Below are 57,671 nucleotides of genomic sequence, written 5' to 3'. Positions count from 1 at the left end.
GGCGATCTGCGCCAGGCCGCGCTGGAGGCGGTGATCGCGGCCGTCGGGGCGCGGCCCGAGCGGGCGAGGTGGGACGCGGGCTGGGCGGTGCTGGTACGGGCGCTGGAGACCGGCGCCCCGGACCTCCTCGTCGCCCCCGCGACGGCGCTGGCCTCGCTGCGGCGCGACGAGTGGGAGGTGCCGGAGGCGGTGGAGCGGCTTGTCGGTGTGATCGGTGTGGCCCGGCGGGCGGACCGTTCGGTGGTACGGGCAGCGGCGGCGGCCGACGCCGGTCGCACGACGGGGGTACGCCGATGACGGGGCCCGCGCGGCACCCCCGCCCCGCCCCACCCCGCCCGGCACGGGCCACCGTACCGACGGCACCGCCCGGCCGGCGGACTCCGTACCACCGGCCCGGACCAGGACCGGGCCCCGGACTCCCCCTGGACACCGAGAAGTTGCTGGCCGCCCGGCTCCACGCGGTGAAGGTCCGCCCCTACCTGGCGAGCGCGCTCTTCGCGCTGCACGTCGTGGAGGACCGGTCGGTGCCGACGATGGCCGTCGACGCGCACTGGCGCTGCTACGTCTCCCCCGGCTTCGTGGCGCGCATGCCGGTGGAGGAGTTGGCCGGCGCCTGGGTGCACGAGGTCTCCCACCTGCTCCGGGATCACCACGGGCGCGGCGAGCGGTACGCGCGGGAGCATGAGGAGTACGGGCCGGGCGAGCGGCTGCGCCGTAACATCGCCGCCGACTTCGAGATCAACGACGACATCTACGGCGACGGCCTGCCCCGGCCCTCCGGCGCGGTGCTGCCGTCTCTTCTGGGGCTGCCCGCCGGGCTGTTGATGGAGGAGTACCTGCGGCGGTCGTCCATGTCGGGGCTCACCCGGGACCTGGCGTGGCTGGACTGCGGCAGTGGTGCCGACGGGCAGGGCCGGCCGTGGGAGTTGGGCCCCGACGGGGCGCACGGGCTGAGCAGGCAGCAGCGCGACGCGGTACGTTTCCGGGTCGCCGAGGGGATCAGGGGCCGGCCGGGCGACGCCCCGGAGGGGTGGCGCCGGTGGGCGGACGTGGCGTTCCAACCCCCGCAGCCCTGGCGGAGGTTGCTGGGGGCGGCGATCCGCTCGGCGGCGAGCGGGCCGGGCGTGGGCGAGAACCACAGCTACCGGCGCCCATCCCGGCGCTCGGCCGGTGTGCCCGGTGTGCTCCTGCCGGGCCTGCGCCGTACACCACCCCGGGTCTGCGTGGTGATCGACACCTCGGGGTCGGTGAGCGACGCCGAACTGGGCAGCGCGCTGCTGGAGGTCGCGGCGATCTCGCGGGCGGTGGGCGGACGGCGTGACCTGGTCTCGGTGATCTCCTGCGACGCGGCGGCCGGGATCGCCGTCCCGCTCTGCCGCGCCGAGAACGTCGAACTGATCGGCGGCGGGGGTACGGACCTCCGCTCGGGCTTCGCCCGCGCACTCCGCTCCCGCCCCCGCCCGGACGTGATCGTCGCCCTGACGGACGGTCAGACTCCGTGGCCCACGGCCCCACCCCCCTGCCGCACGGTGGTGGGCCTCTTCCCCCGCCCCATCCTCGCCACGGACGAGGAGGACCCCGTCTACATCCCGGAGACCCCACCGTCCTGGGCCCACGTCGTCACCATCAACTGAGCCGGGCCGGTGAAGCCCCGGAGCCGTCCGCGAGAGGCCCCGGACCAGGCCCCGGACCTGGCCCAGGTCAGGTGTCGACGCCGAGCTTGAGCAGCAGGTCGGCGAGTTCGGCCGGCAGTGTGATCATGCAGTCGTGGCCGGTCGGGAGTTCGAGCACCTGCGCCGGGGTGCCGTTGGGCTGCGTCGCCGGGACGGGCCGCCGTACGAAGCCGTCCGGCACGACGGTGCAGTGGATGTGCGTACGGGGGATCGTGTTCACGGCCGGGTTGTCGAGGCGGACCGGTTGCTGGAGGCAGCGGACCGGCTGGTCCGACAGCAGTGTGCGCAGCCACGCGACGTCCGCCGGGTCGGTGACCCCGAACAGGCCGAAGGGCGGCGGCAGTTCCGGGAGCGGGGGGACCCGCCAGCCGCTCTCGGACGACACGGCCCGGTCGATCAGGACCTGGCTGACGGGCATGATGTCGGCCGCGCTCTCGCCGTCCTCGGGGACCATCGCGTCGAGATAGACCAACCGGCCCGTCCGGTCAGGGACTTGGTTGGCGACGGCCGAGATGACCAGCCCGGCGTAGCTGTGTCCGACGAGTATCACGTCGCTGAGGTCTTCCTCGGTGATCAGCGCGACGATGTCCTCGACGTGGGTGTCGAGCCCCACCTCGGGGCCGAGCAGGTGCGCCTTGTCGCCGTAGCCGGTGAGGGAGGGCGCGTACACCCGGTGCCCGGCCGACGTAAGGAGGGGCGCCACCCGCTCCCAGGACTGTCCGCCGTGCCAGGCGCCGTGCACCAGCAAGTAGGTCGACATGGTTCTCTCGCTCCGCTCGGGGGGTTGCGCGGGGACGGAACAGCTCCGCGCGGGAGGTAGAAACGGGACGCTGTCCCGTTTCCGCAGGGTGGGGTCGAAGATACGGGACGGTGTACCGTTTATCAATCCTGTACGGACCGACGGTCACGGGGCCGACCGTCACGGGACCGACCGTCACGGGACCGACGGGACCGACAGGGCGCGGTAGGGAGCGACGGGGAGCGATGGGCGACAGCGATCGGGACACGGGGTCGAAGACCCGGTCCAAGCGGGTGGACGCCCGGCGCAATGAGAAGACCCTGCTCGACGCGGCCGCCGCGGTCTTCGTCAAGTCCGGGGTCGAAGCGCCGATCCGTGACATCGCGGCCGAGGCGGGCGTCGGTACGGCGACGATCTACCGGCACTTCCCGACCCGGGCGGACCTCATCGTCGCCGTCTACCGCCACCAGGTCGAAGCCCTCGCGGCGGCCGGCCCCGACCTCCTGGCGTCCGGCGTGACCCCGCACGCGGCCCTGGGACTGTGGATCGACCTTTTTGTGGACTTCCTGGTCACCAAGCTCGGACTCGCGGCCGTATTGCAGTCGGACGATCCCTGTTTCGATCCGCTCCACTCCTATTTCCTCGACCGGCTGGTGCCCGTATGCACCCGGTTGCTCGACGCCGCCGTCGATTCCGGGGAAATCCGGCCCGGCCAGGACGTGTATGAGCTTCTGCGGGGCGTCGCCAGTCTCTGTGTGGGTGCCGGGAACAATCCCCGTTACGACTCGCGCCGACTGATCGGCCTGCTCATCGCGGGACTGCGCCGACAGAATTGAACCGGGCGGGAACCGTATGCGAAAGCGCCCGGAGATAAAGCGAGGTCACTCCTCGTGCGAAATGCGAAAGGATTTGTCCGAATGGCGGCAAGTGGACCGCCGACAGGTCAAGTAAGCAGTCCTGACCGGGCATTTGACGCCCTGGATCGCCAGGAATCGCCACCGGGCGAATGAAAATCCACCTCCCCCCGCCGAAGGAGAAAATCGGTGGAGAAACCTGAGATCTGCCTCGGCCCGAGAAGTGCGCAATGGGAACTGTCCCCTCGTTTCGTGGTAGAGTCTTGACGGGTTTACAGGACGCCTCGAAAAAAGGGGAATGGCGTGAATACCGAGAAGGTAACGGCTCGACGTCTTACGGCCGAAGAGGTTTCGGAGTTGGGCCTCCAAGACAGCATCTTTGTTTCGGCGGAGATGGATGGTCTTCCTCTCGACTGCTACGCCCCGGCTTTCCTCACAGAGCCGGGTAAGAATTTTGAGGGAGGGTCCTTCACCACCAGGACGGTATTCGGTGAGGAGCGCCATGTCCTCCCGGACAATGCCGAGGAGCGCGGGATCTGGGTCGCCGACAAGGCGGGGGAGGAGATCGAGGTCCTCCAGAGCGCCGGCGTTCTCCTGAACCTCGCCCTCTTCGTGCCCAACGGCACCAAGGAATCCCTGGACGCGCTCTACTCCGCCGCGCGGGACGCGTTCGGCGTGGGGGTTGTCCAGCGCTGGAGCGAGGAAGTCGCCGCGGTGCCCGACGTCAAGGTCGACCTCTTCGAGGAGCCGGCCCGCGGCCGCAAGGGCACGAGCACCCAGAACCGCGACCGCCGCGCCCTGGACATCTACCCGACCCGCGTGCGGTTCCTGGAGCCCAGCGACGGCTGGAAGTTCGTCGTCGAACCGCACAAGGAGGTCGTCGACGAGACACCGACGATCTGACCTGACCTGACCTGACCTGACGGCGGCGGCCCGGAAGCCACGCCGACAGCAGCTCACCAGAACGCCCGGCCGGGTCCTCCCGGCCGGGCGTTCTGGTGGACCGTCAGCGCACGCGGACCGTCACCTTCACGGTCTTGAGGACCGCCGGCAGCTTCGTCGTGTCGACCTTCAGGATTTCGGCGTTGTCCGTCCGGCCCGTCGGCGGGAGCACCTTCTGGTGGATGGTCCACTTGCCGTCCGGGTCGACCACGATGGTGTCGATGCCGAAGTCGTCGTCGTTCGAGAGATACAGCGTCTTGCCGCCGTTCGCGGTCGCGACGCCCTCCACCTTGTCGTGCGCGAAGAACTTGCCCGTGGGGTCGAGCTGGCTCACCAGCGTCCCCACGTTGAGGTACGGCTGCTTCTGCGCGACGTGGACGCCGGCGCCGGTGAGCGCGGCGAGCGCCGCGTTGGTGGTACCCGCCCCCACGAACGCCTCCGGCGACTTGCCGCCGAGCGTCAGGCCGCTGACGTCCGTGGCGCCGTTGAGGTCGACCTCGTACAGCGTCTTCTGCGCGAACGGCTCAAAATTGCCGTCACGTTCGTCGATGAGGAACTTCGTGCCGGACAGCGCGGTGATCTCGCTGTTCGCGCTCCCCGTGGTCCCCGGGTTGTCCAGCAGGTACAGGTACTGCTTGGACTGGTACGTCCGCAGGTTGACCGTGACGATACGGGCGGGCGCGACGCCGGCCGCCTTCGTGGTGCCGAGGTCCGGCTGCTGGAGCGCGGACTGCATGATCCCCACCAGGGTCGACCCGTCCGGCGTGACCGTCAGGCCCTCCATCCCCTTGTTCTTGACCCGGTTGGCCAGCTCGGCCGGCAGATACCCGACGATCTTGTGGGACGCGTTGTCCGGGCTGTTCCTGTACGGGGTCAGCCGGCCCAGCTCGTACCCCTTCGCGTCGAAGTGCGTGACGTACGGCCCGTACTCGTCCGAGACCCAGAACGTGCCGTCCGGCAGCGCCACCAGGCCCTCGGAGTCGTAGCCGTACGCGTCCCTGGCGACGGGGGTGGGCGTACCGCCGTTGGCGTTGGTCGCGTCGACGTCGCTGATCACCTCGCTGGTGTCGTGCGGCGGACGGCCGCTGTACTTCACACCGCCGAGGCTCTTCGGCCCCTTCAGTGTGACCTGCTTGACCAGCTGAGCCTTGCCGTCGACCAGCTTGAACTCGCCGATCTGCGGGGTGAAGTCGGTCAGCATCTCGGATTTGTTGCCGTCCGGGCCGTCGGCGTTCGGGCCGCGGTCGGTGAGGCCGTAGAAGTGGCCCGGCCTGCCCGGCACCGGGGCGAGCGACGAGCCGAAGCCCTCGCCGGAGATCTTGGTGGTGGTGCCGTTCGGCCCGGCGACCTCCTTGAGCGGCGGCAGGGGGGCGCCGTTCGCGCCGGCGTCCTTGAACAGCTGCACCGCGTCGGTCGTCGTGTACGTGAAGGTGTCCGTACCCGTGAAGCCGGCCTTCGGTGTGTACGTGAACGAGCCGTCCGCGCCGACCGTCACCGTACCGTCGGACGGATCGGTGTTCCGTACGACGGCGGTCGCGCCGGAGTCGTTCCGTAGAACGTTTCCGGTCACTTTGCCGTGACCGGAGAAGGAGTCGGCGACCGCGCCGAAGTCGTGCGACGGGCCGGAAAGCCAGCCGGAGGCCTGGGCCGCGACGGTGCCCGCGCCGACGACGGCGACGGTGGCGCCGATGGCGAGGGCGATCCGGGTGCGTTTGCGAGAGAAGGGGCTTGAAGTCATGGCTTGAACCTCGCGCTCGCGGGTGAACGCCGGGCCGACGGCAGGGTGAACCCGGGTGAACCCACGATTCGAAGGAGTGAAGCAGGCCGCGCCGCCGGTCAGGGCACCCAGGGTGGTACGCCCACCGGCCCACGGAGTGTCGGCGGCGGGCGCCACGCGCGGCCTGACAGGCTGGGATGCGGGGTGCGGCCGTAAGTTCAAAGACGAAGGTCATCAGCCAAAAGCAAAAGCCAAAAGCCATAAGCGAAAAGCCGCGAGTCGGAGAGGCGGTACCTCATGACCCCACGCACACGCCCCCACTGGCTCTTCGGCGACCAGCTCGGCCCGCACTTCCTCGACCCCCGCCACGGCGGCCCCGACGCCAACGCCCCACTGATCATGATCGAGGCGCGCTCGGTACTGCGCCGGCGCCGCTTCCACCGCGCCAAGGCCCACCTGATCCTCTCCGCGATGCGGCACCGCGCGGCCGAACTCGGCGACCGGGTCACGTACATCCGTGCCGAGACGTACGCGGAGGGCCTCGAACGAGCCCTCGGAAAACAGACATCCCACCGCCGCCCGGGCACTCACCACCGGCACACGGACCGCTCGGACCACCGCCCCCGGCTGACGGTCCACCACCCCACCTCCCGCCGGGCGCTGGACTTCGCCGCCGCGCGGGAGGACGTGGAGATCCTGCCGGCGAGGGGCTTCCTGGTGAGCCACGACCACTTCGCCGAGTGGGCCGGCCGGGGCAGCGGGAAGGGCCTGCGGCTGGAGGGCTTCTACCGCTGGGTACGGGAACGGCACGACCTGCTCATGGACGGCGACGAACCCGCCGGCGGCCGGTGGAACCTGGACCATGACAACCGCGAACCGCCGCCGCGCGGACAACGAACGCTCGACGTCCGGGGCCCGTGGCAGCCCCGCGAGGACGCCATCGACGACGAGGTCCGCCACGACCTGGACCGCTGGGAGCGCGACGGCGACGTCTCCTTCGTCGGCCGTGACGGACCACGCCGCTTCCCGGCCACCCGCCGCGAGGCGCTGTCCGCGCTGCGGCGATTCCTCACCCACCGGCTCGCGGACTTCGGCCGTTACGAGGACGCCATGCTCGCGGCCGACCCGGTGATGAGCCACAGCCTGCTGTCCGTACCCCTGAACCTCGGTCTCCTGGACCCGGCGGAATGCGTGGAGCGCGCGGAGCGGGCGTACCGTACCGGCGCCGCGCCCCTCAACAGCGTCGAGGGCTTCGTACGGCAGATCGCGGGCTGGCGCGAGTACGTCTGGCATCTCTACTGGCACTTCGGCGAGGACTACCGCCACCGCAACACACTGCACCACGCCACGCCGTTGCCGGACTGGTTCCTGGACCTCGACGCGGACGCGGTCGCGGCCAACTGCCTTTCCACGGTGCTCACTCAGGTACGGGACACCGGCTGGACCCACCACATCCCCCGCCTGATGGTCCTGGGCAGCCGCGCCCTCCAGGACGGCTGGGACCCGGCGGCGGTCACCGACTGGTTCCACCGCTGCTTCGTCGACGGCTACGACTGGGTCATGCTTCCCAACGTCATCGGCATGTCGCAGTACGCGGACGGCGGCCTCATGACGACCAAGCCGTACACCTCCGGAGGCGCGTACATCAACAAGATGAGCGACCTCTGCGCCCCCTGCCCCTACACCCCCGCCCACCGCACGGGCCCCCAGGCCTGCCCCTACACAACGGGCTACTGGTCCTTCCTCCACCGCCACCGCGCCCCGTTGTCCACCAACCCCCGCACGGCGCAGGCGGTAAAGGGCCTGGACCGCCTCAAGGACCTCCCGGAACTCCTCAACACAACAAAGCAGCGAGGCGACACACCCCCCTGACCACCCGCCCACCCACCGGCCGGCGCCGCGCCGTTGTCAGTGGCCGCGCCTAGCCTTCACCCATGAGCATGATCGGTGAGTACGTACGCGTGACCGCTGCCGAGCTCAACCGAGCGATCCGGGACCCTGACTGGGCGCTGGACCACGTCGAGGAAGTCCAGGACTCCGAGGAGTCGGAGCCCGCGCCGGCCGGGGCGCGCCACTTCAGCACGTACAAGGCCTGGGACCTGCTCCGCTTCCTGCTGGGGCGTGCCGAGGCTCCCGTGGACGTGATCCATGGTGAGGAGTCCTTCGCCGAAGGGCACGACTGGGGCTACGGCCCGCCGCGCTACCTGCGGCCCGACCGTGTCCGGTTCGCGGCGCAAACGCTTCGCGCCCTCTCGTACGAGCGGCTCATCGCCGGCGTCGATCCCGATGACCTCACCAGGGCCGAGGTGTATCCCCTGGGGTGGGACGAGCCCGGAGCGCTTGAGTGGGGGCGCCCTTGGTACGACGGCCTGACGCGGTTCTTCGAAGCGGCCGCCGCAGCGGACGAAGCGATGCTGATCTGGCTCGACTGACGCGTTGAGGACCACTCACGTCTCCTAAGGTCTGATCGAAAAGGCTCGGTCGGCGCTGACATGCAGCGGTGATCACCGATGAGGGAACCAGCCTGGGTGCCGGAGGCCGCCCGTCGCCTGGCGGAGGTAGGGCTCAGCGAGTGACGAGAATCGAACTCGCGCTCTGCGCTTGGGAATCACTGGTACTTATGCGGCTGGTTGCACTTGCCCAGATCGCTTCGTATGGACGTGCCGGACACCGGCTTCGGGCACTGTCTGTCCGATGTCTTTCGCGATCCCGGAGTCGTGTGGGTTCATTGGTGCTTCCCTTCGCGGGGTGGACGGTTTAGAGGCTGTCTCACGTGGTGGTGGTGCAGCTACTCGACCATGCTCGTGAAAAACGTGTGTATCTCGGCGGCGAGGTTTCGCATCTCCTCGCCGGCTGCGTGCACGGTGGTGGTCTCAAAGTGCCACTCCTCGGACGGAGGCCGGTCGTGGATGCCCCACGTCAGGTGGACGTAGCCGCCCGGGCGGTGTTCCGCCGAGATTGTCAGGTCGTGCTCCAGAGAGCGCCAGACGCGCGCTCCTTCCCAGCCCCGGAAGTCCTCGGCCAGCGAGGAAAGGAAGGTGTCGAGGCTGTCGCCGTCCCACGTCCGCACCAGGGTTTCGACGCTCACCCATTGCCCGCGAGCTTGCACGAGGAAGTCGAGTGTGGGGTCGTCCCCGAACGGTCTGGTCGGCTCGGAGAAGAGCAGGTGGACTGGTCTCGGTCCGGGGTCTCCCACGCGTACCGCGGGGCCATCTTCGATCATTCGAGCAGGTTAGAAGTCGTGGGAGTCGATGACCAACCGCAGTTCCCTGCGCTGCCCCAGGTACGGGCCACAGCCGCCACTCGGTGCATGATCGTCCGCTATGGCTATCGACTGGCGGAATTCGGTGCCCAACGGTCCTTTCTGTGCCGCCCAGGGCAGATGGGCAGTTCGTGCTACGCGTCAACATGTGGAATCAGCCTCGGTCTCGATACCGGCCACCCGTTTGGGATGCATCGGGAACAGAGAGAGGCAGGACGAGGGTCGGATCGCTGCCCCTATCCATCAGAAAGCTGCGGTAGAGCACAAGGGCCAACAGGCCCTGCATCCAGGACTCCTCCCAGCAGGGCGCGCAGGCCGACGAAGTCGCAGTGAGGGTTGTTCAGCTGGACGGCCAGGTTGATGAGGCTGGCTGCGGTGATCCCCGGGTGCCCGGCGTATGGGGTAGGGCGAAGACGAACTGCGCGATGGCTCCCACAGAGCAGATGGCAAGGGCCTGTTCGGCGGCGGCCAGTGCAGAACCGGTGTTGTAGCGGTTGGTATCGAGCTCGAGGCCCGACGCTGATCCGAGTCGTAGGTGCCATCCCAAGTGCCTCCTTGTAGCGGTGCGGGACGTGCTCTTTCAGGATCTGGCTGCGGCGGCACCACTGCGGACAGTTGATCGGGATCCGCGTGTGCGTGGGATGTCCGCTGCCAGCACGGTCATGACGGGCCGGTTGTACGGCGCGTGCTCTGGCACTCCGAGTTCACCGTCGCCGGCAACGACATGCGTCCGGCTGTTGGCTGTTTGAGGCCAGGAGACTTCATGGCTCACTCAGAGTCTCGTGATCGGTGTCCGCGACGATTCGGGACCGCTGAGAGTCCCGGCCGAGATATCCGGTCTCGCCGACCAGTTGTCCGGGAGAAGTGGCCCCTGACACAAGGCCGCGAAGGTTCTACGACCCTGGCACGGTACGGAGTCCCTACGAGCTAGGAAACGTGTCAGCCCTGACGAGAGCAATGCTCAAGACCTGTGGATCGACCTTGAGAAGGGTGCCTCGCGGAACGCGGAGGGCGTACCTTCCCGAGTGATCGACTTCTGGTCATCGAGTAGGCCCGCGTTGGCGCGCGGGTTGGGAAGGTACGCCCGTGCTCAGCGTAGTCAACAACGACGGAACTACCGAGGGCGGCTCCCTCATGGACGGCATCGTCCGCGAGGGCGCCAGGAGGATGCTCGCCGCGGCCCTGGAGGCCGAAGTCAACCAATACATAGCGGAGTTGACCGACCAGCGCGACGAGAAGGGGCGCCGGCTTGTGGTCCGCAACGGCCACCACGCCGAGCGCACAGTGACCACGGCCGCCGGGCCGGTCCCGGTCAAGGCACCGCGTGTGAACGACAAGCGCGTCGACACCGAGACGGGCGAGCGCAAGCGGTTCTCGTCGCAGATCCTGGCTCCCTGGTGCCGGAAGTCGCCGAAGATCAGCGAGGTGCTGCCCCTGCTCTACCTGCACGGACTGTCCTCCGGTGACTTCGTGCCCGCGATGGAGCAGTTCCTCGGCAGCTCGGCCGGGCTCTCCCCGGCCACCGTGACGCGTCTGACGAAGCAGTGGCAGGACGATCACGCCGCCTTCCAGGCCCGCGACCTGTCGGAGTCCGATTACGTCTACGTGTGGGCGGACGGTGTGCATCCCAAGGTCCGCCTCGGCCAGGCCCGCTCCTGCGTCCTGGTCCTCATGGGCGTGCGCACGGACGGCCGCAAGGAACTCATCGCGCTCGCCGAGGGCCTGCGCGAGTCCACCGAGTCCTGGGCCGACCTGCTGCGTGACTGCCGGCGGCGCGGCATGCGGGACCCCGAGCTCGTCGTCGGTGACGGTGCGATGGGTCTGTGGCGCGCTCTCACTGAGGTGTTCCCGCAGGCCAGACACCAGAGGTGCTGGGTTCACAAGGTCCGCAATGTCATGAACGCGCTGCCGAAGTCCGCACAGCCCGGCGCCAAGAAGGCCCTGCAGGAGGTCTACAACGCCGAGGGCCGCGACCACGCCGAGAAGGCCGTCAAGGAGTTCGAGCGGACCTACGGTGCGAAGTGGCCGAAGGCGGTGAAGAAGGTCATCGACGAGACCGATGAACTCCTGGCGTTCTACGGCTTCCCTGCCGAACATTGGGTGCACCTCAGAACGACAAATCCAATCGAATCCACCTTCAGCACCGTCAAGTTGAGGACCCGGGTCACCCGTGGCGCCGGCAGCCCGGCCGCAGCCCTGGCGATGGTGTTCAAGCTCGCCGAGTCCGCCCAGGCCCGCTGGCGCGCGATCACCGCACCTCACCTCGTCGCCCTTGTCCGCAACGGCGCCACGTTCAAGAACGGCCACCTCGTCGAACGTCCCGAGGTGAGCGCAGCGTGACCGCGCGCGGGAACCGTCCACTGCTCTTCCTGGACGTCGACGGGCCGCTCCTGCCGTTCGGCGACGGCCCACAGCGCGAGCCATCGGGCACCGCATCGGACTCACACCTGGCGCGGCTCGATCCGCAGGTCGGGCCGCGGCTCACGGCGCTGCCGTGCGACCTGGTCTGGGCCACAACCTGGGAAGAGGAGGCGAACACCGAGCTGGCACCACGGCTCGGCCTGCCGCACCTGCCGGTCGTGAACTGGCCGGAACCCTGCGCCTCCCACGAACGCGAAGACCAATGGTTCGGACTCCACTGGAAAACCCGAACCCTCGTGGAGTGGGCGGACAAACGGCCATTCGCCTGGGTCGACGACGAGATCACCGACGCCGATCGCGACTGGGTATCCACCCACCACCCCGCGCCGGCCCTCCTCCATCACGTCGCGTCGTCCCGCGGCCTCACCGACCAGGACTTCGGGATCCTTGATCAATGGCTGCGGCTGGCTTGAGGTTCACCCGCGAAGATCCACAGGATTTGACTATTACTCCCCTGACGAGATGCAGATGCCGATACTGCCTCACAGAGACAACGCACGTGAATGGCGGAGCCGCAGTTGGGCGGTCCACAGCCCTCTGTCCCAGCAGACCCTCCGCCGCCTGAGCGGTGGAGCCCCAGGAACACATACCCCATGGTTGTCGTGGTCGGCCTGGTGCTTACCTGGCAGGGGATTTTCAGCATTGTCTTCTGTTGTCCGGGCAGGGCGGATCTTCTTCGAGGTTCGGGGGGACTCAGAAGTTCTGGCTGACGACCAGGCCCTCGCGCTTGCTCGCCCGGACGTACCACATCACCAGGCAAGCGGTAGCAGCCACGCCGCCACTCCAATCATGGGACTGTTGGGAGCACTGTCTTGCCGTCCGGCAGCAGTACGCCTGCGTTGTCGACCAGTACGTCGCTACTGCACAGGAGTTGTCAGCCGCACATCGTCTCGCGGAGCGCTCCCGGCGGCCTTCCGGTTCGGCGCCTCGGCCGTCGGGCGAGGGGCGTACCAATATGTGCTCGTCCTAGGGTCCCAGCGAGGCCGTTTATTGTGAGAGGCATGCCAGCAGGGAGCGCTTGCGGGGACTTGGTCTGGCAAATAGTTGGCGACAGCGCGGTCAGTGTTCAGGGCTGAATCCATGCTGATCTACTGGCGCGCAGGCCGTGGAGGCGCCACGACATGATCTGACAAGACCTACTGAACCTACTGAAGCTCCGTCTTCTTCCACGGTCTGACGCCGAGCTTGCCGGTGGTTCCGAGGTCGAGGCCCGGGGTCACCATCACCGGGGCGGCGCCGGTCTTCGCGCGGATTCGTACGTACGGGACGTTCACGGGTGTGCCGGACTGGGTGGTGTTGCGCCAGACCAGGCCCGCGGTCGCCGACTCGCCGGGCTTGAGGGTGACGGGGCGGGGCTGCTCGTCGGGGCCGGCGCCGGTGGTGATCTCGCCGCTGCCGTCGAGGATCTTGATGCCGGTGACGGGCTCGCGGTTGTCGTCCAGGAGTTCCAGCAGGGGGTAGCCCTCGACGGTGTAGGTGCCGGTACCGCAGTTGTCCAGGTGCAGGCCCACGACGCGCAGTCCCATGGCCGCGTCGCCCTGGTCGGTGCTGACCCGGATCCCGGAGGGGGGACAGGTGCCGGGCTCGGCCGGTGCCTCGTCGGCGGGGACCTTGAGCACCTGGAACACCTTGGCTCCGGTCACCAGCGGTGCGGAGGACGGCAGTTGATCGGCCCGGACCGTGCCCCGCACGGTCTTCCCCGGGGCGACGTCCCGTACGGTCACGGTCTCGTTGCCCATGGACCCGCCGTCACCGCTCATGAAGGTGAAGATGACCGAGTAGGTCAGGGTCTCGGTGCCGTCGTTGGTGACCTCGTAGGCGGCGGAGATCCCCGCGTCCCCGGGGAGCCTGTCGGCGGAGACGGAGTAGTCGTCCGTGGGCGAGGGGGAAGGCGTCGGGAGGGTCAACGAGGTGATCCGTACCCCGTCCATGCCCGGATCGGCGATCTGCGTACGGGTCGACGATCCGGCCGCGCCCGCACCCGTGTTCCCGGCGCCCGCGCTCTCCGACCCGCAGGCCGCGAGCAGCGGGGCGATCGCGGCGAGGGCCACCAGGAGGGGCGCGGTCGCGGCGAGGCGCGGGCGGAGAGGGGCGGGTCGTCGGCTCATCCGGTCATCTTCATCGGGGAGTTGGCCCCACGCGCGTGGTAGAGGTCACACTCCGGGTCACAGGGGTGTCACAAGTGGGGGCGGGACCTGCCCTCTGGCCCCCGCCTGGCCCCGCCCGGCCCCGCCGACCTCGTTCAGGAGGTACGGAGGTAGTCCGCCAGCTTGCCCAGGAGGCGGGCGGCGCTGTTCAAGTCCTGGGCCGTGTCCGTCAGGTCGGCGGCGAGCAGCCTTTCGCGCGGGCCTTCTTCCTGCTCGCCCGTGGCGCCGGACTCCGGTCCGGGGACGGTCGTACCCCGGTATCCGGTGGGGGGCTCTCCGGCCGCCCCGTAGTAGCCGATGAAGTCGGAGGCGGTGGCCGAGGGGGCCTTGCCGGCGCCCGCGAGGAGTTGGACCTGGCTGAGCTGGATCTCGTCGCCGCCCGCGTTGCCGGTGATGCGGAGCCGGTAGCGGCGGTACGACGTGGTGTTGGCGAAGACGAAGTCCCTCGTCTCGAAGCGGTGGGTGAAGCCTTCGCGGGTACGGGTGTCGAGCGTCGTCCACGTACCGCCGTCGTGCGAGCCCTGGAGGTGCCAGTCCCGGGGATCGCGGTCCGGGGAGTCGTTGGCGGTGGTCAGGCGGTACGACGCTACGGCGGCGGGGCGCCGGAGGGTGAAGTCCAGTTCGGCCGTGTTGTCGTGCACCAGCCACTTGCTCCGGGACGTGCGGAGGAGGTTCCGCGCGATCTCCCCGCCGGCCTCGAACTCGTCGCTCGCCTCGACACTGGTCACCGTGTCGGTGATGTCGCGCAGTTCGCCGGGCGTGGCAGGGCCGTCCGCCTTCGGGACGGCGGCGGCCAGGGTGACCGACGCCGCGTTCCCGCGCCGGTCGGTCCAGGTCACCCGCTCCACGGGCGCCCCCCGGCCGTCGTCGAGCAGGATGCGCAGCTCACCGGAGGGACGCCAGTCGCCGTCCCGGCCCTCCTCGGTGGAGAACCGGTGCAGCGGCCCGTCCGTGGTGCCCTCGGGGTAGGCCCAGCGGTCGGTGAGTACGCCCCGGAACTCACCGAGCGCGCCGTCGGCGGCCCGGTGGTGTCCGTGGAAGCCGGACATGTCGGCCCGTAGCGCTATCGCCGTTTCCGCGCCGTCCGTCCCGCGCCAGGAAAGCTGCGCGGGAACCGCGCGGTCGCCCCGGTCGAGGTGGAAGAGCAGGCGCGAGGGGGGCTGCCACACCGTGGAGTCGACCGGGCGCTGCTCGGTGTCGAACGCGAAGACCGACCGCGTGCTCGCCCTGGCCGCCAGGGCGCGCCGGGCCCTGCCGCTGTCCTCGGCGGGGTCCAGGGTGATGGCGGCCACCCGGAGCAGGCCCTCCTCGCCGGCGGGGCTCCGTATCTCCAGGAGGTTGTCGCCGGGCGTCAGCAGTTCGCCCGGGAGGGACAGGATCCTGTCGACGGACAGGTCCGTGCCCAGGGGAGCGTCGTGTCCGTCGGCCTCGGCGAACGTGACTCCCTCCGCCACCGTCTTGCCGTTGAGCAGGACGTCCATGGGAACGCTCGCGCCGAGGGTCGTCACAGTGAGGACCGCCCCGGCGGCTTCCTCGCGTCCCTCCGTCGTGAAGTTGAAGTCCAGCTTGATGTATCCGTCGGAGCCCACCGCGAGGTGCGAGGGCGCGACTCCGCACCGGTGGTACCCCACGACGGCGTTCGACAACTGCGCCGGAGTGGTGGAGAAATCCGCGAAGACCGGTTCCATGAGCGTCCCTCAGTAAGCGAGCAGGCGTCCTGTGCTGACGATCCGTGGACCACTTCCGTCCCCGGATACCCAAAAGCTACCGGCACCCACTGACAACGCCCCGGCGCCGCCCGGGCCCGGAGCGCCAGGACGGCCCTCAGCGCCAGGACGGCCCCCTGTCTGTCGCGGGGTTCCTCCGTTTGTCGCCGGGCCTCTGCGGGTTCGTCTGTGATCGGTAACACAGGGAGCCTGCCGGGGCGTTCGTATGTCCTCATGGGTGCACGGCAGGGGTGCACGGCAGGGGTGCATGGCAGGAGTGCACCGCATCGGCGGAGTCAGCGGGCGGACACAGCAAAGGGCGGGCGGACATGGCGCGGCACAAGCGAATGGGATGGCACAGCCGGGTTCTCGCGGCGGCGCTCGGGGTGACGGCGGCGGCCGTCGCCACCTCGATGTGGACCGTGCAGGCCGCCCCCGCCGGCGCGTCGAAGCCGCAGGCACGTGTCTCGGCGCCGGACGCCGGGGCCGAGGGCCGGACGGTGACCAAGGTGGCGGCGGAGATCGCGCACGCCTCGGACCGCGGCCCCCAGGGCGTCAACATCACCATCGACGACGGACCGGACCCGGCCTGGACGCCCCAGGTGCTGCGACTGCTCAAGGACAACCATGTGAAGGCCACCTTCTGCATGGTGGGCACGCAGGCCAAGGCGTACCCGGACCTGGTCAAGGACGTCGTGGCGGCCGGGCACCGGCTGTGCAACCACACCGTCTCGCACGACACCACCATGGACACCAAGTCCGAGGCGTACCAGTCCCAGCAGATCCTGGACGCCGAGCGCATGATCACCGAGGCGTCCGGAGGCGTCCGGCCGCAGTACTACCGGGCTCCGGGCGGCGCCTTCACCCCGTACAGCCGGCAGCTCGCCGCGTCCCGGGGGATGCGGCCGCTGGGCTGGAACGTCGACTCCAAGGACTTCGAACGCCCCGGCGTGGACACGATGGTCGCGACCGTCCAGAGGGAGATCACCGAAGGTCCGACCGTCCTCTTCCACGACGCGGGCGGCGACCGCTCCCAGACCGTGGCGGCCCTGCGCGAGGTGCTGCCCTGGCTGCGGGAGCAGGGGTACTCCTTCGGTTTCCCCGTACGGTGAACGCGGCTCGCGCGGAGTGGCGTTCTCGCCGTCCCTAACGGATGAGTGAGCGGACCGTGGGCGCCAGCCGCAGGAGTTCGGGGGCGGCGGTCCGCGCTCGCTCGATGTCCGGAAGAATCTCGTTCCGTACGAGGGCATGGGCCGCCGTGTCCGCGAGGTGGCGGCGGTGGGCGTTCTCGTCCGGGTACGAGGTGAGGACCGCGACGACGTTCTCCCCGGTACGGACCGGAAGCCGGGGGAACGTGTTGGTGGCCGGCTCCGTGGTGAGGACCGCGAAGGGAGCGGGCCCTGTCTGCCCCAGGAGGGGGACGAGGCGGTCCTGGATCAGTGCGCTGCCGTCGTGGGTGCCCGGGGGGAAGTACCACAGCGCGGCGGCCACGAACCGGTCCGGTGCCTCGGCGCCCGGCTGCCGCCGCTGGGACGGGACCCTCATGACGCCGCGCCCGGCCGGCGCGGGCCGCAGCAGCAGGACATGGTCGGAATCGACCATGGTGGCGTTGGCCCGGGGACCGTACGCGGCCCAGACCGGCCCGCCGTAGAAGGCTGACAGCGCCTCCCGCCGGGCCTCCATGTCCGTGAAACCGCGCAGCCAGACAAAACGGTCCGGGTTGTCGAGGTCGCGGAACTGGCCGAGGACGATCATCCCGGTCTCTTCCTGCGTTTCGACGAACTCCCGCTCGAACAGCTCGATCAGCTCGTCCCGTCGGCCGGGGCGCAGGGTGTACTGGCGCAGCTCGATCACGGTGGGGTGGCGGACGGGCTCGGTTCTGGACACAGCGGAATCCGTTCTTTGATGTACGGGCGGCCGGTCGGACCGGCCCCTGCCACGACGGTAGGACCCAGGTGCGCCAGGGCATGTCAGTGTTCCGGGGCAGAATCGTCGTATGCCCGCCGACCGGTTGCTGCTGACGCTGCTCCTGCTCCAGACCCGTGGCCGCATGTCGGCCCGGCGGCTGGCCGCCGAGTTGGGGGTGTCCGTACGTACGGCCTACCGCGACCTGGACCGCCTGCGGGCCACCGGGGTCCCGGTCTACGCCGAGCAGGGCCGTACCGGCGGCTACCAACTGCTCGACGGTTACCGCACCCGTCTCACCGGGTTGAGCGAAGGCGAGGCCAGGGTGCTGTTCCTCGCCGGACTCCCGGCCCCCGCCGCCGATCTCGGGCTCGCCGGGGAAGTGGCCGCGACGCGGCTGAAGTTGCTGGCCGCGCTGCCCGCCGCCCTGCGCGACGAGGCGACGCGGGCGGACGCGGTGTTCCACCTGGACGCCCCGGGCTGGTACCGGGAGGCCGAGGAGACCCCGTACCTGCCCCTGCTGATGGACGCGGTGTTCGGCCGGCGGGCGGTGGACGTGCGGTACCGCCGCTGGCGCGAACCGCAGGAGGTGGAGCGCCGGTTGTGCCCCTACGGTCTGGTGCTCAAGTCCGGCACTTGGTACGTGGTGGCAGCGGCGGGGCGCCGTACCGCCACGTACCGGATCAGCCAGGTCCTCGACGCGGCGTTGAGCGACGAGCGCTTCGAACGGCCGGAGGACTTCGTCCTCGGTGACTACTGGGCGTCCTACCTGGACGACTTCGCGTCGCGTCGCTACACGGGCACCGCGACCATCCGGCTGTCGCCGAGGGGCCGCGAGCGGCTGGCCGCCAACGTCTCTCCTGAGGTGGTACGGGCCTTCGCCGCCACCGCGACGCCGGTCGGCGGTGACGGCTGGACCGAGGCGGTCATTCCGACGGAGAGCACCGAGCACGCGCGCGGCGAGCTGCTACGACTCGGCGTCGACGTCGAGGTTGTCGCACCGGAAGACCTGCGCCGGGCCATGGCCGACGCGGTGCGGGCACTCGCGCGGACCTATGGAGACGCGGGCGATATGGTGCGACCGAGATCGAGCCTCGAACGCGACAGCCTGTAGTTCAGGCAACTGCCCCGCCCGGACCATCCGGACCATCCGGACCATCCGGACCATCCGGCTCGGCGGGATCGTCGGCGAACGTCGGCGTCAGCGCCTCCCGCAGCCGGGTTGTGAATTCCCCCTCCCGTCCCGCGAATTGCGGGTACTCGTCGGCGAAGTGGTCCCATTCCACGGAGCGCAGCGCCTCGGCCACGTCCTCACCCAGTACCCGCTCCCGCCCGTACGCCGGCCACTCCCCGCCCAGCCGGAACACTTCCTGGAGGAGTGTGTTCGGCAGTGTGTGCCGTTCGGCCAGCAGGGCCGCGTCGTAGAGGTCCTTGCCCTGCGCGTGCACGTCGTTGACCAGCCACATCACCTTCCAGGCGAGGGACAGGGCGGGAGAGGCGCCGTACAGGAGCCCGCCGGACGGCAGCTGGATCGGCTCCGGCGGTTCCGGCAGTGACTCGCCGAAGACGAAGTCCAGTTGTATCCACCCGCCCGGGGTGTCCGGTGCGTGCCAGGGGAGCATCATGCGGCGCCCCGGCACCCGTTCGTACGTCCAGATGTCCTCGCACACGGCGCCGGAGGCGTCGATCCGGACGCCGTCCGCGCGCCGCGCGGCCTCCGCCCCGGCTGCCGCCGCGACACCGGCCAGCAGCTCCGAGGTGCGCTCCTCGTCCATTCCCCACGACGCGGGGACGACCACGAAGTCCAGATCACCGGGCTCCCGGGCCTGTTCGCCGAACCACAGGGCCATCAACACGCTGCCGCGCAGCACCAGCGACCGTCCCCAGGGCGAGGCGGCCACCCCGTCCCGTACGGAGGAGAGCACCCCTGACCGGGCGGTCTGCCACGCCCGCGTCGCGTCGGGGGAGGAGAAGAGCGGGTCCGACGCCCGGAAGGCGTTCGGGAACTGCTTGAGGGCCGGATCGAACACCGCCTTCTGCACCGCCTTGGCGTCCCTCACCCGCAGCAGTGTCCTGGGCACCTCCGACGCGGAGCGCCCCCAGGGCGTAGCCGCCAAGGACGCCTGCGCGTCCCGCCACCGGGCGGCGCTCTCCTCGCTGTCGTGTTCCGCGCTCATGCCGACTCCAACCACCCCTCGTCCAGGCCCGGACCGCTGTCCAGCAGTACGTACTCACGCTCCACGTCCACCACTTCGTACACCCGCAGCTCCAAGAGCAGTGTTTCCAGGACCCGTCGCGCATGCTCGGCGCCCGTCCCGTGGCACCGCTGGGTGACGAAGCGCTCCTCCCGGCCGTCCTTCCGCCGCCTCCGCGCGTTCCGCGAGACGTGGGCTCCGTGCCGTACGGCGAGAGCGGCCAGGGCTTCCCGGTCGTACGCCGGATCGAGCAGCAACTTCACATGGTGCTCGAAGTGCCGCCCGCCGTGTCCGTCGTGCCCGCCGACCGTGGTCGGCATTCCGGCAGCCGCCCGTACGTCGGCGTCGTCCTGCGGCACCTCCGCCGCCCACGGCACGCACTCGACCTTCACCCGCGCCACCGCGAATCCGTCCCCGGCCAGCAGCTCCGCGAGGTTCCGTACGGCCGTCAACTCGGCGTCGTACGAAGGCCGCGTCCCGCGCAGCGTCAGCATCGGCTGCGAGGTGGTCCGCCCCCGCGCCAACTCGATGTGGGTGAATTTCACACCCCTGCGGTGCGCGGCCCACCGCTCCAGCCTGCCCAGCTCGTCCCCGTCGCACAGCACGGTCACATGGCTCTCGTACACCGGGACAGGATGCCCCACCCCGGCCCGGACCCGCATTCGGATATGCCTGGCATGAGACGGGCGTCAGGCCTGGTCGGCCCTGTCTGCCAGGTGGTCCACGGTGTCGATGACCTGGGCCGCCAGGGACTCGGTGTCCCCGATGGTCAGGTACGTGACGTCGGCGACGGTGTGGAGGCCTCGTACCAGGAAGGCGTAGTCCTGGCCCTCTTCGAGCAGCAGGACGATCGGCTTGCCGAGGGCGGAGGCCCAGCCGATCTCGATGTGGGTGCCGGGTGAGGCGGGGCTGCCGGGGAACGCGACGAAGACCGTACTGGCCGCGATCTCGTCGTAGTCCAGGCGTGTGCACTCGTCGGGTGTGAGGAACTTCGCGCCCCAGGACTCCCGGCGGTGGGCGTTGTGGACCTGGTAACCCTCCTTCTCCAGGCGGTCGATGACGGCTTCGATACGGGCCCGCGCCTCGGTGTCCATGGTGCCGTCGGCGTCGACCAGGGCCTTGAAGGGGCCGCCCAGGAAGACGCTGCGGGTCCTGCGCGAGGCTGTGGTGGTGGCGCCTGTGGTTGTGGTGGTCATTGTTTTGCTCCTGTGACGATGAGGAAAGGGGGCTGAGTCGCTTCCGCCGGGGTGTCGCCGGCCGGGGTGGGCAGCCGGGACGGATCGGCGAGTACGGGCTCCTCGACGCGCAGGTCCGTGAAGCCGGCCTCCCCGAGGACGTCGAGATAGGTCTCGCGCGGCCAGTGGTGGTCGACCAGTTCCAGCGGCGGGGCTCCGCCCGGCTGGTCCAGCAGGACCTGCCGGCGTTCGCCCGCGCGGTAGGTACGGCCCGGCTCCCCGCTGCGGAAGGTGGAGAAGCGGACGCCCGTGGTGGCGGGGTTGGTGTCGAGGACCGCGTAACGGGCACCGGGCCGCAGGACGCGGTGGATCTCGGTGGCGATCTCGCGCAGGACGGCGAGTTCGCCGACGTTGATGAAGACATAGCACGACAGGGCCGCGTCCACGGAGTGGTCGGCGAGCGACAACAGCTTGCCGCTGTCGATCTGTTGGTAGTTGACGCGCGGGTGCGCACGCCGGGAGCGCGCGATGTCCAGCATGCGCGGGGCGATGTCCGCCGCCACGACGCGGACGGCCTCGGACGCCGCGACGATGCGCGCGGCGACCTTCCCCGGCCCGCAGCCGTAGTCGAGGACGGTGCGCACCCCGGGCGAGCCGATGCCCACCGCGCCGAAGACGGCGGGGTAGCCGATCAGGCGCTCGGGGAGGTCGTCGTACGCGTCGAAACCGTCGGCGATGCCGGCTGTCTCCTTCCATTGGGTGCTGGTGCTGGTGCTGGTGCTGGTGCTGGTGCCGGTGCCGGTGCCGGTGCCGGTGCCGGTGCTGGGATTCATCCGAGGGGGCCTTTCGGGCTTTCAGACGGCGGCGGGAGTGGAGGCGGAAACCGCTGCGGGCCAACGCTGTTCGACCAGGCGCCGGTACATCGGGGACAGCCGGCTCAACTGCTCCTCACCGACCCGTTCCTTGCCGCGGATCCGCCGGTGGATCTCGAACAGGTCGACCACCTGCGTCCAGTACGGCGGCAGCCCGAGCGCGTCCACGCCCGTACCGTCGTCGGCGAACGTGTGGCGGCCGAGGCGCAACTGCTCCTCCACGACGAGGACTTCACGTACCCAGGGCCAGTTGTCGCCCGTCGGCATGGCGGGGAACTCCCACGGCGGTGCCTCGCCGGAGGCCGGGTCGGCCAGCACCTCCACGGCGCGGTCGTGATCCGGGTCGTACAGGTGGAGGGAGCCCACCTGGTGGACGTACGAGCCGACAGGGACGCCGAGTTCCCTCGCGAGCATCTCCTGGAGGAGGGTGAAGGAGAAGACGTCACTGGTCATGCCCCGGTAGACGTCGTTGGCCCGCATGAAGCCGACCGCGTGCAGCGCGCCGTCGCGCAGGAGGAACTGGAGGCCGAGGGTGCAGGAGACGTCCGGGTTGGCGAGTACGGCCAGTTCCTCGCCGCGGAAGATCTGGATGACGGCCCGCTTGGAGTCGGGGTCCTCGCGGAGGGTCTCCACGACGAGCGGCCACTGGTCGGGGCGGCCCTCGGCGGCGCCGAAGAGGGCGCGGCCGTAGGCGGTTCCGGTCAGGCGGCGCCCGTCGGCGGAGTACTGGCCGATGCTGGGGGCGTAGTACGCGATGAAGTCGAGGTCGTCCCGGCCGGCCAAGTACCAAAGGGACTCGGCGAAGTTGAAGACGATGTTGACGCGCCGGGCGGGCACGAACGGCACCCGCTGGTCGGCGCGCGCGAGCCGGAAGCGTACGCCGAGCTGTTCACGACTCGCGTGGCCCCGGGGCGCGTTGCGGTACGCGGGCTCGTTGATCAGCCACCGCAGCAGGTGCGGGTACGCCTGATGGAAGGTTTCAAAGTCCACGGATCCGCTCCGTTTTCTGGTGCCGGTGATCCTTTTCTCTGGAACGTACTGTCCGGCGGGGGGTCCGCTGTGGGGTCCGTTCGGCGCCCGGTTTGCCGGGGATTGGTGGCCGGATCGACAGAGATGCTGGTCAGGGTGGTACGGAGGGCCGGTGAGGGCGGGCGCACGGGCCTGGGGAGTCGAGGTGTACGGGAGGTTGCCGCCCGTCCTTCGGGTGAATCCGAACGGGTGCGGCGGGAGGAACGTGCAGGTCAGAGCCGGAAGAAACGTCAATGCGCCGCCGCGTGGGCCGCGAAGGAGGTGCGGCCGTGTGACGATCCGGCCCGGGGCCGGTCCGGTTGTTCCGGCTTCCGGCGGGCAGCCTTGGGAGGCGGCGTTCATGACCGGTGATGTGATGCGAGTGGCCGTGCTGCGCGCCCTGGGCGGGCCGCTGGAGATCGAGACCAGGCCGCGCCCGGTTCCCGGGCCGGGGCAGGTACTGATCCGCGTACGGGCGGCCGGTCTGTGTCACACGGACCTGCACCTCGCCGACGGTTCGGCCGTCACCCCGCCGCTGCCTCTCGTCCTCGGCCACGAGATCGCCGGGGAGGTCGTGACGGTCGGCGAGGGCCCGGACCCGGGTACGGACTCGCGTACGGAGCCCGGCGACCGCGTCCTGGCCTACTACTACGAGGGCTGCCGCGCCTGCGCCTGGTGCGCGGAGGGTTCCGAGAACCTCTGCCCGCGTCCGGCGGCGAAGGTCGGCTTCGACACCGACGGCGGCCTCGCGGAGTACTACCTGGCCGGTGCCCGCAGCCTGGTGCCGATCGCCGATTCCGTCCCTTTCGCGGAAGCCGCCGTCCTCGGCTGTTCCGGCACCACCGCGGTACGGGTCGTACGGTCGGTCGCCCGCGTCGCCCCGGACGAGACCGTCGTGGTCGTCGGGGCCGGCGGCGTCGGCCTCTCCGTGATCCAGGTCGCGGTCGCCGACGGGGCCCGGGTCCTCGCGATCGATCCCCACGGACCGAGCCGGAAGCAGGCCCTGGCCTTCGGCGCCGCCGACGCTCTCGACCCGCTGGCCGGCGATCCGGTCGCGCGGGTGCTCGCGGCGACCGGGGGCGAGGGCTGCCACGCCGTGATCGACACGGTCGGCGACGAGCACACGCCGGGGCGGTCCGTCCGCATGGCGCGGACGCGCGGCCGGGTGGTCCTGGTCGGCTACACGGGCAGGCCGGCCACCCTGGACGTGCTCGACGTCGTCGTCCGCGAGACCGAGATCCGGGGCTCCGTCGGCGCCACCCTCGCCGACGCCCGTACCGTCATGGCGATGGCCGCCGAGGGCCTGATCCACGGCCGCGTCGACGCGGAGTACCCCCTCGGCGAGGTCAACACCGCGCTGGCCCGCCTCGCCGCCGGCGACGTCACCGGACGCCTGGTCATCACGCCCTGACCGGACGCTGTTTGGCGGGATTTTGGTGAGGTTCTGGAGGGCTCCCCGAAGGTGAACGAGTACGTCCGATCCGCCACTCCAGGAGGTAACCCATGAAGAAGATCCAGATCCGCAAGGCCGGTCCCGTCCGTCTGACGACCGCGGGCTGCTCCGTCTACCCGAGCGCCTGATCCAGGCTTAGGGCGGAAACGCCCTAGGGCGCACCGCCGTCCCGCAGACCATCGCGGGGCGGCGGCACCCGCCCCCTGGGGCGGACACGCCCCAGGGCGCGCGGCGGCACAGGGCGACCGTGGGCGGTCACGGAGAAGCGAGGGTGAGCGGTGCCGGAACAGACCACCAGCCAGGGCACGGGAAAGCCGGTCCTCTTCCACCCGCTGGTCTATCTCGAAGACGGCGACGACGTGACGATCGGCCGCGCGGACATCGACTCGTACGCGGTCTTCCCGCCGGACGGCGCCCAACTCGTCCGCTGGCTCGAAGCCGGCGCGACCGCCGAAGAGGCCGCAGACCGCTACCGCCGCGCCTACGGTGAGAGCGCGGACGTCGAGGACGTCCTGGCGGCGCTGGAGGAGCTGGGCTTCACCAGGACCGCCGACGAGGCCCCCGTCGAGACCGCTCCGCTGCGGTGGGTACGCCTGAGCCGCGCGGTGTTCTCGCCGTACGCCTGGTTCTGCTACGCGGCGCTGGTGCTGGCGGCCGTGGTGATGATGGTGCGTTCGCCGAGCCTCGTGCCGACGTCGTACGACCTGGTCTTCAGCTCCTACTACTCCGTGGTCAATCTGACCCTGCTGGTCGCGGTCACCCCGCTGATCGCCCTGCACGAGATCTTCCACGCGCTGGCCGGACGCCGGCTGGGCATCCGCTCGCGCGTCTCGATGTCGTACCGCTTCTACTTCCTGGTGGTCGAGACCGCCCTCGACGGGCTGGTGGCGGTGCCCCGGCGCAAGCGCTACCTGCCGATCCTCGCGGGCATGCTCGCCGACGTCCTGGTGCTGAGCGCGCTGGTGGTCCTCGCCGGTGTCCTCGGCGGGGCGGGCGGCGACCCGTCCCTGGCCGGCCGGATCTGCCTGAGCGTCGCCTTCGCCACCTTCACCCGTCTGCTGTGGCAGTTCTTCTTCTATCTGCGGACCGACATCTACGTGCTGATCACCACCGTGCTCGGCAACGTCGACCTGCACACCGTCGCGCTGAAGACGTTGCGCAACCGCTTCTTCCGCCTCGTCGGCCGGCGCGACCGGGTCACGGACCTCAGCACGGCGTATCCCGTGGACCTCAAGGCGGCCCGCTGGTACGCGTGGCTGGTGCTGGTCGGCTACACGATCAGCCTCAGCACCACGCTGTTCGCCCTGCTGCCGGTCTTCGTCCACATGTTCCTGGGCTCGGTGGAGCGCTTCGGCTCCGGGGAGTCGAGCGGTCTGCGCCTGCTCGACGCGGTGGGTTTCCTTGTCCTGCTGCTCGCGCAGATCCTGCTCCCGGTGTGGATCGCGTTCAGGGACCGCCGCGCGCGCCGCCGCTCGTCGTCCACCCACCTCACCGCCTGACGGCCCCGCTCTCCGTCCACCCACCCCACCGCCTGACGGCCCCGCTCGTCGTCCACAGACCATTCCGCCGCTCGAAAGGCAGGCTCATGAGCAGCCACTACTGGATACAGGCGCCGCTGCGGGCCGACCGTGACCGGCTGATCGCCGGTCTCGTGCTGCCGCCCGTCCTCGCGACGGTCAGCGCACACCGTCACCTGCGCGGGCCGTACACGGCGGTCGGTACGCTCCTGCGGCGGATCGCTCCGGAGACGCTGCGGCGCGACCCCGCCCTCGCGCAGCGCCACCGCATCGAACTCCAGGAGACGACACCCGAGTTGGCGGGCCTGGTGCCGGCGATCCTCCGTCCCCTGGAGGCGAACGCCAAGGGGCCCGTCGCGCTCAGCCGGTATCCCGCGCGCCTGCACTCGCTGCGCGTGTGCCACGGTCTGGTCGACTTCATCGAGAGCCACCTCGGCGGGGCGGGGGGACAGGGTCCGGGGGACACCCCGTACACCCTGGTCGTGACCGACGTCGAACACGCCGACCCCACCGACCAGGAGTTCCTGGCCGTGCTGCTGCGGCGGATTCCCGCGCGGCTGCTGACCGTGGTGGTCGCCACCGGACTCGACACACCGCCCGAGCAGCCGGGACCGGTCTCGGAGTCCCTGCCGCAGGCGCTGCTCGCTCACACCGAGCGGATCGTGTCGTCCGACGCGGGGTCGGCGTCCGACAGCGACGGGACCGCCGCCCCGGACGACCTCGCCCAGGCCTTCGTCGAGTCCGACGGCGTTTCCGACGATACGGCGGTGCTCGCCGCGTACGAGGCGCTGGACCCGGCCCGGCGTACCGCGCTGCACGACGCGCGCGCCGCCGTACTGGCCGCCGCCGCCGAGGCGGAACCGTCGCTGCGGCTGGGCTCCCTCCCGTACCACCTGGAACGCGGCAGCGCCCGCGCCACCGACGGCGTCAAGGCGCTGCGCTGGGCGCAGACCCGCTGCAAGTACCTCGGTCTGTACGCGACCTCCGTCGAGTACGGCAGGCGCGGGCTGCTCCTGGTCGACGCGGAGCAACAGCCGGACTACTGGTGGGAGTTCACGCGCGACACCGCGGTGTCGCTCGCCGCGGCCGGCCGCGCGGACGAGTCCGCGGCGCTCCAGGACGAGGCCCGGCAGATCACCATCGACCCGTCCGTCCACATGAAACTCGCGTACGAGACCGGCATGCTCTACGCCCGCCACTTCGGCCCGGAGAAGCGGGATCCGGCCGTGGCCCGGGCCTGGATCAACCAGGCGATCGCCATCGCGTCGGTCCTGGAGGACCCGCAGGAGCGTACGTTCTTCTCCGTTTTCAACCGCAACGGGCTCGCCCTCGTCGCCACCCGCACCGGGGGCATCGACGAGGCGCTGCGGCTGCTCGACCAGGGGATCGAGCGGCTGGACAAGGAACTCGGCCTCGGCGAGCGCAGCTGGCACCGGGTGGGCCTGCGGTACAACCGTGCCCAGGCCAACGCGATGAGCGGCCGGCTGGAGGACGCGCTGGCGGACTACGCGGTGGTCATGAAGTTCGACGACTCGTTCTCCGACCACTACTTCAACCGCGGCAACATCCTGCGCCGCCTGGGCCGTACCGAAGAGGCGCTGGCCGACTACGAGCACGCGCTGACCCTGGAACCGCCCTTCCCCGAGGGCCACTACAACTGCGGGGACGCCCGGTTGGAGCTGGGCGACATCACCGGCGCGCTCGCCGAGTTCGACCGTACGCTGGTCCTCGACCCGCGCAACACGGACGCGTTGCTGAACCGGGCGGGGGTGCACGCCGAACTGGGCGACGAGGAGTCCGCACTGCGCGACGTGGCGACGGGCCTCGAACTGGACCCCGGCAACGCCCAGTTGCTCTCCCTCAAGGGCCGTCTGCTGGCCGAGCGGGGCGAGGCGGAATCCGCGCTCGACGCGCTCGCCGCGGCCCTGGAGAGCGACCCGGATCTGTCGGAGGCGTGGGCGGTCAAGGCGGAGATCGCCTTCGGAGCGGGCGACCTGGACACGGCCGCGGCCGACTTCGACCGGGCCATCGGGCTCGGCGGCGGGATCGAGATCCGCTACAACCGGGGTCTGGTGTACGAGGCGGCGGGCCGCTTCGCCGAGGCCGCGAGCGACTTCGAGGCGGTGCTGGCGGAGACCGACGACGAGGACGCCCGCGCCCACCGCGCCTCGTGCCTCCGGGGCGAGCGGGCCGGAGTGTAGCACGCTCCGGGACATGCTCCGGGACACACTTCGCGAGACGCTCCAGGACACGCTCCAGGACACGCTCCAGGACACGCTTCAGGACATGCCGCCGGACGGACGCGGCGCGATCGGGGCCCGGACCCAGCCCGATCGCGCCGCGTCCGTCCGGCTCTGTCATCGGCAGCGCGGATGCCCGGTCCCGTAGGGCTCGCGGCCTTCCAGGGCGGCGAGTTGGGCCGCCTTGAGGCCGGGGCCCGGCTCTATGCCCAGCTCGGCGGTCATCATGCCGCGTACCCGGGCGTAGACCATGAGCGCGTCGGCGCGGCGGCCGACGCGGCACAGGGCGCGGATCAACTGCTCGTGGAACGACTCCCGCAGGGGGTGGGAGGCGCACAACTCGTGGAGTTCACTGATGACATCCACGACTTCGTGGCTCTCGCCCCGGCACAGGACGACGTCGATGTAGTCGCCGAGTGCCGAGAGGTGTTCCTCCTCCAGGCGCACTCGGTACGAGCCGAGCCGGCCGGAGTGTTCCATGCCGGAGAACGGACGCCCGCGCCAGAGCGCCAGGGCCTGTCTGAGTGCCGTCCCCGCCTCCTGACATCGTCCGGCGGCGAGGTGGCGGCGGCCGGCGGAGGTGAGGGAGCGGAAGCGGTCCAGGTCCAGTTCGCCGGGCGCCAGCCGCATCTGGTAGCCGCCCGTCTCGGTGCTCAGCAGCGGGTGGTGCCGCGGGTCACGGGAGGCCGCGCCGTGCGCGGGGTCCAGGGCGCGGCGCAGGCCGGAAACGTACATCTGGAGCGTCGCACCTGCGGCCTGCGGCGGGCGTTCCCCCCACAGCCCCTCGATCAGCCGGTCGGTCGGTACGGGAGTGTTGGCGGACAGCAGTAACAGGACCAGCAGGGCCCGCTGCTTGAGGGCGCTGGGTGTGCACAACCGGCCGTCCTGATACATCGCCACCGGCCCCAGCACGAAATAGCGCGGGCCTTGTGTGTCGTTTGAGGCGACGATTCCTGGTGACGCTGAGGTGAGCTGACTGACCACGGCAGGTCTCCGAATTCTGTGGCGTCGGACCGATCGTTCCGGCAGGGCTGATATCGTCCTTGTTTCGTGCGCGTGACGCGCGTAGAAAAATTGTCGGATCGCATGTTTGCCGCAGGAGTGGGGCGCATCGTGCACAAGACGGATTCCGGGTCGGGCAAGGGCCATGGGTGGATCTGTTGCGGCGTCATTGCGGCGCCATGACCAGCGGCGTTCATCCGGCGGCCGAAAGGCGGGCCGACGTACTTTGTACGGGGTAAAGCTTCCCCAGAATGGGTGCTTTTCTTACGACCTTTCGACGGGAGCAAACCCTTCCAGGAACCGGCCACGCGGCACAGCTGGATTCAGGACAAAAGAAGGTTGAGGTACCTCTTCTGCGCAGGGGCGGCCGACTGGCTGGTCAGGGCGGGTCGACGCGGTTCCGGGGTCGCCGTTCGGTCGCCGCCCATCGGCGTGGAGCCTTTCCGGCCCAGCCCACCGACGCCTGGATACCCTCTCGGAACAGGCGTGTTGTCAACTTGACAGAAGCATGTCGAAAGTGCCGTGGGCGGCGTGGTGGACCAGTCTGCCGACGGCGACCTCCCGGCCTTCCCGACACGTGTCACCCGTCACCCGGGGGCTGTTGCCGTGGCTGGGCGGCCCGTTCCTCGGGGGAGGGGCCGAACGTGTTGTCCACCGCCCGGTCGGTGTCCTTCCACGTCTGCGCGGCCTCGTCCGCCGCGATCCCCACCACCGGCGGGAACAGCATCGCCCCGTCCGCGTCAACGATGTTGATCGCCACCCCGGCCGGCTCACCCATCGCCGGGACGATCTCGTCCAGCTCCAGTGCCCCGTAGAACACCACACACCTCCCGCACCCGGCGGTTCCGAAGGCCTTCACGATCCGTCCCGAGCCCCAGGGCCCCCGGCACAGCCCGGCGGCTCAGCCATCCGCGCGCCCCGGGCCTCGCTGCGCACCGCCGATGGACCCCCCGCCCCCTAAAGTGCAGACTGGCCCCGTTTGCACTGTGCGGATCTGAACACCCGAAAGGCACACCGTCGTGAAGACCTTCACCCTGCCCGGCACCGACATCCTCGCCCCGAACGTCGTGCTCGGCTTGATGCGTATCACCGACAAGACCGACGACGAGATCCGCGAACTCGTCCGCACCGCGCGCGACGCGGGCATCGACTTCGTCGACCACGCAGACGTCTACGGCGGCGAACTGCACCACTGTGAACGCCGCTTCGCCGAGGCGCTGGCGCTGACCCCGTCGCAGCGCGACGAGATCACGATCCAGACCAAGGCGGGAATCGTCACGGACGGGCCGTACTACGACTTCTCGTACGAGCACATCGTCAAATCGGTCGAGGGCTCACTCGCGGCCCTGCGGACCGACCGCATCGACATCCTGCTCCTGCACCGCCCCGACGCGCTGGTCGAGCCCGAAGAGGTCGCCCGCGCCTTCGACGAGCTCGCGTCCGCCGGCAAGGTGCGCGCCTTCGGTGTCTCGAACCAGACCCCGCGTCAGATCGACCTGCTGCGCAAGTACGTACGCCAGCCCATCGTGGCCAACCAGCTCCAGCTCTCGATCACCCACGAGCCGATCATCGCCCAGGGCGTCGCCACGAACATGCTCGCCGAGCAGCAGGCGGTCACCCTCGACGGCGGGGGGATCGTCGACTACTGCCGTCTGCACGACATCACCATCCAGGCGTGGTCCCCCTTCCAGGCGGGCTTCTTCACGGGTGTCTTCCTCGGCTCGCCGGACTACCCCGAGCTGAACGCCGTCATCGACCGTCTCGCCCGTCAGTACGACGTCCCCGCCATCGCGATCGCGACCGCCTGGATCACCCGCCACCCCGCCCAGATGCAGGTCGTGCTGGGCACCACCAGCCCGGAGCGCGTCGCGGGCGCCGCCCAGGGCTCCGACCTTCCGCTCACCCGGGCGGAGTGGTACGAACTGTTCCGCGCCGCGGGCCACCTCGTTCCCTGATTCCGTACGCGTGGCAGGAGCGCCCCGTACCGTACCGGCGCTACCGGCGCTACCGGCGCCACCGGCCGCCGGAGTCGACGTCGCCGGAAACCGCGACGATTTCGGCGCGGGCGCGGGCGCGGGCACGGCGCCTTGGGGCGAAGGTCGCGAACGGGCCGGCGAAGATCCACGCTGGACGCCGCGGCCGGGGTCACCGGGGATGTGGGGGTACCACTGGGCCGAGCAGCCGCCCGGACCGTGGATCAGTACCACGGGCCGGGGCCGCGGCGTACACGGGTGGTGTGGTCGGGCACGGTGGGCACGGTGGCACCTCCTGGAGGTTCCGAGGCGCTCATCCGGGTCGCGGGACGGCGCGGACCGCACGCCGTCGGCCTGCGCTGCGGGAGGTGGCCGCCGAGGCCGGCGTGCCCACCGACGAGGAAGGCCGCACCTCGCGGTCCTGCGCCACCACCTGGACCGGATCTTCACACCCGCCGGGACACCGGCGCGCGCGGCGGGCCGGGCCGGGCCCCAGGGCGTGTCCGCGAAGCGGGGCCTGGCTCGCGGCGCACGCTCCGGGCGTGGAACGCGACCAGGAGCGCGACCGGCGGAATGCCGGCCGCCGTGATGAGCAGCGCCTCCGGCAGGCCGGGGCTCAGCATGGCAGCGGTGAAGCCGACCGGTGCCAGACTGCCGCCGCCCACCACTCCCATGACGGCCCACGAGTGGGCAGGTGGCGTGACGGAGGCGTACCGGAGCCGCAGGCAGCACACGAGCACGCCGAGTCCGAAGGGCAGGGCCAGCAGCCCGAAGGCCGTCGGCAGCCGACAGTCCCCGGCCGGTGACGCGTACGTCTCCTGAGCGGCGCCGGCTACGTGGCCCGGACCGGCATCCGGCAGCCGGACGGCACGGTCAGAGGCTCGGCTCCGCCTCCTGCGGGGAGGGCACGAGCGACCCGCTCGCGGTCCTCTGCGGCGATGTGCCGGACGGCGAGACGTACGTGTACGCGGTCGTCGCGAAGGACCGCTGGAGCAACGCGCTGCCGGTGGGCGACCCGAGGGTGCCGGTCGTCGAGGCCACCGAACTGGACGTCCGGCCGTCGGTGACGGTCACGCGGGACTGGGACCTGGGCGACATGGGGTACGGGACCGTCATCGGTCCCGGCCAGGACGGCCCCTCCATCAACTGGCGGTGCAACAAGGCGCCCGACTGCGACACCGTCGCGGGGTACCGGATCAGCCGGTGGAACGCGGCGACGAAGGCGTACGAGCCGCTGCATGCGGGGCTGTTGGCGGCGGAGACGCGTGCGTACACGGACGCGGTGGCTGTGCGGGGCGATGGCGGTGTGGCGGGCACGCACGTATGGAACTGCGTTTTCCAGGACCGGGTGTGACGGGCCTGGCGGCCGTGCTTTTGTCCTCAGTCGCCGGACGGGCTTGATGGTGCCCGCGTGCCCGGTGTCCGCGCGGGTTCCTGATTGTCCTCAATCGCCGGACGGGCTTGGTTGTGCCCGCTGCGGCCCGGTGGTTTGGGTGCGGGTTGTTGCCGGGGGCCGGGCAGGGGTCGTGTCCTGCACTGCATGTTTTACGTCGCGTTCGGCGGGTCGTTTGGTTCACCGGGGCCATGCGACACAAAACACGCTCTACGTTCCGGACACGACCCCTGCCCGTCCCCCTCCCAGGCCCGCGCCAAAACAAACCCCGGCCCGCCCCGGCGTTGGAGGACACCGGGGGCACCATCCAGCCCGTCCGGCGTTTGAGGACATCGGTAACCCGCACCTGCGCACCGCGCAGGGGCACACTCCAGCCCGTCCGGCGATTGAGGACGCAGTAACCGTCACCTGCGCACCGCGCAGGGGCACACTCCAGCCCGTCCGGCGATTGAGGACGTTGGTAAGCGGCACCGTCCACCGGGCAGAGGCCAGGCGTCCCGGGCGGGCGGGGTCGTTGCGTCTCCCGTCGGCGTGAGGGGGGTGGGGTCGGAGGAGGTGCGTGTGTCCGGACGTAAAGCGTGTTTTGTGGCGCATGACTACCGGTGAACTGGACGAGTCCCTGAGGCGCCGTAAAACATGCAGTCCGGACATACGTACCTCCGCAGGCCCCGCCCCCCGTCACCACGACAAACCCAAGCCCGTCCGGCGATTGAGGACATCAGTAAGCGCAACCGGTCACCGACCGCAACGTCCAGAAGACCCCGAGCGGCGGCGCACGCTACCAAACCTCGGCGGCCCGCTCGTAGTCCCTGCGCAGCCCGGCCGGAATCAGGCCCAGGCGCCCGTCGGGAAGAGGCCTGCCGTCAGCCGCAGCCCACGCGGAGACCTCCGCGAAGTCGGGCGCCGGTGAGCCCGTGACCGCGTACACGGGAAGAGCGTCTTCGGTGAGTACGGTACGCGGCAGCGAGAGCCCGAAGCGCTCCTCGAAGACGGCCAAGCCGCGGCGCCTGCGATCGTCGTAGTCGTCGACGCCGACGACGCGGTAGGTCTCTCCATCCGGGTTCAGGGTCCCGGCGGCCACGAGGTCGGGCAGGAGCAGATCAGGCTCCTGGCCATAGCGGTGGCGCTCCTCGCACAGCCCGAATCCGCAGACGGTACGGCCGTCGCGCGCGTACAGGACGGTGGTGGGCGGATGCTCCGAGTTGTGGTGGTGGCGGACCGCTTCCACGCCGTCGCGCGAGACCTCCTCCAGCCGGTTGAGGTAGGCGCCGTACAGGAGGGCGAACGCCCAGCCCGCGTGTTCGCCGACGCGGACCACGGCGCCGCCCGGCCCACGGTCGGGGAAGCCGTCGACGTCGAGGTCGGCCATCTCGGCGTCGGTCATCGGTCCCGCCGCCGCCCCGCGCGACGCCCCCATACGCACCGCCAGCTCCTCCGCGTCGATGCCGCGTGCGAAGTGCACATCCAGCATCCACCCGGAACTTGTCGTCGTGCCGGCCATCCACTGAATACCGTCGCTCACGCGCCCCCCTTTGAAGCGAACAGATCCCCGCCCGTCCATCATGACCTGAGGAGGATGTTGCCCTCGGTACCGAGAGGAGCTGATGACCGTGACGCCCGACCGGAGCAGAGGTACCCCCCAACTGTTCGACTACGAGGCGGAATTGCGGCTGTACAACGAACACTTCCGCGCCGCCGCCCGCGTCGGCCCCGCAGCCGGGGAGCCGAGGGGCCGAGGAGCCGAGGGACAAAGCCCGGCACCGCCGAAGGGCGGGAAGGGGGATCGGCCGTACGACCGCACGCGATAAATCCCGCGACACAGGCGATCACCCCCGGGATACTGCTCGCCCATGGATGAGGTCAAAGTCATCGTCGCCCACTCCGAGCGCGCGACCCTGCGCGTCGGCGACGTGTTCCTGAAGGTCGACGCCGATCAGGCGCGTATCGACGTCGAGGTAGAGGCGATGGGCCTCGTGCCGGTCCCGACCCCAAAGGTCCTGTGGCGCGAACCGCCCGTGCTGGCGATCGCCGCGGTGCGGGGGACGGCGCTCGGCCTCCTCGGCGAGCCGTCGGCCGCGTCATCGGCGGCATGGGCCGCGGCGGGCGCCGCCGTCCGGCGGCTGCACGACGCGCCGTTGCCGTCCCGGGCCGGCGGGGCCGGCCGGGACCCGGTCGAGCTGGCGGCGGACCTCGACGCCGAGTGCGAACGGCTCGTGACGAACGGCGTCCTGCCCGCCGACCTGGTCACCCGCAACCGCGAGGTCGCCGAGGCCGCGTTCCGGCCGTGGACTCCGGCCTTCACGCACGGCGACCTCCAGATCACCCACGTCTTCACCGAGGACGACGAGGTCACCGGCATCATCGACTGGTCCGAGGCGGGCCGGGGCGATCCCCTCTACGACCTCGCCACCCTCACGCTCGGACACGAGGAGCGCCTCGGCGACGTCCTCGCGGGCTACGGCACCGACGTCGACCTCGACGTGATCCGCGCGTGGTGGTCGGTCCGCAGCCTGCTGGTGGTCCGCTGGCTGGCCGGGCACGGCTTCGACCCGTTCGCGCCGGGCTGCGAGGTCGACGTGCTGAGATCCCGGATGCCCCGGACCTGAGAAGCGCGGGCCGACCGCGACCCGTCCCTCCTCGAAGAGGTGGAGATCGCCGGTCGACGCCTCGCGCGCGAACAGATCCGTACGGCAGCGCCCCCTGGAATCGAGGGTGAGCGGACGGGCGGGCGAGCGGGCGCGTCAGCGCAGGCCGGCGAAGAGATCGTTCTCGGGTACGGCCGCGCCGGTGGCGTCCTTGACCCGTACGAAGGTCTCGATGCCCATCAAGTCGCCGAACCTCTCCTTGCCCATCTTGAGGAAGAAGATGTTCTCGCCCTGACTGGCGTGCGCGGCCAGCGCGTCGAACTTCTGACCGCTGAACGCGGTGGTGTCCACCCACGTGGTGATCTCGTCGTCGGGGAGGCCGATCTTGGCCATCTCGGCGGCCTCGGCGGGGTCCGGCTCCGTCCCCGCCGTGTCCTCGTCGAACTCGCGCATCGCCTCCCCGAACCGCCGCATCACCGATCGGGGCATCGTCGTCCAGTACACCTTCGGGGTCGGCGCGGCCGTCTCCGGCGCGATCATCTCCACGGCCGCCATCGTGATGCGGTGGGCCTGGATGTGGTCGGGGTGGCCGTAGAAGCCGTACTCGTCGTAGGTGACGACCACGTCCGGCCGGTAGTGCCGCATGAGTTCCGCCAGCCGGGCGGCGCCCTTTTCCACGGGGGTCTGCCAGAACGCCCCGGGAGCGTCGTTGGTCGGCCAGCCCATCATCCCGGAGTCGGCGTAGTCCAGCATCTCCAGATCGCTGATCTTCAGGACGTCACAGCTCGCCTCCAGTTCCTGACGGCGCATCGCGACGACGGCCGCCGGATCGTGTCCGGGATCGCCCGGCTTGACGCCTCCCGGCCCGTCACCGCAACCGCCGTCGGTACACGTCACGAGAACCGTACGGATGCCTTCCGCCGCATACCGCGCGAGGATTCCTCCGGTCCCGGTGGCCTCGTCGTCGGGGTGTGCGTGTACGGCCATGAGCGTCAAGGGTCGGCCAGTCATGAAAAACAGTCCTCCTGCGTGAACCCGGATCCTGGTGGGGCGGTAGACCTTCGGTCTCCGTACTCCCGGCCCGTACGGCGCCGGTCCCTTGGAACATGTAACCGTGCCGACCGGACCCGCTGTTCCCGGCACGGCCGTCCGGCCCTCACGGCGTCGGCGGGGTTCGCCCCCTCCCGACGCCAACTATCCCCGCGGAGCTGTCCGACTGGTCGGAGCGGGCGCTGCCCGGGGACCTGAACCACAACGACGTACGGGAACTGGTGGAACTGCCGCTGGAGAAGCAGGGGGCTGGGGGGCGTTGGGTGCCGCGCGACGCGACGTTCCGGTTTCCCGCTGTCTCGTCGGGCCGAACGGGGCGGGGAAGGCCACGATGCTGGAGATCGTGGCGGGGTTGCGGCAGGCCACGGCCGGGGAGGTGAGGGTATTCGGCGAACCCGCCGGAGGACCGTGCGCGCGTCGGCGCGTCGCGTTCCTCCCGCAGGTGAAGCCGCTGTTCCCGCGCTTCACCGTGGCCGTGACCCTGCGGCTCGGCCAGGAGTTGACCCCGGAGTGGGACCAGCGGCTGGCCGAGGACTTCCTGCGCTCGGGGTCCGGTACCACTCGACGCCAAGGTGGGACGGCTCTCCAGGGGCCGGCGCACCCCGGTCGCCCTCTCGGTGGCCCGGGGAAAGGGCCCGATCTCGTTCTGCTGGACCAGCCGCTGGCCGATCTGGAACCGCTCGTACGCCAGCAGACGGTGACCGCCCTTCTGGGCGACGTGCGAAAAGGGGGGCAGTGTGCTCGGTTGGTTCCAGCAGAGACTCATCGAATAGAAGCGTTTCGGCCTCTTTGCCCTGCCGCGAGCGCGGAATGCAGAATTCGGCACTTACTCGGAGGGCTCCTCCTCTACCGTGATCGCATGAGCGAAGATTACCCCCTCTCGCTGTCGCCTCTTCGTGCTCTGGTGCCGCACGAGGAGTGGGTCGAGCTGACGCGATATACGAACCACACCTACCTGGCCGGACGAGTGCTGCTGCGCCAAGGCGAAGAGGGTACTCACGTACTCGCACTGGTCAGTGGGTTGGTGAAAGTCGTTCGAACCGACCGCGACGGGCGGCAGCGGCTGCTCGCCTTCCGCGGGCCCGGCGAGATCCTGGGCGAGATGGCGCTTCAGGGTGTGGGTGTGCGAATGGCCAGTGTGTGGACAATAAGCAAATGCAAAGCAGCTCTCGTCCCTGGAGAGGATTTCAGGCGCTTCGTGGAAAATCACCGGCTCGCCTATCCGCTCGCCGTGATGGCCTCCCGTCGTCTGCTGGAGCAGACCGAGATCCATGACGGGGCCGTGCACGAGCGGCTCGCCGTGGCCCTGCTTCGTCTGGTCGAGGTGTCTGGCGGAGAGCGATCCTTCGACCTCACCAGGGAAGACCTGGCACAGCACATCGGTGTGGGCCGCAAGGCCGTCAGTAAGGCGCTGGAGCGGCTCGGCCAGGATCTAGTGGAGGCCGGGAAACGCCGGATCGAAGTGATCGGGGTGGAAGGGCTGCGCGAGATGATCGCCGGCCATGCCACCCCGGTACGCGATGTGCTCCACGTCACTCCTCGTCCGGTCCTGCGGCGCCGAACGTTTCCGCGCTCACTGTGAAGCTCGAAACGCGAGCCACCGCACGCACGAGCGCCCCGGCCCGATCTACCAGAGATCCGTTGGGCTTCACAGAGGAGTGACATGCACGAGTTCAGCAGCGAACTGCCCCGGCGAATCGTCCGCCCCTACACCCAGAGCCGTCCGCTGCCTGCCTACCGGGGCATCCTGGCCGTGGACGCCAAGGACTTCACGGGACGCTCGGCGATCGAGCACGAAGCCGTCAGCCGGGCCGTACCGGAGCTTCTCAAGACCGCGCTGTCCAGGGCAGAACTGGGGGATCTCTGGGAGGACCGCACATTCCCCGCCTCGACCGGCGACGGCTACGTCTTCGGGTTCGACCCCGCACGGATGTCCTTCGTGATCCACCCTCTGCTCCTCACACTTCAGGACGTACTGACCGATTACAACGTCCTGTCCTATGGGGCGATGCCGATCAGGCTCCGAGCCAGTGTGCATGTCGGCCCGCTGCCCGACACCGGCGACGAGTTCAGCGGCAATGGCACGGCGCGCAACGACACGCATCGCCTGCTCGACTCACGTCCCGTCAAGGCTGTGCTTGCCTCTCACAAGGAGAACATCACCCACGTCGCGGCGATCCTTTCCGACCGCTGTTACGAGGACGCCGTCGCCGGTGGGTACACCGGACGCCATCCCGACCATTTCGTTGAGGTGGCCGCAACGGTCGACGGCAAGCCGTTCTCCCAGCGCGCCTGGATCTACGTACCCCAGCCGTCCGGGCCGCTCTACCAGGAGACCTCGGTCGCCGACACCACCGAGGAGTCCGTGCCGGAAGCGGTCCGTCCGCAGCAGTACGACGACACACCGACTCCTCAGGTGAGGAACAGCGCCCCCAGCGGCAACATCAACACCGGCACGGTCCACGGTGGACAGAGCGTGGCCAACCGCAATGTCGCCGGCGATCACATTGAGGGCAACAAGGCCGGCCGTGTCCGCGGTTTTCAGGGGGATCAGGTCCGCGGCAACAAGTACCAGGGGCGGCAGTGACCCCGGACGAGGAGCCGCAGTCGGCGGAGCCGCCCGGTTCGGCATCGGCCGTGCCGGAGACGCCACCCGACGACGGACCGTCGCGTACCGAGGCCGAGCACGACGTCCCCGAGTTGCTCGACGCCATTGGCGCGGCCGCGGGGAGTCCACTCTCGTTTGTGTACGCCCCGCAAGGAAACTTCAATTCCGGAGCTGTCCACGGCGGCCAGCGTGTGCACAACGGGCCCGTGAACGAAGGGCAGGAACCCCGGCAAGGCACGGTGCGCGAGGGACCCGTTCCGGAGGCGGAGGTACAGGCCGCTGCCTTCGGATTTGCGCGGCCCGACTGGTTCGGCGAGGCCTTCGCAGAGCTGAAGGACGGTCCGCTCTTCCTGGCCGGGCGCCCCGGTTCGGGCCGGCGGACCGTGGCGCTGAACCTTCTGCGCGAGCGCTGTGGGGAGGGGTCCCTGGTGGTGGCACTGGACAGCGTCACCGAACTGGACCGCTGGCGGCCAACCGATCCGTCGGCGCGCGGCTACCTGGTGGACGGCCTGTTCCCGTCCCGGCCTCTCGGCCCCGGTGTCCTAGGACATGTGCGCTCACTGCTTGAGAAGGCCAAGGCACACATGGTGATCATACTGCCCGATGACGCGGCGCTGCTGCGCCGCCTCGAACAGGACTTGCACGTCCGTCCCATGCATTGCGTACCGCCCCCGCCCGCCATGGTCTTCGGCGGCTACTTCGAGAAGGTGGTTCCGGATCAGCGGGAGCGGGAGCGTCTGCTGTCGGCGCTGAACCGGCGCCATGAGCTGAGCGACCTGCTGGTCCCGGAGCTGGTGCCGGCCGAGGTGGTGGAGCTGGTCACGGCCATCGTGACGGCTGATGGTGACCCGGACGCGCTCGGTGACCTGGGTGACCGGCTGAGCTACCGGGCCGAGCAGGAAGTTCCCGAACTCATGAGGGAGTTGCGCGGCGACCCGGATGCCCTGGCCTTCTTGCTGGCTGCCTCCGTCTACGAGGGCTTGGACCACCGACTCGTCAGGGAGGAAGCCACCCGCTTGCTGAAGCTGTCCGAAGGGCGTCTGACGGCGGAGCTGCCGCCGACGGGCGCCTCAGGAGCTGATAAGAGCGGGCGTCCCAACCCGGACTTTGTCTTCCGGCGGTCCCTGACGGATCTGCTGCACATCGTTCGCGCCGTGCGCCAGCAACGCGCGATCAGTACGGAGGGAGCCTACGCACACACTGTGCAAGGGGTCGTGTTCGTCAGGCACCGGCAGGCCGAGGCAGTGCTCAGACATGTGTGGCGTGAGTACGGGCAGCTGTCGGACCTTCTGGTCGAGTGGCTGCGGGAAGTGGAGCGCACCACCGAACTCACCCGGCCAGTTGGCCAGTTCATGGGCAGGGCGGCGAGGTGGGGAGGCGGACGGCGCGCACTGCGGCACATCCAGGCTCTCGCCGAATCGGACCGCACGACCAGCCGTCTCATCGCGGCGAACGCGCTGGGCATCGCGGCCGAGGACCCGGTACTCGTCGCGGAGGTGCGCTATCGCCTCCAGCGCTGGAGCCTGGCGGCCGGCGTGCCCCTGAGAACGACGGTGGCGTATGCCTGCGGTGCGGAGTTCGGGCTCTCACGTCCGGACCTGGCCCTGCGGCTTCTTCACGATCTCCTCCTCGGTGTGCGGAGCCGTCCTGGCGAGAAAGGCCAGGACGACGACGGCAAGGTTCTGCTGGCCGTGCGGGTGGCGCTCCTGAGCCTTTTCCAGGCAGGCAACGAAGCGAAGGTGTTCGGTCGGCTGGTCGAATGGCTGGACGCGGAGCGATGCGACGCGGAACAGGTGCTTTCGCTCTTCGGCCAGTTGCTTCAGTTCCCGGCGTGGTTCATGCGGAGACTCGCGGATGAGACTCCGGAAGCGGAGTCGATAGTGGAAATCGTCCGCCGTGCGTTGAACACAGAGAGGTCGTTCGACGTGACCTGTTCGGCATTACTACGCTGGGCCGACTGGGCGCGGTGGGACGAAACGCAGTTCCGCGCGGTGGAAAAGCTGTTTACCGCATTGGCCCGCGCCATGCAATTCGGTGAATTCGGGTTGTTCGTCGAAATGGATGAGACGGGCGCTGACGGGTGGGCCGGACTGAACACGGCGCGGGCTTCGCTCAGCAGGTGGCGCGCCGGTGAACGAGGGGAGGCAGCATGAGTGACGAGTCGACCGAGCGTCTTTACTTCCGGGTTCCCGGCCCACCCTGGCGGGAGATCCTTCGTCAGCGCTGGTCCGCGACCAGGGACTGGTCCCTGGTACTCAGGGACGAGGCCGGGGAATACCGCTTTCTCGGCTGGGGCGGGGATCCGGACGACGCCGGATCCTACGGACCCGTGCCGGACGAGGCGCCTCCGCCCGGCCTGGGCGGACGGTACACCGACGTCTTCCGGGTGGACACGACCGAGCATGTGGACACCACGCGGGCGGTTGGCCTGCCTACCGTATATGGAACGGAATCGGTGGAACTGTGGGTCTCGTGGTGGGTCCACGCTCCCGTACGCGTCGTGCGCACGAGGACCGTGCACGGCTGGCATGTCGTGCGGACCCATCTCACCGGCGCCCTGCACCACCTGGCCGAGGCACAAGCGGCGGGCGGCAGCGGGCTGGGGGCTCCGGAGATCATGCAGTACCTTGGCGTGCCTCAGCGCTTGGACGAAACCGGCCTGAGCTACCGAGTGTTCGACGTACGACTCCGTGAAAGCGCCGAGGAGCTGCTGCTCGGTCAGGAGCAGGGCGAGGGAGTCCGCTACTCGTGGACGACCAGCCGTCGTGGCGAGTACGAGTTCTGCCTCCAAGCGCTGCACGCCGGGCCGGTGTCCCTGGCGGCGCTCTGGCTCCTCAGACATCCCGACCAGGTGCGCCAGGTGCTGGACTGGTCGGTCGACCACCAGAGTCTGCTGAGCCCGCCGCGCAGTGACTGGCAGGAGGAATTGGCCCTACTGCTGGGCACGCTGACCGATCAGGAGCGCAAAGAGATCTCCTACATCTTGCGGGATCGGATCTCCGCGCTCGGCCGTCCCGTTCCCGACGGGGTCATCTGACATCAGGATTTGAGCTCGACAATCGAATCAATGAGCGAGTGCGCTGTCTTCGGGCAGCGCACTCGCTCTTTCGTTGCATGAGATTCCGCGAGTCCTTTTATGTGACCACGGTCACCTCGTTTCTGGGCCTCGGGAACGGACGCGTGGACCGATACGCGGGATTCTCGATTCGTCCAGGAGACGGGTGCTCGATCCACTTTCCGAGTGCCCAGAGCATTGAAGGGCAACATGCGAGTAGAAGAGAATCACAGTACGGACGACGTCATCGCGTTCCTCCGACCGCAGGAGACCGCGGAGTCGGTGGCCGCCCGTCGCGCGGTGCCGGACACGGCCCTTGAGACGGACGCCTCCCCGGCGACGGTCCTGAAGGCCGAACGCGGGATCATCAACACCGGCACCGTCCACGGCGGGCAGCACGTCACCACCATCGAGCTTCCCGGCCACGTCAACGGTGGAGCTGATGGGGACATCTGAGATTCCTCAAGGCAGAGACCTCGACGCCCTCGTAGCAGCGTTGGCCGGCCGGGAGATGGTGGTCGTAGCTCCGCACGGCACTGTCAATACCGGCCTGGTGACGGGCGGTCAGCGGCATACCGTGTCCCACCCGGCCGACGGCGGCACGGCCGCGAGGCCGATGAGGCAGGGCCCCGTACGGGCCAAGCACCTGGAGACCGCGAGACGGCGCTTTGTGCCGCCGCCTCGCTTCAAGGACGCGCTTGCCGCACTCGACTCCGGCATCACCGTGCTCCTCGGTGAGCCAGGGACAGGACGTGAGACACATGCCCTTAACCTGCTGGCCCATGGCGGTGAGGAGCCCGTGCTCGTCCAGGTGGACGGCGCCGTCAACTTCTCCCGGTGGGGGCCGCGGGCTCAGGGGGTGCACGGATACCTGGTGATGGAGCCCCCGGACCCGTTCGCACTCCGGGCATGGGAGCTGTCCCGCCTCGAGACAACCCTGGCCGAGGCCGGGGCGCGTCTGATCATCGTGCTAACGGATGCCCCAGGGCTGGCCGGCGCATTGGCGGACCACCTGGGCATGCCGGTGGTGCACCACCACCCACCGGACGCACGAAAGGTCTTCAGCGCCCATCTCGCCGACGCCTCCTCCAACGAGGAAGCGTGCGCCGGGTGGCTGCGGGCCCTGGAGCCGGGCCAACTCGACGAGCTGCTACCCGAAGGACTGCCACCCCGCTACGCGGCGCGGGCGGCGGAGGCCGTGCTCCGGCTGGGTATCGAGGGCGGAGCCACCGGCGCCGAGGTGTTACACCATGTGGCGCTGGCCGAGAGCGCCGAAGTCATCGCCCGGGCCCAGACGGATCCCGCCCTTCGCGCCGACCTGCTTGCCGTCACCGTCTACGGAGGCCTACACCGCAGCGTGGTGACGGAGCGTGCCAGGGATCTGCTTCATCTGGCGGGACCGGGGGAGGAGCGGGAAACCGGCATCCGGAGTGCGTACGGCCACTCGGCGGCCGGTACCGGTCGGCGGCCCTGGCCTGAGACCTTGCGGCTTCTCGGGGCGTACCGTGCGCAGTGCGCCGGGGACGCGACCACGGACACGGTGTCCTTCTTCTGGCCCGCCGTGAGCGAGGCCGTGTGGGAAGTCCTGTGCCGTGACCACATGGATCTCGTGCCCCTGCTGCACTCCTGGCTCGCCAGCCCCGGCTCTGAGGAGGGGCAGGTCGAACGGGCCGGGCGGGCGGTCGCCGCCATTGCGGTGGCGACCGGCGGCCGGTCTTTGGAATACCTGCGTCACCTCGCGCTGTCTCCGTCTCCTCCGGCTCCTCAGGTAGCGGGATGGTGCCTGGGGATGGCAGTTCAGGACCCGGCAGCGGGACGGGCAGCAGCTGACCTGCTCGAACAGTGGAGCCTCACGACCGAGGCGCCACTGCGCGAGACAGTGGCCCACGCCTGCCACCCGGATCGCGGGCAGGTCACGGAAGAGCAAGTCCTGTGGTTGTTGGGACGACTCATGACGACCCAGGACCACGACACGGACGACCCGTCCGTCGTCGCCGCCGTCGCGGAGACGCTGGTGCGGCGTTTCGAAGCCGGGGACTCCGACGCCAGGACAACCGTCCTGCATCGGATGCGCGACTGGACGCGGTCAGAGGGCGCCTCCACTGTGGTGATGACTCGCTGCTTTCCCAAGATGGTTAGCAAGGACCTCACTTGGTGGAGCGACCAGATCCTCACAGACGCCGAGTTGGCATCCAGCACGGTTCAGCTGGCAGCACATGCCCTGAACGAGTCGGCCACTTTCGCGGCCATGCGCGATGCCCTCCTTGACTGGTGTGCCGAGGCGGCCGGTGCGGAGCACCGGGCCCAGGCACTGAGCGAACTCCTCGATGGCTTGGTGACCGCCCGCCAACCCGGCTTTCTTCGCTGGCTTCTGGCCGTCGACAGAGGCCCGGAGGCGATGCCGGGCAAGGAGTCGGCAGCCCGGGCGCTGGCGGCGTGGCGCAGCGAATCACCTGTCCCGAAATCCGATTGACCAGGAGGACCGATGTCACTTCCCCCTCACCCCGGCGTGTTCGCCGCCGTCGAGCGTCACTGCGCCGACAGTGAACCCACGCCCCTGTTACGTCTCTACGACGGGTCGGAACGGGCCGGCGTACCACTGACCCTGGTGCGGGCCCGCCAACTGCTGTACGACCGCTCCGCGCACTCCGAGGCACACGCGAGCCTGTGGCACCAGATCGCGGAGCGCATCCACTCCGACGCGGTCGGGCCCGACTGGCCGGAGGCCGTCGTGTGGCTGGGGCTCCCGGGGCTGCGACGCACTGCCTACAAGATCACCTGGCGTTTCCACGCCGAACGGGACGACGTCGAAGCCGAACTGATCACCTGCTACCTCGAAGCGCTGGCCGGCCTCGCAGCGGATGACCCCGACCCCGGAGGGACAGCGCTGCGTTCAGCTTGTTCACGCGTGTACGACGTGTGGCGCCACGCTCGCTTCGAAAGGGCCGTGGACGATGTGGAGCGGGCCGGCCGCGCTCCCGTCGAGGCGGAGGCAGCGGACTACTGGCAGGCTGATTACGATCCAGTCCCGTGCCACCCCGGGCTCTCGGCCACGGTGCGGATCACGGTTCCCGCTCACCGTGTCGAGGGAGTGCGCCTGGGTGCCCTGGCCCGGACCTGGGGAGTGGACGACACCGCCACGAGCGTCGGATTCTCAGGTCGTGGTCGCCAGGTTGCCACGGTCTCTCTGCGCCGCGTACGGAGGAGCGGATGACCGACCGCGTCGAGACGCCCCTCACCTTCCGCGAGATCTTCAACCTTCCGGTCAGCGTCAATCTGCGAACGGCGGCCAGGGCTTTCGGAATGTGCCTGGGTACGGCCTACCGGCTGGTGGCCCAGGATGCCTTCCCCTGCCCCACTGTGCGCGTGGGCCGACGCCACCGCGTGCTCACCGTGGACCTCCTGAGCGCACTGGGCATCGAGGAACGCCCGGTCTTCGCTGACGAGGTAGCCGACGGAGTGGCGCTCACTCTCTTCGACTGACCTCCACTCTCCACTCTCCGCCCTGTCGGCTGTCAGCTGCTTGGCCACCGACAGGGCCTCCACGGACCCCCTGTTAAGGAGCCCTGCCATGCCCACCTGCCTCGCCATCTGCGGAACCACCGCCGCCGACCTTCCTGGTCAATTTCCTCCAGGGGAGCGGAACCGGTCCACCATCCTCTACGAGGACATCGTGGGTCCCACGTGTGCGCAGCTCGGTCTCACCTTCTTGCGAGCGGACATGCTCACGGAGGCCGGCCTGCCCATGGACCAACTGCTGCGCATGCTCACCGAAGTGGACGTCGTCGTCGCCGACCTGGGCCGATCCGGGGCGGAGCTGTCCTTCGGCCTCGGAATGCGACACGCCCTCGGTCGGTTCACCGTCCATGTCACAGAGGGAACCGAACAGTTCCCGGGCCTCGGAACGACGCCTCGGATCCCGTTCCCGTCAGACCCCGCCGACACCGTCACGGCCAAGCGGCAACTGACAAGCGTACTGGCGGAGGTGCTGGGCGGGGGCAGTGTCCTGTCGCTCCCCAGGGGATCGACCCCTAGGCCCGGCGCGGAGCCGACCGCCGGGGGCGACGAGGACGCCCCTGGCCTGTTTGATCTGGTCGTCGAGGCGGAAGCGCAGCTGGAGGCCATCTCCGGCGACATGGCCGATGTGGAGTCCGCCCTGACGGACCTCGCGGAGATGATGCAGCTGATCGGCGAGGACATGGCCCGTGTCAGCCATCCCGGGGCTTCGATGAACATGCGGATGGCCGTGATCAACCGGCTGGCCAAAGCCATCGACGGGCCGGCCGACGAGCTGGCGGCGGCGGCCGAGCGCTTCGCGGCACGCATGGGGGCCAGTGTCGAGGCGTTCCGGGCGTTCCTGGAATGGACGGCGAGCACGCCGCGCCGCGAATGGCCGGAGGGCGCGGAGGAAGTGCTGGACCAAGTGGTCAAGGCACCCGAGGGGTTACAGGACGCAGCGGACACCTTCCAGGAGGTCACGACGCTGATCAGTATGTTCGGCTCCTCCAGCCGTCAGCTACGCCGCCCCTCCCGGCAGATCAGCGCATCCCTTCGGACCCTGTTCCAGAGCGTGGCAGTGCTGAGTGAACTGAGTGACCTGGCCATGGCGCTGAGGGAGTCCTGAGTCTCCTCGGGAGACGTTGACCTGGGGAACCACCCACTGTGGCCTCGATGTTCATCTTGTCCGTCAGCTCACCCCGGCCCTGCTCGATCTGAGGACGACTGCCTTCCCACCGGATGCACATAAATCCACGTCGGCTGGAGTGGACATTGGGTGTGGTGACTCGTAAGTGCAGTGCGCAGGCCGACTGGTGGTGGATCTCCGAAGCCAGAGCGGTTGCAGGACGGCGATGGGCTGTCGACCGGACCGGGTTGCTCGAAGTGATCAGGGGCCGGTCGCCATGAGCAGTGCGGCGTTACCAGCAGCGCGGTTTCAGTGGTTCCTCGGTAAGGGTGTTGACTGTAGGCGCTCGTACCGGGATGTTCGGCAGTGGGCTTCCAAGCCAATGCAAGACGCAGGACGGGCGACGGGGCTGACTCCGGGCGATGTCCGAGGTGGCGGTGAGTGTCGCGATGACGGCCTCTACGATCTACGCCACACCGGACACACTCTGAAGACGCGTTCCAGTGCCACTCTCAAGGACATGACGGCGCGTGCCGAGCAGTCCTCGGAGCGTGCTGGGCTGACCTAGCAGCACTCGGACCACGAACCTCAGCAGGAAGTGGCAGCCACCCTCGACCAGATGGCGCGAGCGCAACGCCGGAAAAGCCTCGATCCCCCATCGGGCACAGGGGTCCCAAAGAAATCTAGGCAACATAGAACCCCCAGGTCGATGACCTGGGGGTTTGTCGTGGAGCGGGTGACGAGACTCGAACTCGCGCTCTGAGCTTGCGGTCAGCCGCCGGCTGATACTGGTAGTGATCGCCGTTGGCCCCTACGAACGGCACATGCTGGCCCGCGCCCTTGTGGAGGCCTACGTCGGGAACTTCCTTGCGAGAGGAATGCCGGTGAAGGTTGGCTTTCTGACGGAGATTTACCTTGGCAGCACCTGCTGACGTTGAAATTGCGGTGTCGGACGGACTGATGGTCCTCGATCTCGGCTGAGAGTGCTTCGCCCTCGCCATCACGGTTCGTCAACGTGCGGTGCCGGTTGGGCCACGACAGAGGCGGCGAAGGGGGGGAGACGGTCGCCGTCATCGAGTAGAGACGCGAGCTGGGGTAGCCGCACTGGTCCGACTCGTTCCCCCACGCTGACGGGTACGCCGGATGAAGAGTCGGCCTCAAGAGCTGCTGTCTTCGGTGTCTGCGGCGCGCACTTGCTGTGCGAGTCCTGTTAGCCCGCTGTACGCCTTTTGCCTGTCTCATGGCACACGGTCATGCGCGCAACGGGTGCAATCCCGTTGCGTGCAGCGCTGTCTCGTTTCGCGCGCTCCGGCTTGAGTCTGACAACGTTGTCTTCCTCTCTCTGCCGGACTGTGCGGGCCTATCGCGACGCTGGAGAGGTTACGTGCCCATCACATCCCAATCCCCCCTGCCCGGAGCGGTCCTTCCGCGGACCGCCCGCCGACGTCATCGACCCCTGCGCGCGCCGGTCGCCCTGCTGCTCACCGGTGTGCTCGGCCTCGGCGCGCTGGCCGGTGCCGGTGCCGGCGTGGCCGCCGCGGTGCCCGTCGCCACCGCGTCCGCGGGGACATCCGGCGGTACGGACTACACGAAGCTCGTCGACCCGTTCGTGTCGACCGCCGGCGACGACGGCAACGACCTGCCGGGCGCCCAGGCGCCGCACGGTCTGGCCAAGGTCAACCCGCTGACCACGCCGAACCGCAACCACACCGGGTACGACTACAACGAGGACCACATCGCCGGGTTCACCGCGACGAACCTCGACGGCGTCGGCGGCTCGGGAGGCGGCGGCGACCTGCTCGTCGTGCCGACCTCCGTGCGGTACGACAGCCGGCCCGCCGCCGGCACGTACGCCCACCCGTACAGCCACGACGACGAGACCGCGACGCCCGGCTCCTACCAGGTGGGCCTCGGGAGCATCTCCGGAACCGGCTCGTCGGTGAAGCAGGACGCCGGCACCATCAAGGCCGAGATGGCCGCGACGACGCGTACCGCGCTCCAGCGCTACAGCTTCCCCGCCGGGGCGGAGCCCGAGCTGGTCCTCGACCTGGCGAACAACTTCACCAGCCGCACCCGCTCGACCTTGAAGGCGACGACGCTCCCGGACGGGACGACCTCGATCACCGGCCTCGTCGCGGGATCGTTCAACGGCGCCTCGTACCAGCTCTACTACAGCGCCACCACCAACGTCCCCGTGACCTCGCTGAAGACCTGGGGCAACGACGGCAGGCTGAGCGACACGACCACGCGCGACGGCTCCGACACCGGCGCCGTCCTCGGGTTCGACAAGTCGGCCGGGGACCACATCGAACTGCGCGTCACGCTGTCGCCGATCAGCGCGGAACAGGCCGCGACCGACCAGCGCAACGAGGTGGGCGGCCTCACCTTCGACCAGGCGCGCGCCCGGACGAAGGCGGAGTGGAACAGCGCGCTCGGCGCCGTCGCCGTCCGCTCCTCGGCGACGTCCGACCCCGGGTCGACGCTCACCAAGGAGTTCTACACGCACCTGTACCGCATGTACGCGCTGCCGGTGAACGCCACCAGCACCAGCGGTACGTACCGCGGCGCCGACGGAGCCGTGCACACGGCGAACGGCTTCACGTACTACGACGGCTGGTCCACCTGGGACGACTTCCGCAAGTACTCCGTCGAGGCGTACATCGACCCGTCCACCTACCGGGACATGGTCCAGTCGCTCATCGTGCTCTTCGCCGACGCCCGCACCTCGGGCAAGAGCCTCGGCAGCCTCACCCACTCGGTCCCGACCGTGCGCTGGGAGCGCTCGGCCGTGCTGGTCGCCGACGCGCTGTCGAAGGGCTTCAAGAACTTCGACCGGCTGGACGAGGCGTACCCGGCGCTGCTCTCGTACTCCGGCTTCTACACGGGGGCGCAGCTGCGCCAGGGGTACGTCACCGGAGATCCCGGTACGACCGTCCAGCGCGGCTACGACCAGTGGGCGCTCTCCGTCGTCGCCGACGCGCTCGGCAAGAAGTCGGACGCGAAGAAGCTGCGTACCCAGTCGACCATGGCGATCGACAACCTCGTGAAGTCCGGCGCCTGGACCGCGGCCGACGGCACCGGGGTCGGTCTGCTCACCCCGCGCGCCGAGGGCGGTGACTGGCAGAGCGCCGACTACGAGAAGTTCGAGGCGGCCGGCCTCTACCAGGGCACGCTGTGGCAGTACCACTGGTACGACGCGTACGACATGGGCGGCCTTATCGAGGCCATGGGCGGGCCGAAGGCCGGGAAGGCCGCCGTCCGTCACATGTTCGGCGAGGACTCCACCGCCGACGACGGCTCGACCATGCTGCACTCCAACGCGAACGAGATCGACCTCCAGGCGCCGTACCTCTTCAACTACGTCGGCGAGCCGAGCCTGACGCAGAAGTGGGTACGGGCCATCTACACCGGCACGACGTGGAACCGCTACATCGCGACGGGCTCCACGAACGAGGCGCCCAGCTCCGGCGGCCAGTTCACGCCGCCGGTCAGGACCCAGGTCTACAAGCTGTCCCCGAACGGCTTCCTGCCGACCATGGACAACGACGCGGGCACCATGTCGACCATGTTTGTCGGGGCCGCCCTGGGCCTCTTCCCGGTGACGGCCGGTTCCAGCCAGTTCCAGATCGGCAGCCCGTTCTTCGACTCCACGACCATCACGTACGCCAACGGCACCCGGTTCACGGTGAAGGCCGACGGCGTCTCGCCGAGCAACTACTACGTGCAGAGCGCGACCCTCAACGGCAAGCGGTTCAGCAACACGTGGCTCGACTACTCCCAGATCATCTCCGGCGGCACGCTGGACTTCACCATGGGCTCCAAGCCCTCCCAGTGGGGCGCCCGCACGGAGCCCGCGTACTCGCTGAACAGCGACTCGGGCAACGGCGGTACGGGTGACGGCGGTTCGGGCCACGGCGGTACGGGAACGGGCAAGGGCGACACCGTCCTCTCCGCCCGCCCCGGCACCGTCGACACGACCGCGGACGGCACCGTCGACGGCAGCGTGAAGCTGACCCTGGACGGCCCCGCGTCGTTCGCCGCCCGCAAGGGGACCAGTCTCACCAGGACCGGGGCGGCGACCGTGACCGGCCTGCCGGGCGGTGTCACGGCGGACCTCCGCGTCAGCGGCTCGCGCACGGCGACGCTGTCGCTCACCGGGACTACGAAGGTCGACGCGCGCTTCGGCATCACGTTCCAGGACAAGGCCTTCGCCCACGGCGTACGGGCCTCGACGGTGAGCGGCACCGGGATCTCCCCGACCGACCCGCTCGTCATCTCCGCCGCCGCCGTGCCGCGCAAGGCCCTCGGCGCACTCGTCGGCCAGGCGTCCCTGGTGCGCGCCGGCACCTACTCCGACGGCTCCTGGAGCCTGTTCCGTTCGGCGCTCGAACGCGCGCGGACCGTCCTCGCGGACACCACGTCCGCGACCGGCACGCTCATGGCCGCGGACGACGCGCTGCACTCCGCCATCGACGCGCTCACCCTCGACGAGGGCGGCTACGCCGTCCTCCAGGCCGAGGACCCCGACCAGAAGGAGGGCCCCAGCCTCGTCAGCGAGCGGAACAACTCGGACGGCAACCTCGGCGGCGTCACCGAGGGATCGTGGGAGCGGTTCACCCAGCTGGACTTCGGCGGGGTCGCCCCGCAGAGCGTCTCGGTCCGCTACGCCAACTCGCAGGCGGTGGACGCGAAGCCGAGCAGCGTCGACATCCACGCCGGCGCCGCCGACGGCCCGGTCATCGCCACCGTCCAGCTGCCCGGGACCGGCGGCTGGCAGTACTACAGCACGGTGCGGGCGGCCGTCACCGACCCGGACGCCCTGCTGGACGCGGAGAGCGCGACGTTCGTGTTCCACGCCCCGGCCGGCCAGCAGTGGGTGTCGAACTTCGACTGGCACCAGTTCTCGCCGTACGAGGTCTCCGCGTCGCCCACGACCACGCTCGCCACGCTGACCACGGCCAACACCACCACGACCGGCGGCGGTTCGCTCCCGCTCAACCTCTCGAACGGCCTCTTCGAGAACGTGACGAACGGCGCGTGGGCGCAGTGGAAGGACACCGACCTCGGCGACGGCGCGGACACCGTCACCGTCCGCTATGACAAGCCGCAGTCGCGCGCGGCGTCGGACTCGCACATCGAACTGCGCCTCGGCTCGAAGGACGGCCCGAAGAGCGTCGACATCCCCCTCGACTACAGCGGTTCGGGCTGGGGGACCGTCGCGACCACGAGCGTGCGGCTCGACCCGGCCGTCCTCACCGGCGTCCAGGACGTGTACGCCGCCTTCCTCTCCAGTACGCAGACGGACGCCCAGCCCTACGTGGGCAACGTCTACTCGCTGACCCTGACGCGGGAGGCCGGCGCCCCCGTGGGCTTCGACGCCACCGCGTTCCGCTCGCACAGCGGCGGCGGGCTCAAGAGCGAGCCGGTCGGCTGGACCGGCTCCGGTTCCACCACCGACCTCGGCGGTACGTACGACGGGGCCTGGCTCGACTACGGGGAGATCGACTTCGGCAGCTCGCCCAAGAGCACCGTCACACTCACCTACGCCAACAACTCCGCCCGCTGCGGCACCGGTTCCGCTGTCCAGCTCTACCTGGACTCCTTCGACGCGGCCGACCCCGGCACGCCGTACGCGACCGTACCGCTGCCGGTCACGGGCAGCGCGTGGTCGGCAGGAGGGACGACAACTCTGGTGCTGCCCAAGGCGATCACCGGCAAGCACGCGGTCCACCTGCGGCTGACGACACACCCGGACGCCGGCCACCCGTACGTCGCGAATCTGGCCCGTATCACCTTCGACCACGTCGACACGCCCGCCGTCACGGACAAGTCCGCCCTGCGGAAGGCGATCGACCAGTACGAGGGAGTCTCCGGCGACGCGGGGCGCTACAACACGATCGACTTCGGTGTGTACGTTCGCGAACTCGCCTCGGCGCGCGCCCTCTTGGACGCCGACGACACGACACAGCTCGAAGTCGACGCACAGACCCGCCGTCTCACCCTGGCCGCGACCCAGTTGGTCCCGCTGCCGAGGCTGCGGCTGGAGGACCTGGTCACGACCGCGTCGGTTCTCACCAACGAGCGCTACACGGACGCGTCGTGGAAGGCGTTCACCACGGCACTCGCCGAGGCGAGGACCGCCGTCGCGGACACCACGGCCACGGACGCCACCCTCACCGCCCGGTACAACGCCCTCGATCACGCGAGGTCCGCGCTCAGGACGAAGCCCACGTCGGCGCCCGCCTCACCTGACGCGGTGTCGGCGGCGTCGGCCGGCTCCAGCGTGACCGTCGCCTGGTCCGCGCCCAAGGACACCGGCGGTTCACCGGTCACCGGCTACGAGGTCACCCTGGATGACGGCCACCAGGTCGGGATCCACGATCCGGACAGCCGCAGCACGACGTTCACCCGGCTGCGGGCGGGCCGGTCCTACACGGCACGCGTCCGGGCGGTGAACAGGTTCGGCGCCTCGCACCTGAGCCCCGCCACGGCACCCGTGGTGACCGGCGGCGGCAAGCCGCAGAAGCCGGCCGTGCAGGGCGTGATCACCGAGGGCCACCAGGTCCGGGTGACCTGGCGGGCGGCCGGCGACGGCGGATTCCCGGTCGTCGGCTACACCGTGGCCCTCGGCGACGGGACCACCGCGCACGTGCCCGCCACCACCGGCACGGCCCTGCTCACGACCACGGGCAGGGCCGGGCCGCACACGGCCACCGTGACGGCGGTCACCCTGGCCGGCACCTCGGACGACTCCGGCGCGACGGCTCAGGCGACCGCTCCGGCCGCCGTCTCCGACCCCGCGTACGAGCCGTCCCCCTTCCCGGACGACACGCTGAACGCGACCTACACGTCGGACAAGTGGCCGGGAGCCGGCGACGGCACGGACTACTTCAACGCCCTGCTCAACGGCATCGACGACCTCACCTCCGACATCCTCGGCGCCAACACCGAGGTGCCCCACGGCACCGCGCTCACCGCCGAGAACGACGAGATCGCCGTACGTATCAACAACGCGGCGACACAGAAGGAGGTGGACCGCGCCGAGGTCGACGCGGCGAACAGTCCCACCGTCACGATGGCCGACGGCCTCGGCTCCCGGCTCGGTCCTATCTACCAGGACGCCCTGAGCGGCGGTCAACTGCCCAAGACCAGCGCCCTCTTCTCCCGCGTCACGAAGAACCTGGACAAGGTCGACGCGGCGAAGAACCACTACGCCTACCAACGCCCGTACGTACGACTCGGGTTCGTGGGCGACGGCGGCGACATCTACGAGTCGCGGGACGGCTCGTACGGCAGCCTCGCCACCAGCGGCTCGTACCCGAGCGGCCACACCTACAGCGGCTACGAAGCCGGAACCGTCCTCGCCACCCTCCTGCCGGAGCTGGCACCGTCGATCCTCGCGCGCACCTCGGAGTATGGGGACAACCGCGTCGTCCTCGGGTTCCACTACCCGCTCGACGTCATGGGCGGCCGTATCGCGGGACAGGCCACCGTCGCGCACCGCTGGGCGGATCCCGACTTCGCGAAGCTGCTGACCCAGGCGCACACCGAGATGGAGAACGTGCTGCTCGCGCGGTGCGAGAAGGAGGGGTACGGCGACACGCTCGCGGCCTGCGCGGGCGACTCGTACGGCGGTCTGAGCAGGGCGCAGCACGTCGACCTGTACACGCGGCGCCTGACGTACGGGTTCTCCCGGGTGGGGAAGGCCGGGCAGGCCCTGAGGACACCGTCCGACGCGGCGGCCCTGCTGATCACCGCGTTCCCGGACCTCACCACCGGGCAGCGCACGCAGATCCTGGAGCAGACCGCGACGGACTCCGGGTACCCGCTCGACCTCACAGGGGACGGTGGAGCGAGCTGGGAGCGGATCAACCTGGCGGCGGCGATGACGGCGCGCGTGAAGGTCGGCACCGACGGGTCCGTCACCGTCACCAACTTCCCGGACGCCACGAAGGCGAGTGTCGCCGACGCGAGGGCGATCAAGGCCGGGGGCGCCGCGCTCGACGGCTTCGACCCGGAGGTGTCCACGTACGTGGTCGACTGGCCGAAGAACGAGAGGATCCCGGCCGTCTCCGCCGTACCGGCCCACTCCGGCGCGCGGGTGAAGGTCAGTGACGGCGGTTCGGTCCTCTCGTCGACCGGCTCCCGTCTCACCACCCGTACGGTCAAGGTGACCTCGGCCAACGGTTCGGTCACCCGGATCTACACGGTCGGCTTCCGGCCCACGGACCGCGGCGACCGGTAGGCCGCGGCAGGATCCCGCTGATCCTCGGGAGGCGCACCGCCGACGGCGGCCGGCCCCTCCGGGCGAACCCCTGGTGTTCGCCTGGAGGGGCCGTCGGCATGACGGCCCGGCGGTCCGTCAGCGTCGCCTCCCCGATTCCTAGACGGAGGACGTCGGCTGACTGGCCATCAGGTGATCGACGAGCGCCAGCAGCACATCGCGGCCGGCCGCCCGGTCGCGGGCGTCGCAGAGCACCAGCGGCACCTGGGGGTCCAGGGCGAGCGCCCCGCGGATCTCCTCCACGGTCCGGTCCCGTACCCCGTGGAAGCAGTTGATGCCGACGACGAAGGGGATGCCGCGGCTCTCGAAGAAGTCGATCGAGGCGAAGCTCACCTCCAGCCGCCGGGTGTCGACCAGGACCACCGCGCCCATCGCCCCGTTGACCAGGTCGTTCCACATGAACCAGAAGCGTTCCTGCCCGGGGGTGCCGAACAGGTAGACCACGAGGTCGTCGCTGATGGTGATCCGCCCGAAGTCCAGTGCGACGGTGGTGGTGAACTTGCTGTTCAGACCGTCCAGGTCGTCCACGCCGACGCTGGCCCGGGTCAGGTACTCCTCGGTGCGCAGCGGGGCGACCTCGCTCACCGAGGCGACCAGAGTCGTCTTCCCGACGCCGAATCCGCCGGCGACCAGGATCTTCACCGCCAGGGGAGCGGTGTCCGTACCGCCTGCCGCCGGGTCCGAAGCGCGGCCTGGAACGCGGCCGGAACCATGGCCGGACCTGTGGTCGGACGCGTGCTCAGAGCTGGCGTAGTCCATCTCTCACCGCCTCAAGGATAGTCATGTCGGGAAGGCCGCCCGCCCGGGTGAACGGCCGTGGCGAACGGGCCCACATCTGCCCGGAGTCGACCAGATCGCCGATGAGGATCTTGGCCAGCGACACCGGGAGGCCCAGTTCGGCGGCGACTTCCACCACCGCCTTGGGATTCCGGCACGTCGCGAGGATCGTGCGGTGCTCCGGCTGCATCCTGCGCACCGAGAGCGCCGCTCGCGTGGTGGTCTCGGGCACCGTCGTCAACAGGGTGATCAGTGTCAGATCCGCCCGCTCGGGGGTGGTGCGACCGCTGGTGATCGTGTACGGGCGGACCAGTTGCTCGTCGGCGTCATCGTCGTCGAACCCCTCGGTCCAGTGCGTCATCCGGCTCTCCCGGCGTCATCGGACGGCGGAGTTCGCGCGTCGGTGCCCAGCCGCTGGCCGACCTGCTGGACCAGGGTGTGCATCGCGACGCTCATCAGCTCGGCGTCGACCTCCTGGGAGGCGATCACCGCCAGGTGCGTACCGCGGCCGGCGGAGATCACGAACAGCCACAGGTCGGCCATCTCGACGATGACCTGATGCACCGGGCCGCCGCCGAAGAGCTGCCCGGTGCCGCGGGCGAGGCTCTGCTGGCCGGTGGCGATCGCGGCGAGCCGCTCGGCGTCCGAGCGGTCGATGGTCCGCGAACGGCTCATCACCAGGCCGTCGTCCGAGAGCACGATGGCGTGCCGGGTGCCCGTGACCTGGTCGACCAGGCCGTCCAGAAGCCAGTCCAGATCCACATCGGTGGCCGTCGTTCGCTGCGTCATTCTCGATCATCCGTCCTAGGAGAGCCAGGCCAGTTGGACGCGGGAGGCCGTTCACCGTAGCCGTCACCGTTGTCGTTGCCATTGCCGTAGCCGTAACCGTTGACATCGCCGTTGCCGTTGCCGTTGTCGTCGCCGCGGCCGGAGTCGTAGCCGTAGCCGTAGCCGTTGGTGTGTCCGGTGTCGTAGCCGGCGTCGTAGCCGGTGGCGTAACCGCCCCCGGCACCGGGAGCGTCCTCGAAGGCCCTGTCGAAGGACCCGTTGACGCCCCCGCCGGTGCCGCCGGGACCGGTGCCGAAACCGCCCGCGGCGCCGACGTCCGAGTCGTCTCCGCTCCGGGCCAGCCGGGACTGCCGCTGGAACGCGCCGATCGTGGCCCCGGACCGGCCGGGCCGTTCGGGGACCGTCCAGAGGTCCGGCTCGTCCAGCGCCTCCGGTTCCGCCGGGATCTGGAGTTCGGGCGCCAGGCTGGCCTGGCGGACCCGCTGGGGCAGCGGCCTCACTTCGGCCGGCGGGGGCGGTGGGGCCGGAGGGGCCGGGGGAGACGCCCCGATGTCGTCCGGCGGCCAGAGACCGGCCGCGGTGACGTTCGCCATCGCGTGTCCCCTGGCGCGGAAGGGCAACTGCCCGTCCTCGTGCGACGTCCGCGGACCGAAGGCGGCGCCGTGCGGGTGCCGCCTCGGACCGGGCGGGTACGTCGGGACCTCCGGGGCGAGTACGGCCGGCTGCCGGGGCGCCTCGCCGGGCGGCTCGACCACCATCTGTTGCGGCAGCAGTACGATCACCCGGGTTCCGCCGAAGGCCGACGGCCGCAGCTCCACCCGCAGGCCCAGACCCGCCGACAGCCGGGCGACCACGTACAGACCGAGCCGTACGTCATCGGCCTGGGCCATCACGTCGAGCTGCGGCGGCGCCTCCATCAGCGCGTTGGCGGCGGCGTACTGCTCGGGCTCCATGCCCAGGCCGCGGTCCTCGATCTCGACCGCGAGGCCCCGGCTGACCAGCGCGGCCCGTACCTCGACCGGATTCGGCGGCTTGGAGAAGGCGGCGGCGTTCTCCATCAGCTCCGCCAGTATGTGCACCAGCGGACCCACCGCCCGCTGGTGCACCCAGGGCTGGTCCTCGACGTCGATCGTGATCCGGCGGTAGTCCTGCACCTCGCCCTGCGCGGCGCGCAGCACGTCGAGCAGCTGGACCGGCTTGTGCCAGCGGCGCTGCGGCTGGCCGCCGCCGAGGATGACCAGGTTCTCCTCGTAGCGGCGCAGCCGGGCGGTGAGGTGGTCCAGGTCGAACAGGCCGTTCAGTACGTCCGGGTCGTCGTGTGTACGTTCCAGCTCGTCCAGCTTGCGCAGCTGGAGGCCGATGAGGATCTGGGTGCGGCGGGCGATCCGCTGGAGGAGGCGCTCGAAGCCGCGGTGCTGTTCGGCCTGCCGTACGGCGGTGGACACGGCGCTGCGGCTGGCCGCGTTCAGGGCCCGCCCGAGCTCGCCGAGCTCGTCGGGGGTGGGCTCGACCAGCCGTACCTCGCGGTCCACGTCGACGTTCTCGCCGCGCTCCAGCCGGGTCACCACGTCGGGCAGCCGCTGCTGGAGTTCCACGGCTTCCTCGCGCAGGGCGTAGATGCGCCGGCGCAGGGTGACGGTGAGGCGCCAGCTGGTGAGGATGACCAGGATCACGGCCAGCAGCCCGGCGGCGCTGATGATGACGA

Annotated in this window: 47 protein-coding genes and 2 pseudogenes (2 of these 49 running past the window's edge); 29 read left to right on the top strand and 20 right to left on the bottom strand. The window is 69.9% G+C overall.

Annotated features, from left to right (window positions below):
- Together OG349_RS17035 and OG349_RS17030 are read left to right on the top strand one after the other, a co-directional pair.
- Positions 1-297, top strand: partial view of an AAA family ATPase gene (locus OG349_RS17035; RefSeq protein ID WP_327235418.1) — the 3' portion only. It extends 1,002 nt beyond the left edge of the window; the window shows 297 of its 1,299 coding nt (coding positions 1,003-1,299); its start codon lies off the left edge, out of view; it ends in the stop codon at positions 295-297.
- Positions 294-1,634 carry a vWA domain-containing protein gene (locus OG349_RS17030; RefSeq protein WP_327235417.1) on the top strand — a complete coding sequence of 447 codons (1,341 nt, stop codon included), beginning with the start codon at positions 294-296 and terminating at the stop codon, positions 1,632-1,634. Before OG349_RS17035 ends, OG349_RS17030 begins: the two co-directional genes overlap by 4 nt.
- A 67-nt stretch (positions 1,635-1,701) precedes the next feature.
- On the opposite strand, the gene OG349_RS17025 is transcribed toward OG349_RS17030, so the two are convergent.
- Positions 1,702-2,433: an alpha/beta fold hydrolase gene (locus OG349_RS17025; protein WP_327235416.1), complete on the bottom strand. Its 732-nt coding sequence runs from the start codon at positions 2,431-2,433 to the stop codon at positions 1,702-1,704.
- A gap of 224 nt (positions 2,434-2,657) precedes the next feature.
- Between OG349_RS17025 and OG349_RS17020 the strand changes: the two genes are divergently transcribed.
- Complete coding sequence (locus tag OG349_RS17020; RefSeq protein ID WP_327235415.1) at positions 2,658-3,248, top strand: TetR/AcrR family transcriptional regulator; 591 nt, start codon at positions 2,658-2,660, stop codon at positions 3,246-3,248.
- 321 nt (positions 3,249-3,569) lie between these two features.
- Positions 3,570-4,169 carry a hypothetical protein gene (locus OG349_RS17015; RefSeq protein WP_327235414.1) on the top strand — a complete coding sequence of 200 codons (600 nt, stop codon included), beginning with the start codon at positions 3,570-3,572 and terminating at the stop codon, positions 4,167-4,169.
- A gap of 103 nt (positions 4,170-4,272) precedes the next feature.
- On the opposite strand, the gene OG349_RS17010 is transcribed toward OG349_RS17015, so the two are convergent.
- A complete protein-coding gene (locus OG349_RS17010; RefSeq protein ID WP_327235413.1) occupies positions 4,273-5,946 on the bottom strand; it encodes an esterase-like activity of phytase family protein in 1,674 nt (557 codons plus the stop codon).
- 276 nt (positions 5,947-6,222) lie between these two features.
- Between OG349_RS17010 and OG349_RS17005 the strand changes: the two genes are divergently transcribed.
- The gene (locus OG349_RS17005) at positions 6,223-7,797 is read left to right on the top strand and encodes a cryptochrome/photolyase family protein (protein ID WP_327235412.1); all 1,575 of its coding nucleotides are present in this window, start codon (positions 6,223-6,225) and stop codon (positions 7,795-7,797) included.
- Between the two features lie 62 nt (positions 7,798-7,859).
- Entirely contained in the window at positions 7,860-8,357 is a 498-nt protein-coding gene (locus OG349_RS17000) for a YfbM family protein (protein ID WP_327235411.1), read from the top strand.
- 356 nt (positions 8,358-8,713) lie between these two features.
- Here OG349_RS17000 and OG349_RS16995 read toward each other — a convergent pair whose 3' ends face one another.
- Positions 8,714-9,148 (bottom strand): DUF6228 family protein, encoded by a 435-nt coding sequence (locus tag OG349_RS16995; protein ID WP_327235410.1) that lies wholly within the window; start codon positions 9,146-9,148, stop codon positions 8,714-8,716.
- A gap of 619 nt (positions 9,149-9,767) precedes the next feature.
- Complete coding sequence (locus tag OG349_RS16990; protein WP_327235409.1) at positions 9,768-9,959, bottom strand: hypothetical protein; 192 nt, start codon at positions 9,957-9,959, stop codon at positions 9,768-9,770.
- A gap of 314 nt (positions 9,960-10,273) precedes the next feature.
- Here OG349_RS16990 and OG349_RS16985 point away from each other — a divergent pair, with 314 nt between their 5' ends.
- Both OG349_RS16985 and OG349_RS16980 read left to right on the top strand, forming a co-directional pair.
- A complete protein-coding gene (locus OG349_RS16985; protein ID WP_327232585.1) occupies positions 10,274-11,527 on the top strand; it encodes an IS256 family transposase in 1,254 nt (417 codons plus the stop codon).
- The gene (locus OG349_RS16980; RefSeq protein ID WP_327232586.1) at positions 11,524-12,021 is read left to right on the top strand and encodes an HAD domain-containing protein; all 498 of its coding nucleotides are present in this window, start codon (positions 11,524-11,526) and stop codon (positions 12,019-12,021) included. Before OG349_RS16985 ends, OG349_RS16980 begins: the two co-directional genes overlap by 4 nt.
- 732 nt (positions 12,022-12,753) lie before the next feature.
- Here OG349_RS16980 and OG349_RS16975 read toward each other — a convergent pair.
- Both OG349_RS16975 and OG349_RS16970 read right to left on the bottom strand, forming a co-directional pair.
- Complete coding sequence (locus OG349_RS16975) at positions 12,754-13,716, bottom strand: DUF4232 domain-containing protein (protein ID WP_327235408.1); 963 nt, start codon at positions 13,714-13,716, stop codon at positions 12,754-12,756.
- A 134-nt stretch (positions 13,717-13,850) separates the two neighbouring features.
- Positions 13,851-15,443 (bottom strand): alpha-1,2-mannosidase, encoded by a 1,593-nt coding sequence (locus OG349_RS16970; protein WP_327235407.1) that lies wholly within the window; start codon positions 15,441-15,443, stop codon positions 13,851-13,853.
- Between the two features lie 347 nt (positions 15,444-15,790).
- Here OG349_RS16970 and OG349_RS16965 point away from each other — a divergent pair, with 347 nt between their 5' ends.
- Complete coding sequence (locus tag OG349_RS16965) at positions 15,791-16,573, top strand: polysaccharide deacetylase family protein (RefSeq protein ID WP_327235406.1); 783 nt, start codon at positions 15,791-15,793, stop codon at positions 16,571-16,573.
- Between the two features lie 34 nt (positions 16,574-16,607).
- Here the strand turns inward: OG349_RS16965 and OG349_RS16960 are convergent, their stop codons facing one another.
- Positions 16,608-17,348, bottom strand: coding sequence for an NIPSNAP family protein (locus tag OG349_RS16960; RefSeq protein WP_327235405.1), 741 nt, complete (start codon positions 17,346-17,348; stop codon positions 16,608-16,610).
- Positions 17,349-17,457: 109 nt separating this feature from the next.
- On the opposite strand from OG349_RS16960, the gene OG349_RS16955 reads away from it, so the two are divergent.
- Positions 17,458-18,480 (top strand): helix-turn-helix transcriptional regulator, encoded by a 1,023-nt coding sequence (locus OG349_RS16955; protein ID WP_327235404.1) that lies wholly within the window; start codon positions 17,458-17,460, stop codon positions 18,478-18,480.
- A 1-nt stretch (position 18,481) separates the two neighbouring features.
- On the opposite strand, the gene OG349_RS16950 is transcribed toward OG349_RS16955, so the two are convergent.
- The 5 genes from OG349_RS16950 to OG349_RS16930 all read right to left on the bottom strand — a co-directional run bounded on the left by OG349_RS16950 (position 18,482) and on the right by OG349_RS16930 (position 22,598).
- Positions 18,482-19,543: a nucleotidyl transferase AbiEii/AbiGii toxin family protein gene (locus OG349_RS16950; RefSeq protein WP_327235403.1), complete on the bottom strand. Its 1,062-nt coding sequence runs from the start codon at positions 19,541-19,543 to the stop codon at positions 18,482-18,484.
- Positions 19,540-20,187: a hypothetical protein gene (locus OG349_RS16945; RefSeq protein ID WP_327235402.1), complete on the bottom strand. Its 648-nt coding sequence runs from the start codon at positions 20,185-20,187 to the stop codon at positions 19,540-19,542. Before OG349_RS16945 ends, OG349_RS16950 begins: the two co-directional genes overlap by 4 nt.
- A 63-nt stretch (positions 20,188-20,250) precedes the next feature.
- Positions 20,251-20,757, bottom strand: coding sequence for a nucleoside 2-deoxyribosyltransferase (locus OG349_RS16940; protein ID WP_327235401.1), 507 nt, complete (start codon positions 20,755-20,757; stop codon positions 20,251-20,253).
- A complete protein-coding gene (locus OG349_RS16935; RefSeq protein ID WP_327235400.1) occupies positions 20,754-21,569 on the bottom strand; it encodes a class I SAM-dependent methyltransferase in 816 nt (271 codons plus the stop codon). The genes OG349_RS16940 and OG349_RS16935 overlap by 4 nt, the downstream gene beginning before the upstream one ends.
- A gap of 21 nt (positions 21,570-21,590) precedes the next feature.
- Complete coding sequence (locus OG349_RS16930; protein WP_327235399.1) at positions 21,591-22,598, bottom strand: thymidylate synthase; 1,008 nt, start codon at positions 22,596-22,598, stop codon at positions 21,591-21,593.
- Between the two features lie 379 nt (positions 22,599-22,977).
- On the opposite strand from OG349_RS16930, the gene OG349_RS16925 reads away from it, so the two are divergent.
- From OG349_RS16925 to OG349_RS16915, 3 genes are all read left to right on the top strand, one after another.
- Entirely contained in the window at positions 22,978-24,027 is a 1,050-nt protein-coding gene (locus OG349_RS16925) for an alcohol dehydrogenase catalytic domain-containing protein (protein ID WP_327235398.1), read from the top strand.
- Positions 24,028-24,347: 320 nt separating this feature from the next.
- Positions 24,348-25,568, top strand: coding sequence for a hypothetical protein (locus OG349_RS16920; protein ID WP_327235397.1), 1,221 nt, complete (start codon positions 24,348-24,350; stop codon positions 25,566-25,568).
- 86 nt (positions 25,569-25,654) lie between these two features.
- Positions 25,655-27,787: a tetratricopeptide repeat protein gene (locus OG349_RS16915; protein ID WP_327235396.1), complete on the top strand. Its 2,133-nt coding sequence runs from the start codon at positions 25,655-25,657 to the stop codon at positions 27,785-27,787.
- A 156-nt stretch (positions 27,788-27,943) separates the two neighbouring features.
- On the opposite strand, the gene OG349_RS16910 is transcribed toward OG349_RS16915, so the two are convergent.
- Both OG349_RS16910 and OG349_RS16905 read right to left on the bottom strand, forming a co-directional pair.
- Positions 27,944-28,702 carry an AfsR/SARP family transcriptional regulator gene (locus OG349_RS16910; protein ID WP_327235395.1) on the bottom strand — a complete coding sequence of 253 codons (759 nt, stop codon included), beginning with the start codon at positions 28,700-28,702 and terminating at the stop codon, positions 27,944-27,946.
- Between the two features lie 706 nt (positions 28,703-29,408).
- The gene (locus tag OG349_RS16905; protein WP_442806264.1) at positions 29,409-29,687 is read right to left on the bottom strand and encodes a hypothetical protein; all 279 of its coding nucleotides are present in this window, start codon (positions 29,685-29,687) and stop codon (positions 29,409-29,411) included.
- 160 nt (positions 29,688-29,847) lie between these two features.
- On the opposite strand from OG349_RS16905, the gene OG349_RS16900 reads away from it, so the two are divergent.
- The 3 genes from OG349_RS16900 to OG349_RS16890 all read left to right on the top strand — a co-directional run bounded on the left by OG349_RS16900 (position 29,848) and on the right by OG349_RS16890 (position 32,155).
- Positions 29,848-30,783 (top strand): aldo/keto reductase, encoded by a 936-nt coding sequence (locus tag OG349_RS16900; protein WP_327235394.1) that lies wholly within the window; start codon positions 29,848-29,850, stop codon positions 30,781-30,783.
- Between the two features lie 591 nt (positions 30,784-31,374).
- Positions 31,375-31,623 (top strand): hypothetical protein, encoded by a 249-nt coding sequence (locus OG349_RS16895; RefSeq protein WP_327235393.1) that lies wholly within the window; start codon positions 31,375-31,377, stop codon positions 31,621-31,623.
- Positions 31,604-32,155 (top strand): hypothetical protein, encoded by a 552-nt coding sequence (locus tag OG349_RS16890; protein WP_327235392.1) that lies wholly within the window; start codon positions 31,604-31,606, stop codon positions 32,153-32,155. The genes OG349_RS16895 and OG349_RS16890 overlap by 20 nt, the downstream gene beginning before the upstream one ends.
- 817 nt (positions 32,156-32,972) lie before the next feature.
- Here OG349_RS16890 and OG349_RS16885 read toward each other — a convergent pair.
- Positions 32,973-33,716 (bottom strand): DUF6461 domain-containing protein, encoded by a 744-nt coding sequence (locus OG349_RS16885; protein WP_327235391.1) that lies wholly within the window; start codon positions 33,714-33,716, stop codon positions 32,973-32,975.
- Between the two features lie 328 nt (positions 33,717-34,044).
- On the opposite strand from OG349_RS16885, the gene OG349_RS16880 reads away from it, so the two are divergent.
- A complete protein-coding gene (locus OG349_RS16880) occupies positions 34,045-34,800 on the top strand; it encodes a phosphotransferase family protein (RefSeq protein ID WP_327235390.1) in 756 nt (251 codons plus the stop codon).
- Between the two features lie 135 nt (positions 34,801-34,935).
- Here the strand turns inward: OG349_RS16880 and OG349_RS16875 are convergent, their stop codons facing one another.
- Positions 34,936-35,790: a PIG-L family deacetylase gene (locus tag OG349_RS16875; protein WP_327235389.1), complete on the bottom strand. Its 855-nt coding sequence runs from the start codon at positions 35,788-35,790 to the stop codon at positions 34,936-34,938.
- A 370-nt stretch (positions 35,791-36,160) separates the two neighbouring features.
- Between OG349_RS16875 and OG349_RS16870 the strand changes: the two are divergent.
- From OG349_RS16870 to OG349_RS16820, 12 genes and pseudogenes are all read left to right on the top strand, one after another.
- Positions 36,161-36,280: pseudogene (locus tag OG349_RS16870) on the top strand (ABC transporter ATP-binding protein); the annotation flags it as partial.
- Between the two features lie 408 nt (positions 36,281-36,688).
- On the top strand, positions 36,689-37,411 hold the full coding sequence (locus tag OG349_RS16865; RefSeq protein WP_327238602.1) for a Crp/Fnr family transcriptional regulator: 723 nt from the start codon (positions 36,689-36,691) through the stop codon (positions 37,409-37,411).
- Between the two features lie 81 nt (positions 37,412-37,492).
- The gene (locus OG349_RS16860) at positions 37,493-38,416 is read left to right on the top strand and encodes a hypothetical protein (RefSeq protein ID WP_327235388.1); all 924 of its coding nucleotides are present in this window, start codon (positions 37,493-37,495) and stop codon (positions 38,414-38,416) included.
- Positions 38,413-40,590, top strand: coding sequence for a hypothetical protein (locus tag OG349_RS16855; protein ID WP_327235387.1), 2,178 nt, complete (start codon positions 38,413-38,415; stop codon positions 40,588-40,590). The genes OG349_RS16860 and OG349_RS16855 overlap by 4 nt, the downstream gene beginning before the upstream one ends.
- Entirely contained in the window at positions 40,587-41,474 is an 888-nt protein-coding gene (locus OG349_RS16850) for a hypothetical protein (protein WP_327235386.1), read from the top strand. Before OG349_RS16855 ends, OG349_RS16850 begins: the two co-directional genes overlap by 4 nt.
- A gap of 228 nt (positions 41,475-41,702) precedes the next feature.
- Positions 41,703-41,948, top strand: coding sequence for an S-type pyocin domain-containing protein (locus OG349_RS16845; protein WP_327235385.1), 246 nt, complete (start codon positions 41,703-41,705; stop codon positions 41,946-41,948).
- Entirely contained in the window at positions 41,935-43,965 is a 2,031-nt protein-coding gene (locus tag OG349_RS16840; RefSeq protein ID WP_327235384.1) for a hypothetical protein, read from the top strand. Before OG349_RS16845 ends, OG349_RS16840 begins: the two co-directional genes overlap by 14 nt.
- Before the next feature lie 12 nt (positions 43,966-43,977).
- Entirely contained in the window at positions 43,978-44,706 is a 729-nt protein-coding gene (locus tag OG349_RS16835) for a hypothetical protein (RefSeq protein ID WP_327235383.1), read from the top strand.
- Positions 44,703-44,975 (top strand): DNA-binding protein, encoded by a 273-nt coding sequence (locus OG349_RS16830; protein ID WP_327235382.1) that lies wholly within the window; start codon positions 44,703-44,705, stop codon positions 44,973-44,975. Before OG349_RS16835 ends, OG349_RS16830 begins: the two co-directional genes overlap by 4 nt.
- Before the next feature lie 262 nt (positions 44,976-45,237).
- The gene (locus tag OG349_RS16825; RefSeq protein ID WP_327235381.1) at positions 45,238-46,116 is read left to right on the top strand and encodes a hypothetical protein; all 879 of its coding nucleotides are present in this window, start codon (positions 45,238-45,240) and stop codon (positions 46,114-46,116) included.
- Positions 46,117-46,576: 460 nt separating this feature from the next.
- A pseudogene (locus OG349_RS34840) lies at positions 46,577-46,879 on the top strand (hypothetical protein); the annotation flags it as partial.
- Positions 46,880-47,500: 621 nt separating this feature from the next.
- Positions 47,501-54,361: a glycoside hydrolase domain-containing protein gene (locus OG349_RS16820; RefSeq protein WP_327235380.1), complete on the top strand. Its 6,861-nt coding sequence runs from the start codon at positions 47,501-47,503 to the stop codon at positions 54,359-54,361.
- 138 nt (positions 54,362-54,499) lie between these two features.
- Here the strand turns inward: OG349_RS16820 and OG349_RS16815 are convergent, their stop codons facing one another.
- The 4 genes in view from OG349_RS16815 to OG349_RS16800 are tightly spaced (each overlapping or abutting the next) and all read right to left on the bottom strand, a layout consistent with a single transcriptional unit that may run on beyond the window.
- A complete protein-coding gene (locus OG349_RS16815; protein WP_327235379.1) occupies positions 54,500-55,159 on the bottom strand; it encodes a GTP-binding protein in 660 nt (219 codons plus the stop codon).
- Positions 55,140-55,538, bottom strand: coding sequence for a DUF742 domain-containing protein (locus tag OG349_RS16810; RefSeq protein WP_327235378.1), 399 nt, complete (start codon positions 55,536-55,538; stop codon positions 55,140-55,142). The genes OG349_RS16815 and OG349_RS16810 overlap by 20 nt, the downstream gene beginning before the upstream one ends.
- Positions 55,535-55,966 (bottom strand): roadblock/LC7 domain-containing protein, encoded by a 432-nt coding sequence (locus OG349_RS16805; protein ID WP_327235377.1) that lies wholly within the window; start codon positions 55,964-55,966, stop codon positions 55,535-55,537. The genes OG349_RS16810 and OG349_RS16805 overlap by 4 nt, the downstream gene beginning before the upstream one ends.
- On the bottom strand, positions 55,963-57,671 hold the 3' portion of the coding sequence (locus OG349_RS16800; RefSeq protein ID WP_327235376.1) for a sensor histidine kinase. 895 nt of this gene lie beyond the right edge of the window; the window shows 1,709 of its 2,604 coding nt (coding positions 896-2,604); the start codon falls outside the window, past its right edge; the stop codon is at positions 55,963-55,965. Before OG349_RS16800 ends, OG349_RS16805 begins: the two co-directional genes overlap by 4 nt.

The organism is Streptomyces sp. NBC_01317 (assembly GCF_035961655.1).
Lineage (GTDB): Bacteria > Actinomycetota > Actinomycetes > Streptomycetales > Streptomycetaceae > Streptomyces.
Note: the sequence above shows the minus strand (reverse complement) of the source record. Positions and strands in the feature narration are given on the sequence as shown.

Excerpts from the sequence above, each read along its gene's own strand:
- OG349_RS17030 (WP_327235417.1), top strand. The coding sequence starts at position 294 with ATGACGGGGCCCGCGCGGCACCCCCGCCCCGCCCCACCCCGCCCGGCA.
- OG349_RS17025 (WP_327235416.1), bottom strand. The coding sequence starts at position 2,433 with ATGTCGACCTACTTGCTGGTGCACGGCGCCTGGCACGGCGGACAGTCC.
- OG349_RS17020 (WP_327235415.1), top strand. The coding sequence starts at position 2,658 with ATGGGCGACAGCGATCGGGACACGGGGTCGAAGACCCGGTCCAAGCGG.
- OG349_RS17010 (WP_327235413.1), bottom strand. The coding sequence starts at position 5,946 with ATGACTTCAAGCCCCTTCTCTCGCAAACGCACCCGGATCGCCCTCGCC.
- OG349_RS17005 (WP_327235412.1), top strand. The coding sequence starts at position 6,223 with ATGACCCCACGCACACGCCCCCACTGGCTCTTCGGCGACCAGCTCGGC.
- OG349_RS17000 (WP_327235411.1), top strand. The coding sequence starts at position 7,860 with ATGAGCATGATCGGTGAGTACGTACGCGTGACCGCTGCCGAGCTCAAC.
- OG349_RS16995 (WP_327235410.1), bottom strand. The coding sequence starts at position 9,148 with ATGATCGAAGATGGCCCCGCGGTACGCGTGGGAGACCCCGGACCGAGA.
- OG349_RS16975 (WP_327235408.1), bottom strand. The coding sequence starts at position 13,716 with ATGAGCCGACGACCCGCCCCTCTCCGCCCGCGCCTCGCCGCGACCGCG.
- OG349_RS16970 (WP_327235407.1), bottom strand. The coding sequence starts at position 15,443 with ATGGAACCGGTCTTCGCGGATTTCTCCACCACTCCGGCGCAGTTGTCG.
- OG349_RS16965 (WP_327235406.1), top strand. The coding sequence starts at position 15,791 with ATGGCGCGGCACAAGCGAATGGGATGGCACAGCCGGGTTCTCGCGGCG.
- OG349_RS16955 (WP_327235404.1), top strand. The coding sequence starts at position 17,458 with ATGCCCGCCGACCGGTTGCTGCTGACGCTGCTCCTGCTCCAGACCCGT.
- OG349_RS16950 (WP_327235403.1), bottom strand. The coding sequence starts at position 19,543 with ATGAGCGCGGAACACGACAGCGAGGAGAGCGCCGCCCGGTGGCGGGAC.
- OG349_RS16940 (WP_327235401.1), bottom strand. The coding sequence starts at position 20,757 with ATGACCACCACAACCACAGGCGCCACCACCACAGCCTCGCGCAGGACC.
- OG349_RS16935 (WP_327235400.1), bottom strand. The coding sequence starts at position 21,569 with ATGAATCCCAGCACCGGCACCGGCACCGGCACCGGCACCGGCACCAGC.
- OG349_RS16925 (WP_327235398.1), top strand. The coding sequence starts at position 22,978 with ATGACCGGTGATGTGATGCGAGTGGCCGTGCTGCGCGCCCTGGGCGGG.
- OG349_RS16915 (WP_327235396.1), top strand. The coding sequence starts at position 25,655 with ATGAGCAGCCACTACTGGATACAGGCGCCGCTGCGGGCCGACCGTGAC.
- OG349_RS16895 (WP_327235393.1), top strand. The coding sequence starts at position 31,375 with ATGCCGGCCGCCGTGATGAGCAGCGCCTCCGGCAGGCCGGGGCTCAGC.
- OG349_RS16880 (WP_327235390.1), top strand. The coding sequence starts at position 34,045 with ATGGATGAGGTCAAAGTCATCGTCGCCCACTCCGAGCGCGCGACCCTG.
- OG349_RS16875 (WP_327235389.1), bottom strand. The coding sequence starts at position 35,790 with ATGACTGGCCGACCCTTGACGCTCATGGCCGTACACGCACACCCCGAC.
- OG349_RS16865 (WP_327238602.1), top strand. The coding sequence starts at position 36,689 with ATGAGCGAAGATTACCCCCTCTCGCTGTCGCCTCTTCGTGCTCTGGTG.
- OG349_RS16860 (WP_327235388.1), top strand. The coding sequence starts at position 37,493 with ATGCACGAGTTCAGCAGCGAACTGCCCCGGCGAATCGTCCGCCCCTAC.
- OG349_RS16850 (WP_327235386.1), top strand. The coding sequence starts at position 40,587 with ATGAGTGACGAGTCGACCGAGCGTCTTTACTTCCGGGTTCCCGGCCCA.
- OG349_RS16845 (WP_327235385.1), top strand. The coding sequence starts at position 41,703 with ATGCGAGTAGAAGAGAATCACAGTACGGACGACGTCATCGCGTTCCTC.
- OG349_RS16840 (WP_327235384.1), top strand. The coding sequence starts at position 41,935 with ATGGGGACATCTGAGATTCCTCAAGGCAGAGACCTCGACGCCCTCGTA.
- OG349_RS16835 (WP_327235383.1), top strand. The coding sequence starts at position 43,978 with ATGTCACTTCCCCCTCACCCCGGCGTGTTCGCCGCCGTCGAGCGTCAC.
- OG349_RS16830 (WP_327235382.1), top strand. The coding sequence starts at position 44,703 with ATGACCGACCGCGTCGAGACGCCCCTCACCTTCCGCGAGATCTTCAAC.
- OG349_RS16825 (WP_327235381.1), top strand. The coding sequence starts at position 45,238 with ATGGACCAACTGCTGCGCATGCTCACCGAAGTGGACGTCGTCGTCGCC.
- OG349_RS16815 (WP_327235379.1), bottom strand. The coding sequence starts at position 55,159 with ATGGACTACGCCAGCTCTGAGCACGCGTCCGACCACAGGTCCGGCCAT.
- OG349_RS16810 (WP_327235378.1), bottom strand. The coding sequence starts at position 55,538 with ATGACGCACTGGACCGAGGGGTTCGACGACGATGACGCCGACGAGCAA.
- OG349_RS16805 (WP_327235377.1), bottom strand. The coding sequence starts at position 55,966 with ATGACGCAGCGAACGACGGCCACCGATGTGGATCTGGACTGGCTTCTG.